Here is a 47,592-nt window from a genome sequence, read left to right as displayed (position 1 = left end):
TCTGCTCCAGCAGCTCCGCGGCCAAATCGGCCAGCGAGGCGGCAAGGCCGATCTCCGCGGTCACCGCTTCGTTCCCACTTCGCACGAACCGAATGGCAAATTCTCTCGACATGACCGACATTTCCATCCGGTCGTCGCGGCCGGTGACGCGAACCACACCGTCCAGGTTGTCCAGGTCGTAGACCAGGTTCTCCACCGCCACCTTCAGGTTGTCGAAAATGCTCGGATCAAACATCACCATACGTCTGCCGCATATTTGAGACCGATCTGGCGTCTCGCATCCTCCATAATTTCCGCCACGATGAGGGAGCTCTCCAAAGAATTGATCTTGCTGTCGCGTTTGCCGCGTTCGATCAACCGGATAAACTCGTCCAGCTCGTAGTACATCGATTCATGGGTCTGCAGCTGCGTGAGGTCCTCGACCGTGCCGTCCCGGTACTGGATTTTTACTTCATAAGGCTGGTTGATCCGGTCGATGACCATCGTTCCGTTCTCTCCCTGAATTTCGGCGGGCAGGAAGGAGTCGGATATTTTCGAATACATGATAACCGCGTCCATTTCCGGATAGCGCAGCACCATACTGCCTTCCCCATCCACACCTGATGACAGCATGATGCCTGTCGCCTTTACGTATTCAGGCCGTCCAAAGAGAGAAACCATCGGATAGATGCAGTAAATGCCCAAATCCATGAGTGAACCGTTGGAAAACTCGGGTTTGAAGGCGTTGAGCACCGTCCCCTCCTTAAAGGCGTCATAGCGCGAGGAATATTGACAGTAGCTGGCAAAATACCGCCGGATCTGGCCGATTTTATACAGGTTGTCCTTCATGATTCTGAAGTTCGGCATCAGCGTGGACTTCATCGCTTCCATGAGCAGCACGTCATTGCTGCGGGCCGCCTCGATCATCCGCTTCAGTTCTAAGCTGTTTGAAGCCATCGGCTTCTCGCACAGCACATGCTTGCCGTGGTTCATGCACCGGATCGCCTGATCCGCGTGAAAAGAGTTCGGGCTGGCGATGTAGACCGCGTCCACAACCCCGTCCGACAGCATTGCCTCGAGATCCGTGAACACCCGAGGAGATCCGTGCTCCGCGGCAAAAGCCTCTCCCTTTTCCAGGGTTCGGGAATATACTGCGGCAAGCTGAAACTGGTCATTCTCCGCGGCAGCCTGCAGAAACCGCTCCGTAATCCAGTTGGTTCCGATTACCCCGAATCGTATCATCTTCTCGCTTCCTCTCCTAACTTGTCAGTTCTGTCTTTGTGAATACTCACGATGACTATATTGTCTCATTCCCCAAAGAAGCTGTCCACTTCGGAATCCATGTCATGGGCCGCCTCGCCCACCATGGACTGAATATCTTCAGAGCTGATGTTAATATACTCATAGCCCTCTTCCTGCTGCTTCTTCAGGGCTCTCTCCTTATAAAACTTGCCGGTGCCCTCGCCAGCATCCTCGTCATACACGAGCACGATGCCGTCCGTCTTCCGGAACAGCAGATCATCCCTGGCCGCAAACTGCCACGGGCCGCTGTAGGGCTGGTTGCTGACGACACCGTAATAGTCGATCTCTCTGAGGATTTGCCGGTAATACTCCTGCTTATCTTCCTTCCACTTCTCTTCCGGGCTGGCAAAGGCCGAAATGATCGAGCATTTGAGCTCTGGATACTGCTCTTTCAGCGCAATAGCCGCCTCGATGCCCCACAGGTCCACGCCGTACTGCCCCGGGGTGATGACCCACTCCAGTCCCTCTTCAAGGAGCGGAATCAGCTTGGCCGTGATCGCCTGCTTAATATACGGAATGCCCGGATGCTTCTGGCCGAAGATGTTCAGCTCATGCGCCCGGTATCCGGTGACCAGACAATTTTTCATACCATCAACACCTTAACTTAGTTGGAATGCCTCTTCCTCAACAGATGATCCGCGAGTAATTCATTCCTTCTATCATACCTTGTTTTGCCTTGCGGCTTCCACCGCAAATTCAGATTGTGCTCGGTGCCGCTCTTTCCAGCATGAAGATGATAGCCGCGAAATCAAGCCAACAGGGAGTGGTCCAGAACGCCGGAAGACAGCCAAAAGGGCACCCAACGCCAATTCCTCAATGGCGGGCAGGTACCCCTTCACAGAAGTATATATAAGTTGAACCAAGAAATACGATGCAAGCAAGGAAGTAAAATGATTCCCCTTATATAGATTATAAAGAAATTTTCACTTCGGCGTTCATGCCGGGAAGCACTTTATCCGAAGGCTGGTTGATCGAAATTTTGACCGGCACCTTCTGGGTGACCTTGGTGTAGCTGCCGGTTGAGCTTTGCTGCGGAAGCACCGAGAATACCGAGGTCGTTGCATAGCCGATTTCGTCGACCGTTCCGCTGAACGTTTTGCCCGAATCCCCATCCACGTTAATATCGACGCTTTGGCCGACCTTCAGGTCCTTCAGGTCCTTCTCCTTAATATTGGCGATGATGTACATATGATCCAAGTCAGCTTCCTGGGCGAGCACCTGTCCCGCCTGAACCAGCTCGTTCTTCCGCGCGTCGCTCTTGATGATTTTACCGTTCATCCGGGTGCTGACCGGTACGGCCTTCGTTCCGTCGGATACGGTGCCGACGACGTCCTTGTCAGTCACGTTCGATCCGGTCTTGACATGCCAGTCGGTCAGCACGCCGCTGTAAGTGGATACGACGGGCATCATGTCCGCGGACACGACCGCGTCGCTTGTTTTGATGTAGTTTTCATTTTGGTAATAAACATAGGCGCCGGCTGCGATCAGTATAAACACGACCAGCACGCCCACAACATTTCCGATGATTAAACGAATGTTCATCTTGCCTGTTCTCCTCCATATCGTTCTATTTCTGAATGTATCTTAAGAATGGGATTCCGCTGTTACTCTTTCCTTGGGACCCGGCAGGGCAAGCGGCTTTTTCGGCTTTTGCACAAGCGAAAAGCCTTTGCCTGTCACGATTTTTCCAATAGACGCCAGCAGTATAATGACAGCAAGAACCAGCATCATCGTAAACAAGTGATGGTATGCTCCTAGGATGGCCGCCCGCTTCGTATTAGCAATCAGCTCATAGGAAGCCGTGCTCTGCGCCTGGGCAGCCGTCATTCCCGATCCCATCAGCTTCCGGGTCATCTGTGCCAGCTCCAGCTTCGTTTCGGTATCAAATTCGCCCAGATGAGAGCGGATCTGCTCGTAATTCATGGTGTTCTGCCGGCTCAAATACCAGCCCAGCAGCGGAGACAGCACCGCGCCGACGATATTCCGCATCGTATGCAGCGTCGTGGAGCGCATGGAGGCTTTGTGAATATCCCCCGCGAGGGCCGTGCCGAGCGCTCCGCTGACCAGAGCCATACTGACGCCGCCGCCAAGGCAGGCAGCCTGGAAGTATAGCTTAGGCAGCGTTACGGTTGGCACCAGGTTTCGCCAGCTGAGGCAGACATAAATAATGGCCAGCGATCCGATAAAACCCAGGACGCCAGCGCCGAGCCGGTCGTACAGCAGGGTTTTCAAAATAGCCGTGATCAGAATGCCGACGAAGAACCACAGGAAAAAATGGGACAAATAACTTGGCGACAAGCTGACGTTATTTTTCAAAAAACCGGTGATCCCCGCAATCGCAAAGATGAGCACCGCATGGGACGCGATCGCCATGATCGTGCCCGAAATCGGCTTGGGCGCCTTCAGCGTACGGAAAGGAACGAGCGGCGTCTTGGCCCTGAGATCGACGATGACGAACAGAACCGCCAATATGACGGCAACGGCCAATAACGGCCACACCTCATACGAAGTAAACCCCTTTTGCATCAAATTGCACAGTGGAATCACCAGCGAAATCATGGTCAATACAAACAAAAACACTCCCGTTTTATCCAATGGCTCGTGCTCGCCGTGATGCTCCTCCGATCTCGGCAGGCCGTAATAGCCGACGGCAAGACATAGGATGGCGGAGGCGACGTTCAGCACATACAGCCAGCGCCAGGCGTCCAGGCTGAGGGAGACGGCTCCGAAATAGGCTCCGACGGCACTTGCCCCAAACAGGCCCGTGATGACCATAAACAGAAATGTATTGCGGATCTTGTTCGGAAATGAACGGAGGCTCACCGGCAAAATCGCCAGAAACAGCGTACCGGCGCTGAGGCCCTGAATCACCTTCCCGATCGTCAAGGCGGCCACATCGGTGGACACGGCGTTGATCAACGAGCCGCACAAAAAAATAAACACCATCGTCAGATAGTGCGCCTTGAGGCCGAATCTGCGGGCCAGCACCGGTCCAAATGGTACTCCGAGCGCGAAAGCCAAGTTCGACAGCGTGGACGGCAGCTGCAGATCATTCGAGCTCATATCCAGTCCGTTCTGAATGATCACCTGGTTGATGGTATAAGCCAGATTGCTGAAGTATTGGGGCCCGATCGCAAAAATCGTCAGCAGCGATATGATCAAATACTGCGGAACGGCCACCCTTTCTTTCTCCGACATCGGAGTGCTAATGAGTTGACTCATCCGGATTCCTCCTTTCGTCTTGTATATGATTACGTCCGTATGCAGAATAACTTGTAAATAGCAAGTTGTATTATACAACATATGCGGATCAGCTGGCAACGGGATTTTCGCAGGCAGTGAGAAAAAGCTATTGGATAAATCCACAGCTTTTTCCTGATCTACTTATGCCGTTGTTTCAAATCCCGGTTAAGCCGGGTCAGGCTGTCCTCCAAGTGCTGCAGCCCCTCACCGTTCCAATCCTTGAGGATGTCTGCGTAAGCATCATGTCTGGCTTTCTGGACTTTGTGGAGAATATCCAGCCCGCCGGGCGTAATCTCAATGAGGCTGATTCGGCCATTGTTCGTGTCCGGATACCGCTTGACGTAATCTTTGGATTCCAGCACCGCGATTTGCCTGCTGGCCGTGGACAGGTTCAGCAGCAGATGCTCTGCCAGCACATTGATCGCCAGCGGGCCCGCGTACTCCAGCTCGCTAAGCAGAAGATACTCCGACCGGTCCAGGTTCCCGAATCTGGGGCTGAGCGCCGTCGTCAGCCGGACCAGCAGGGCGATCTGGTACTCGATCATATCCAGTCGATCTTTGTTCAACTTCCTCCCCCTCTTCTCTCGCTAAACCGCTCTCATAAATATATCATACCACTGCGCAAAGGGACTTTGCATCCGGGGGGCCGGGTAAATAGAAAGAACGTCAATCGACGTACATTCATTATGAGTACCGGCAGCGGTTGTATAAGCTGAAAAATGGAAATGGATGATGGGGCAAGTACGTAAAATGTCCCTACGATCACTCTTGTTTTCAGATTTCTTGATTGGATTGAACCATTGCAAGATAGAAATCCGAAAGCCAAATGTGACCGCTTCGCTTCTTCGGAATCATTTTACTCCCTTGCAAGCATCGTTTTCGTTAGTTCAAACTATAAAACGGACGTTTTCCGCCCCATACGTCCTTTAACATTCATTTCAATTTAAAAAAGAGCCTGCAGCCAAGCTGCAGGCTCTAACAAATCTTGTTTCCCGACAAATTACCGTTCTCCATCCTTCACCGGAACCCCGAAATTCGGCGTCCCGTCCTCATTCCAGCCGAAGATCTGCATCCGCGTATGCCGATTTGGATCGTACAGCGGATCGCCGATAATTTCTTTATAATTCCGGGCATGATAAACGATGACGTCTTCCCCGTCCTCGGATACCGTGAAGCTGTTATGCCCCGGCCCATACTGCCCGTTCTCCTCGTTGGTGGCGAATACCGGTTCCGGCGACTTCACCCAGGAGGCCGGATCCAGCAGATCCGCCGATTCGTCGGTATACAGCAGTCCCATGCAGTAATTGTGGTCGGTGGCGCTGGCCGAATAGCTGATGAAGATGCGTCCGTTCCGCTTCAGTACGGCAGCCCCTTCGTTGACTTTAAAGCCGATCACTTCCCACGGATACTCCGGCGTCGAGATCATAACCTGTTTGCCCTGCAGCGTCCACGGATTGCTCATTTCCGAAATGTACAGATTTGAATTGCCCTCGATATCCGGGTCTTTCTGAGCCCATACATAGTACAGCACGCCGTTATGCTCAAAGGTGGTCGCGTCCAGCGCAAAGGACTCCCACTGGGTGCGGATCTTTCCCTTCTCCGTCCAGGTTCCTTCCAGCGGATTGGCCGAGTCGTTCTCCAGAACATACATCCGGTGGTCGAACAATCCGTCATTGGTCTCGGTCGTCCGCGCCGCCGCAAAGTAGATGTACCATTTTCCCTGAATAAAATGAATCTCCGGCGCCCAGATGTTCGCGCTGAGCGGTCCGGTCTCGTATTTACGCCATGCCACAACCGGTTCGGCTTCACCCAAACCCTGCAAGGTCTTGGAACGGCGGATTTCGACTCGGTCGTACTCCGGCACAGAAGCCGTGAAATAATAATAACCATCCGTATGCTTGTACACCCATGGATCGGCGCGCTGCTCCACGACCGGATTGTTGTAAGTTTCGTTTCTCTCCATATCAGGCTCTCCTTTATGTCTATGTCTTCATGCAAAATCAATTGTTCCATATAGATTGAACTAAAGTTTGCATTGAACTTCCTGTTATAACGCCCCATAAGGCGGCCTATAACATTCATTTCTTTAGTTCATTCTATCTAGCTCCATTTCGGGGCAAAAGGATAAGGACAAGCGGATTCCAGCAGCCGGGTCTTCACCTCAACGAGACAGCCGCAGTATTGGCAGGTCGTTCCGTATTGAAGCCCCGGACACTGTTCGCACTGCCCGATCCGCCGGCGGTATACCTCTTCGGATGCCGTCTCCCTGCCGCGGGTCGCGATCTCTACGAGCCGCTGCAGTTTTTCCGGCGATACCTGGACGCTCTCGCTGCACCCTTTGCAGCCTTCCTGACGATCCATGACAACTCACCCTCCCTATTTGCTGTAACTGTAATGGCGCTGCACGCAGCCAACCTTCGATTAATGAATTGCCAGCGTAACGACGGACATCGGCGGCAGCTTCACGCTCAAACGACCGCCTTCAACATTGGCGCCGTCAAACGCTTTTGGTGCCACGGCGTCCGGCTGCTCGAACGTATTGTGCGCGTTCATCCGGTCGGCCGTCAGAATCGTGCCGGAAGCCTGCACGCTTTCGGCAGCAAGGCCGCGAAGGTCCAGGCTGATTTCGGCTTCGCCGGCATGGTCGATGTTGACCAGGCTGACATGCACCGTGCCCTCGGCATCCTTGGAAGCCGACACAGTTACCTGCGGCAGTGCCTCCCCGCCCATTTCATAGCTTCCGACCGCAGACTCGACCGCCAGCACCTCGGCATCCTGATGGACCTTGAACATATCGAACACATGATACGTCGGCGTCAGGATCATCTTCTCACCTTCGGTCAAAATCATCGCCTGCAGGACGTTCACCGTCTGCGCGATGTTCGTCATCTGGACACGGTCCGCATGGTTGTGGAAAATGTTGAAATGCACGCCGGCCACCAGCGCATCGCGGATCGAGTTCTGCTGGTACAAAAATCCCGGATTTGTGCCAGGCTCCACGTCAAACCAGGTGCCCCACTCGTCGATGATCATGCCGACGCGCTTCTCCGGATCGTATTTGTCCATGATCGTGCTGTGCTTCGTGATCAGTTCGTCCATATGCAGCGCCTTCTTCATGGTGATAAACCATTCGCCTTCTTCAAAATCGAGCGCCGAGCCTTTACCCAGCCAGAAGTCGCCCGGAATCGTATAGTAGTGCAGGCTCAGACCGTCCATCAGCCAGCCGGCGTTTTTCATCAGCACTTCCGTCCAGTTATAATCGTCCACATTGGCGCCGCCGGCGATTTTGTAAATTTTGTTGTCGCCGTAATTGCGGACGTAAGTTTGGTAACGGCGGTACAGATCAGCGTAATATTCGGGACGCATGTTGCCTCCGCAGCCCCAGTTTTCGTTGCCGACGCCAAAATACTTCAGCTTCCACGGCTGCTCTCTGCCGTTCTCCTTACGCCAGTTGGCCATCGGCGATTCGCCGTCAAAGGTCATGTACTCGACCCACTCGGACATCTCCTGAACCGTACCGCTGCCGACGTTGCCGCAAATGTACGGCTCGCATTCCAGCAGCTCGCAGAGCAGCATAAATTCGTGGGTGCCGAAATGGTTATTTTCGACGACTCCGCCCCAGTGCGTATTGACCATCCGTTTACGGCCTTCCCTTGGACCGACGCCGTCCTTCCAGTGGTACTCATCGGCAAAGCACCCCCCCGGCCAGCGCAGAACCGGCACCTTGATATTCTTAAGGGCCGCCAGTACGTCGTTGCGGATCCCCTTCGTATTCGGAATCGGCGAATCCTCGCCGACCCAAATCCCTTCATAAATGCAGCGGCCCAGATGCTCCGCAAAATGGCCGTATATATTTTTATTGATTTCCCCTTTGGAAATATCCGTATTGACGATCACGTTATGCATAGCTGAATCCTCCCATAAGATGCTAAGTCTTTTATTTTGATAAAAACTTCCTATTATCCTTTAATGCCAGAGTTCAAATTGATCGACTGAATAAAATATTTCTGGGCGAACGCGAACAGGAGCAGCGTCGGAATGATCGCCAGCATCGCCGAGCCCATCAGCTGCCCGATCATGCGGTAGTTGCCGTAAATATCCTGAAGCAGCAGCAAGCCCGCTGTAATCGGCATTTTATCCACGTCCGTATATACGATAACCGGCCACAGGAAGTCGTTCCACGATCCGACGAAGGAAAACAGGCCGCACACGATCAGCACCGGCTTGATGAGCGGCAGGATGATCGAAAAATAAATCCGGAAATCCCCTGCGCCGTCCACGCGCGCCGATTCGTCCAGCTCGCCCGGAATACCTTTCATAAACTGCCGGACCAGAAAAATGTTGCCCATACCTGCGAGACCGGGGATGATCATGGCCCAAGAGGTGTTCACCCAGCCGAAGGCGTCGATGATTTTATAGGAAGGGATGATGTTGACGACGCCCGGAAAAAACGAAATGCCCAGCAGCGTGAAGAACAGCGTGTCTCTCCCTTTGAAGTTCATGCGGGAATACCCGTAACCCGTAAGAGAAATAATGACGATGACGAGCAGGGTGTGCGATACCGCGATAAAGACGGAATTGAACAGCCAGCGCAAAATCGGTGCCGTGGACGTATTCTCCAGAATGGCGACGTAATTCTCAAAAATCCATTCCTTCGGAAACAGCCGAAAGCCCGAGGACACGACCTCGGTCTGCGAACGGAAGGAAGTCGTAATTCCGAACACGACCGGAATCACCCAAATGACGCAAAGCACGATCAAGAACAGGTAAGCGATATATTTGGAGATACTTACTTTTTTGGACATTTTGATTAACCCTACCTCTCGTATCCTAAATCCAGCCTCTGCCTAAGCGGCCTACCTCGTATTTCGATTCATGACATAATATTGCAGCGTCGAAATGACCAGAATGACCAAACCGAGCAGTACGGCCATCGCCGACGCCATGCCGGCAATCGATTCCCCTTGGCCGAAGGCCAGCTGGCGGATGTACATCATCAGGACGTGCGTGCTCTGTCTCGGTCCCCCATCGGTCATCATTAACGGCTGGCCGAACACGTTGAACGCGCCTGCCGTCGTCATGACGAACGTATAGATCAGCGGGAAATGGATGGATGGCAGGGTAATGCTGAAAAATCTGCGCACGGATCCGGCTCCGTCGATCTCCGCCGCCTCGTACAGTTCCTTGGAGACGCCGGCAATGGACGCGCGGTAAATGATCATGTTGCCGCCGACGCCGCCCCATACCGTGATGACGAAAATAATAATCCACGCATAAGGCTGCGTCGCCGCCCAGGCCACCTGCGAATGGAATACGTTGCCGGTAATGCCCAGCTGTTTATTGAAAATAAGCAGCCAGATCAGAGCAGCCGCGGAAATGGAGATCAAGCCGGGAATATAGATGATCGACTGAATGACACCTTTTAGCTTGACCTGCTTGTGCTCGAGCGCGACGGCGACCAGCAGAGGAATGACGATGAGCAGCGGAACGCTGATCACGACGAACAGCAGTGTATTTTTCAGGCCGTTGAAAAATTGGGTGTGGAAGGTCGAGCTGCTGTCGAACAAAATCGTTTTATAGTTGGCCAGGCCGATCCATACCGGATCGTTCATCAGGTTCCACTGCGTAAACGAAGCATAGATCCCGTAAATCGTTGGGATCAGAATGAAGATAAGAAACAGAATCAGATGAGGGCCGACAAAGAAAAACGGTGCAAATGATTTCTTATTCATAGCCTTGTAATTTCTCCTTTTGGAGAAATAATGCGCCAGACGCTTTCGGTCCGGCACACTATTTCCTTCGTTCTGTATAGATTGAACTAAAGTTTTTTGCATGGAACCTCCTGTTAAAACGGCCCTCATACGGCCTATAACATTCATTTCTTTAGCTCATTCTATCTGCTTAGCAAAAGGCCTACTTGGTCGCCTGTTTACTGCCGCTCTCTGCGATCTTATCCTCGACGAACTTCTGCATCGTCTGCAGCGTTTCGTCCAAGTCCACATTGCCCCGGACGATATCGGCACAGTACGTATCCACGGCTTCGGCTACGTACGGATAGTATTCGTAAGTGTAGATGTACAGCGATTTGGTCTCCTGCTCATTCGAGGTGAAGAAGGACTGCATGAACTGCTTGTACTCCGGACTTTCGTTCACCTGCTTACTTGCGACGATTTGTCCGGCTTTCGCCCATTCCAGGGAGTGCTCGCGCACGAATTCCAGGAAGGCGCCGATTCCCGCTTCTTTCTCGTCCGAACGCTTGTCGTTCTTGAACATCGTGAACAAGTGGGAGGAAGCGCGGTTCGTAAACTTGTCCGCCGTCGGCGAGTACACGTTGGTTACGCCGAAATTCAATCCGTCAACCTTGGCGTGGGCCGTCGAGCTCCAAGTTCCGTCTGTCGAGAACAGCACTTTGCCGGACTGGAACATCAAGTAGCCGTCTTCGCCGAACGGTGTCATGAGGCCGGCGTCGGCGATCTTTTTCACATTTTCAAAAGCCTGCTTCATCACCGGCGTATTGACGGCCGGCTTGCCGTTTTCCTGGATGTCTCCGCCCAGGTCCTGAACCTGTGCTAGAATGACCCAGCCCAGCAGCGCATCGTTGACGACATATTCGTCCGAAGCCAGTTTGCCTTTCAGGGACAGCATTTCGTCGATGGTCACGACATTGTCGTCGAGAATGGATTCCGCGTTATACTTCTTCAGCAAATCTTTGTTGTAGTACATGACGTTGCTGTGAATGTCGAGCGGAACCGTATATTGGGTGCCGTCGATGTTGCCTGTGGACCAGGCTTGCGGCAGGTAATTCGCTTCCTTGATTTCCGGCTGCCCCTTGATCGCGCTTTCGATCGGTTCCAGCACGCCCTGCTTCGCGAAGCCGGGAACGCGGTCGGCATGGATAATGGCCAGATCCGGAACGCCTTTGCCCGAGTTCAGCACGGTCGAAAGCTTGGTGTACATATCGGAAGTGATGACGTGCTTCACTTTGATGTCGGGATTCGTCGCGTTATATTCTTTGACGATCTCATCCATATAAGCTCCGTCGTCGCCCGTCAGCGGCGTCCAGAACGTAATCGTCTTCTCGCTGCTGCTTCCGCATGCCGACAACAGCATGCTTGCCGCAAATATCATCAATAATGAAATAACAAAGCTCTTCTTCAAAACTTCCGCCCCCTAAATGGAATACTATATCTCGTATTTTTTATTGTTCAGCGTACTTCTTTTGATTTGAAAAACTTGAAAGCTTGCAATTTCACACGAACCCTTTTCACTTGTACGTACATGTTGATGTACATCAAGGCCATGTTGGATAGATGCCGCCATCGCTCCTGCGGGTCGTTTCGTTCCACAAAAAACATCTGCCGTTCCTCTTGGCACGATCTTTCCTTTGCCAAACGTCAAAGAGGAATCGGCAGATGCAGTCATGCGAGTCTATGATGTTATGGGTTGCGTCCAAGCCAATGGGTTATGAAGGCAGGTATGCCGGAACTCGCCTGCCAGCCGGGCAGCAAGGACCTGCCCTAATTAAGCTTTTTTCAGCCGGATCACGTTCCAGGATGCTTTGGACAGGCGGGTGCTCACAAACCCGTCCTTCAATGCCGCACTGCCGCGCGAATGCGGTTTAACGTTCTCTTCGGCCGCGGTATTGACCGCTTTCAAATCGTCGTTCTCCAGAACGATATGCTCAGCAATCTGGTAGCCTTCAAAGCCTCTGACGTCGCATTCCACGTCGAGCGCCTCCTCCAAATGGCGATTCAGCGCAAAGATGGTCAGCTCTTCTTCCTCTTCGTTATATACGACCGCCGTCTCCAAATAAGGCACATCGGTATAATCCTGGGCGTCGTATTTCGGCGAATCCACGATCGGTTGCAGGGATACCCCGCGTCCGTAACGTGAAGCGTGCAGGTATGGATAAAAAATCGTCTGCTTCCAGGAGCGCCCTCCGGTCTCGGTCATGATCGGTGCGATCACGTTGACCAGCTGCGCAAGGCAGGCCATCTTCACCCGGTCGGCATGCTTCAGGAAGGTGATGAGCATCCCGCCGACCAACAGCGCGTCTTCAAAGTTGTAGACATCCTCCAGCTGCGGCGGACCGACGGTCCAGGGATCGATCTTCGTATCCGCATCGTTTGAATGGTACCAGACGTTCCACTCGTCGAAGCTCAGGTACATCGTCTTCTTGCTCCGCTTCTTCGCCTTCACGTAGTCGCAGGTGGAAATGACGGTGCGGATAAAATGGTCCATGTCCATCGTCCGCGCCAGGAAGTTTGCCGAATCGCCGTCCCGGTTGCCGTAGTACTGGTGCAGGGATACGAAGTCCGCTACGTCATATGTATGATCCAGTGTAATGGCTTCCCATTCCGGGAATGTCGGCATTCCCGTGCTGGAGCTGCCGCATGATACCAGCTCGATATCGGGATCCACCAGCTTCATGGCCTTGCCGGTCTCATAAGCCAGGCGTCCGTACTCCTGCGGCGTCTTCTGGCCGATCTGCCAAGGACCGTCCATTTCGTTGCCGAGGCACCAGGTTTTGACCTTATGGGGCTGATCATAGCCGTGGCTGCGCCGCAGATCGCTCCAGTAGCTTCCGCTTGGATGGTTGCAGTACTCAAGCAGGTTCCTTGCCGCATCCACGCCCCGCGTTCCCAGGTTGACCGCCATCATGACCTCGGAGCCGATCTCCTTGGCCCATGCCATGAACTCGTTCGTCCCGACTTCGTTCGGCTCAATGGTGCGCCAGGCCAGCTCCAGCCTTCTTGGACGCGACTCGCGCGGACCGACGCCATCTTCCCAATTGTAGCCTGACACAAAATTACCCCCGGGATAACGGATAATGGGCACGCCCAGCTCCTGGACCAGCTGCTTTACGTCCTCCCGGAAACCGAGGCTGTCCGTCTCGGGATGGGACGGGTCATATATGCCGCCGTATACGGCGCGGCCTAAATGCTCAATAAACGAGCCGTAGATACGCTTATCCACTTCGGCGATCCGAAATGCCTTGTCCACGACCACCCTGGCCTTATTTGCTGCTGATGCCACTGATATCACCTTCCATTTTAGAAAATAATAAAATAATTTGAGATAAATTGAATGAATCCGTTTACAAGTATAAAATAACATAGATGAAGTATGCTGTAAATAAATAAATGTAAATCTATTTATATTTTTTTAAACCAAAATGAAATTTCTGTGTCCGTCGCTATGTATAAACTCTAATAAACCTTATAAAATCAAGGAAAATTCCAGTTTATTTTACTTTAAAAATACCTAAAGATTCCTCTGTGATTTGTAGAATATGCTATGACTATTTCGTATATATCTACAAAAAAGGAATGCATGCTTTCATTAACGATTTAGTTAGTTTATAATTATTTAAAATAAAAGAACACCACCTCTACAATCGGAAGAAGGTATTCAATTCCATGATCTATATTAAAAATCTGATGAGCGGGATCGATATTTTTAAGGCCCTCAGCTCGGAAATCCGGATCCAAATTCTCGAACTGCTCGCGAAAAACCAGGCGCTGAACCTGAACGACCTGGCCACCCGGCTGAACCTCAGCAACGGTGCGATTACGATGCACATCAAAAAGCTGGAGGAAAGCGGTCTGATTGAGATCAATACCAGCGTCGGCAAACACGGCATTCAGAAGATTTGTTACTTGAATAAGGACAAACTGATGGTCGACCTGCGCAGCAGGGACGTCGAAAACCTGTATGAAGTTGAAATTCAAGTCGGCCACTACAGCAACTATCAAGCGGTTCCTACCTGCGGTTTGGCCACCAAGGACAGCATCGTCGGCGACTTTGACGACCCGCGCTATTTTGCGGATCCGCAGCGGATCGACGCCGAGATCATTTGGCTGGCGGAAGGGTTTCTGGAATACCGGATTCCGAATTATTTAAAGCCGAACCAGACGTTCCGCGAAATCCAATTTTCCATGGAGCTCAGCTCGGAAGCTCCGGGATATAACGATAACTACCCGTCGGACATTTATTTTCACTTAAACGGGATCGAAATCGGATCCTGGACCAGTCCAGGGGACTTCGGGGATGCCCGCGGCACGTTTAACCCGGATTGGTGGCCGCCGCATCTGAACCAATACGGCATGCTGAAGCTGATCCGCATCAACAACGATGGCAGTTTCATCGACGGCTGCCGGATTTCCGACGTGACGCTGGACCAAATTCAGCTGGATTACAAGAGCGAGCTTACCTTCCGCCTCTCGGTTACCGAGCAGTCGGTCAACAAGCGCGGCCTGACCATCTATGGCAAAAATTTCGGCAACTACAGCCAGGATCTGCTCGCCCGCGTCCTGTATGATGTTAAGGAAGACTAATACTCGACTGATCTTGCCGTCTCTTCAATTTACGCGCTAACGCCGAATGTTTCGCATGAAATATGGATATCGTGTAAAATGTAATGAAGAGGAGTTGTGAACTATGTCCAATGACGAAATTATTTTGACCGCCGAAGGCCTTGCCCAACTGGAGGCTGAGCTTGAGGAATTGAAGACCGTCAAGCGCAAAGAGCTGGCCGCACGCATTAAGCTGGCGATCAGCTACGGCGACTTGAAGGAGAACAGCGAATATCACTCCGCCAAAGATGACCAAGCTTTTATGGAGACCCGCATTTTGCAGCTGGAGAAAATGCTGACCAAAGCCCGCATTGCCGATAAGGCAGACTCATCCGCTGTCAGTGTCGGCTCGTTCGTGAAGCTGCACGATATCGAGTTCAAGGAAGATCTCGAGTACCGCGTGGTTGGTCCGGCGGAAGCCGACGTCTACCAGAACAAAATCTCGTATGAAAGCCCGCTGGGCAAAGAGCTGATCGGTAAAACGGTCGGGGACGTAGTTACCGTCGATGCACCGATGGGGCTGATCAAATACGAGGTGCTGGAAATCCGTTCTTCTTAAAAGACGGCTGCAGTTACCTAATAGGCCATACGTCTAAACAAGGACCGTTCCTGAATACAGGACGGTCCTTTGTTTAGAGATCATAAAGTATAAGTTTCAGAGCCTTCGCTTCTGGATCTCGCAAGAAAGACTTCCGCTAAATGCGGTCTGTCTTCTGCGAAGATACGTCGGTAGACGTTTTTCTTATGAGATCAGAAAGAAAGTATAAGTTTATGTTTCGGAGCCTATTACCGGACGGGCTTCAGCTCCGCTTCCGTGGACAGCTTGATCTTCTTCAGCCGCTTCATCACATCATTCTCGCCGCGGCCAAAGTAATCGTGCAGCAGGTTGTATTCCTGATACAGCTTCTCGTATACTTCAACGTTCTCCGGAATCGGCTTGAACGTCTCCTCCTTAACGCGCGCCATTTGCTGCGCCGCAGTCACGACATCGTCGTAGCCGCCGGCTTCCTTGCCTGCAGCCACCGCGGCGAAAATCGCGGCGCCGAGCGCCGGCGTCTGCTTGGAATCCGCCACGAAAATTTCGCGTTTGGTCACGTCGGCGTAAATCTGCATCAGCAGGCGATTTTTCTGCGGCAGGCCGCCGCAGGCGTAGAGCGCATCCACATTGACACCGCTCTCCTGGAACGCATCGACGATTTTGCGGGTGCCGAAGGCGGTCGCTTCAAGCAGGGCACGGTATACTTCCTGCGGCTTCGTCAGCAGCGTCATGCCAAGAATCATCCCCGTCAGGTCGGTATCGACCAGAACGGAGCGGTTGCCGTTCCACCAGTCGAGCGCGAGCAGGGGTGAACACTCAGCCCTTCCTCGACGCAGCTTCCTTCACATAGGCAGGCAAGGACTCTTCCACGTACCACTCAAAAATATCCCCGACCGCCGACTGACCGGCTTCGTATCCGAAGAGCCCCGGAATAATGCCGTCCTCCACGACGCCGCACATGCCTTCGACTTCTTTTTCTTCCGTGCCGAGCACCATATGGCAGATCGACGTGCCCATCGCCATGACGAGCTTGCCCGGCGTCACGACGCCGACCGCCGGCACGGCCGCATGGGCGTCCACGTTGCCGGCCGCCACCGCGATGCCCGGCTTAAGGCCCATCATCTCCGCCATGGACGGCTGCAGTCCTCCGGCATTGCTTCCAAGCGGAATGACCTCGCCGCGCAGCTTCGTATCGGTCAGATGCTCCAGGCGCGGATCGAGCGCTTTGAAGTATTCCTTGGACGGATAGCCGTCACGCTTATGCCAAATAGCCTTATAGCCCGCCGTACAGCTGTTGCGGACGATGTTGCCCGTCATCTGCGAGATGACCCAGTCCGTCGCTTCCAAAAACATGTTCGTCTTCTCATAGATGTCCGGCGCCTCGTCCAGGATTTGCCAAATTTTGGCGATCATCCACTCGGACGAAATTTTGCCGCCGTACCGGGCCAGAAACGCCTCACCGCGCTCCTCAGCGATGCGGTTGATCTTGTCGGCTTCCGGCTGCGCCGCGTGGTGCTTCCACAGCTTCACCCAGCTGTGCGGCTGGTCCGCCAGCTCAGCCTGGAAGCACAGAGGCTCGCCTGCCTCGTCGACGGGCAGCATCGTACAGGCGGTAAAATCGATGCCGATACCGATGACATCCTCGGGATTGACGCCCGATTCACGAACGACGGCCGGCACGGAAGTTCTCAGCACCTCCAGGTAATCGTCCGGATGCTGCAGCGCCCAATCATACTCCAGCTTGATGCCCGATCCGGGCAGCCGCTCGTCGATGACATGGTGCGGATACGGCGTCACATGGTCGGCGATTTCATGGCCGTTCGACAAATCCACCAGTACAGCACGTCCGGACTGGGTCCCATAATCCACTCCGATGGTATACTTTTTCCCCATTTTGGATTCCTCCGCGTTTTCAAAATTTGTATGTGCTGTGCAATATCACTTCTGCCCGTAGTAGGCGTTAACTCCATGCTTTCGCAAAAAGTGGCGGTCCAGCAGGCTCTGGTCCATCGGCGGCGTCTCCGGGTTCAGCTGAAGCATCCGGGCCGTAATCTTGGCCACTTCCTCGAGCACCACCGCATTGTGCACCGCATTATGCGCATCCTTGCCCCAGACGAACGGGGCATGCGCATGCACGAGAATCCCCGGCACCTCCAGCGGGTCCAATCCCAGCTCGTGGAAACGTTCCACAATGACGTTGCCGGTCTCCAGCTCGTAAGCGCCTTCAATCTCCACCTTCGTCATCGGTCGGGTGACCGGAATCTCACCGTAGAAATAGTCGGCATGCGTCGTCCCGCAAGCAGGCAGCGCCCGCCCGGCCTGGGCCCAGCTCGTGCCCCACGGGGAGTGGGTATGCACCACGCCGCCGATTTCCGGGAAGGAGCGGTACAGCACCATATGCGTCGGCGTATCGGACGACGGGCGCAAATTCCCTTCAACCACCCGGCCTTCCAGATCAACAACGACCATGTCCTCCGCCTTCAATTCTTCGTAAGGCACCCCGCTCGGCTTGATGACGAACAGCCCGCTCTCGCGGTCGATGCCGCTGACATTTCCCCAGGTAAACGTGACGAGCCCGTGTTTGGGCAGGTCCAAATTCGCTTCCAGCACCTGCTGTTTCAGTGCTTCCAGCATTGCAGACACTTCCTCTCCCACTATAGTTGTACGTACAAGTTGTATGATGAAAGTCCGTATAACCGGACTTTCATCTGCCTTTTTACACGTTAACGTTCAGGTTTACAACCGAGTCCCGCTCCACCAGCTCGGGTTCGTACAAGGTATCTCCGGGAGCCAATCCCTCTTCGATGATCGCGATCAGCTGGCTGGCCGCATCCCGGCCCATGGCCGTCTTGGGATGAGTCAGCGTCGTCAGCTTCGTTCCGGAAGCCGAGGCCAGCATCGAGTCGTCGAAGCCGACGAACGACACGTCCTCCGGCACTCGGAGTCCGAGCTGCAGCGCGGCCCCCATCAGGCTGACCGCCAGCTCGTCGTTGTAGCAGACGAATGCGGTCGGGCGTTCCTCCGCCGCTCCGCTCAGCAGCTGCAGCGCCTGCCGGAACGGCAGGTCGTTCTTCTGCTCGGTCGTATATGTGACGACCCGCTTCGGAGCGACGGCGACGCCGCGCGCTTTGTGGGCGGCCAGAAAGCCCTTCAACCGGTTGACGCCCTGCAGGTCGTCCCGCTTGAAGAATCCGGCGATCCGGGTATGCCCGTTCGCCAGCAGATGGTCGGCTGCCTTGTAGCCGCCCAGCTCATCGTCGACCCGAAGCAGCGGGCACTCCAGCTCCCGGTACTTCTCGTTGATCATCAGGTAAGGAATGCCCTTCTCCTGCAGCTCCAAATAATAGCCAAGGTTCGGTTGCCCTCCGCACTCTTCGTCGGTTCGATGATCAGTCCGCTGAGCGGCTGGCTGGTCATCAGCTTCAGGCTCTCCATTTCCTTGTCCTTGTTATTGTCGGTGCTGGACAGCAGCAGCCGGTAGCCTTTGCTCCGCAGCTCAGCTTCCGCACCCCGTACGATATGCGGGAAGATGTAATCCGATATATAAGTCGTCATAATGCCGATCGTCTTGACCAGCTCGCTCTCGCGGCGTCCCGGAAACCGGGCGAAGGTGCCTTTGCCCTGGATCCGTTCAAGCCAGCCTTCCTTCTCCAGCTCGCTGAACGTCTGGCGCACCGTCTGGCGGCTCAGGCCGAACTGTTCGGCAATTTCATTTTCAGAAGGAACCTGCTGCCCGGGCTTCAGCTTGCCCGATTCAAACCAGGACAGCAGCTCGTTCTTCAGTAGAATATATTTGGGAATCCGTCTGTTATTCATCATTCACCTCAGCGGCATGCTCTGTATTTCGGCCTTGCGGGCTGGATCTGCCGATTCATCCCGGAAGGCTTCGTTCTCTTTGAGTATTGTAACACAAGGCCGGGTGAACACAGACATCGGTCCGGTTATCTCAAGCGGTAAGCCGCCTCGCTCCAGCGAAGCTCGTTCTTCAGGCGCTGCACGGACGTATCTTTATCGATGACCACGGCTTCGATGCCGGCCATTTCGGCGAAGTCCGTCAGGTTCTCAGCCGTCATGGCATAAGACAGCACCGTATGATGCGCGCCGCCGGCCAGGATCCAGGCTTCAGCCGATTCGCGGAGCGACGGCTGCGGCTTCCACAACACGCGGGCCACCGGAAGCTTCGGCATCGGCTTGTCGACCTTCACGCCGTCCACGACGTTCACCAGAAGGCGGAAGCGGTGTCCAAGGTCGACGAGGGAAGCGTTGACCGCCGGGCCGTCCTGGCCGTCGAACACGATGCGAGCCGGATCCTCTTTGCCGCCGATGCCGAGCGGATGCACTTCAATCGTCGGCTTCGTGGCCGCGATCGTCGGACATACCTCGAGCATGTGCGCTCCGAGAATCATATGGTTGCCCGGCTCGAAATGGTACGTGTAATCCTCCATGAACGAGGTGCTCTTGTTGTTTGCAAGAACCTTAAGGACGCGGGTCAGTGCAGCCGTCTTCCAGTCGCCTTCGCCCCCGAAGCCGTATCCGGATTCCATCAGCCGCTGCACGGCAAGACCCGGAAGCTGCCGGAGTCCGTGAAGGTCTTCGAACGTCGTCGTGAAGGCCCCGAATCCGCCTTCCTCCAGGAAGCGGCGCATGGCGATTTCGATCCGCGCTTGATAAGCGATGGCGTCGCGCACCGGACCGGCGGACAAGCCCGCCTGCGTAATGCTGTACTGTTCTGCATACTCTTTCAGGAGCGTCTCTACTTCGCTGTCCTGCACTTCGTTCAGCACCTGGACCAAATCACCGACGCCGTAGCCGTTGACCGACCAGCCGAACTGAATTTGCGCTTCAACCTTGTCGCCTTCCGTAACGGCTACTTCGCGCATGTTGTCGCCAAAGCGCGCTACCTTCAGGCTGCGGCTCTCCGCGAAGGCTGCCGCCGTGCGCATCCACCCGCCGATACTGCGGCGCACGTCTCCGTCTTCCCAGTGGCCGACGACCACCTTGCGGGCGATGCCCAGTCTGGCTCCGATATGACCGTACTCGCGGTCGCCATGGGCAGCCTGGTTAAGGTTCATAAAGTCCATGTCGATCGTTTCCCAAGGGATGTCGCGGTTAAACTGCGTATGCAGGTGAAGCAGCGGCTTCTGGAGCTGCGTCAGGCCGCGGATCCACATTTTCGCCGGAGAGAACGTATGCATCCACGTAATAATGCCGGCACAGGATTCGTCACTGTTCGCCTCAACGATCAGCTGGTAAATCTCGTCGGACGTCTTCACGATCGGTTTAAAAACGACCGGATACGGAATCGCAGCGGTATCCTGCCCGAGCTGCTCCGCGATGATCCGGGAATGATCGGCTACCTGTTCCAGCGTTTCGGGTCCGTATAAGTGCTGGCTGCCGGTTACAAACCAAAATGAATGCGGTTTCAATTTCATGATTATAGCCTCCCATGTTTCGGTTTCGTCCACTTGCTGTGCGTAAACTGATATTTTTACTTGTACATACTTATATATAGTAATACACAATTTATCAGAACATGTACGTACAAGTTGTATGGGTTCATTGTATCCCCGCCATGTGAAAAAGGCAAGAACAATTTTGCCTGATTTGTGCTGTTGACTTGGTAGGAAAAAAGGAGCATAATCGGTTTGAAAATAAGTTAGTAAGTACTTACTTTTGAACTTTGTTTGCTGCTGGGATATCTCTTATCGGCTGGCGGGCGATCCTGGCGGCAATCCACGCAGGCCTTCCCCACCTTGGGCTTTTCGTATGAATGGATAACCCGAAGACGACAATAACCACATCTAAGAAAAGGAGCAATGCATCATGAATTTCAAACATATTACGGTTGCCGGCAGCGGCGTGCTGGGCAGCCAAATTGCTTTTCAGACCGCCTTCAAGGGCTTTGAAGTCACGGTATACGACATTAACGATGAGGCACTGGACCGGGCCAAAAGCCGGATCCACGGTCTGATGCCCCATTATCAGAGCGATCTTGGCGCCTCGGAGGAAGAACTTGCCGCGGCTTTTAGCCGGCTCTCCTTCAACAGCGACCTGGCCCAAGCGGTTGCACAGGCCGATCTGGTGATCGAAGCGATCCCCGAAGTGGTGCAGATCAAAACCGATTTTTACCAGGAGCTGAGCAAGGTGGCCCCGGAACGGACCGTATTTGCCACGAACTCTTCCACCCTGCTGCCGAGCCAGTTCGCCGAAGCAACCGGGCGGCCGGAGAAGTTTTTGGCGCTCCATTTTGCCAATGAAATCTGGAAAAACAACACCGGCGAAATCATGAAGCATCCCGGCACGGACACGACCGTGTTCAACGACGTCATCGAATTCGCCAAAGCGATCGGCATGGTGGCCCTGCCGCTGCATAAGGAGCAGCCCGGCTACATCCTGAACTCCCTGCTGGTCCCGCTGCTGGAAGCCGCTCAGCTGCTGCTGGTCAAAGAAGTGGCCGACCCGGAAACGATCGACAAAACATGGATGGTGGCAACCGGCGCTCCGATGGGACCGTTCGCCATTCTGGACGTGGTGGGCATCAACACCGCCTACAATATCGGCCTGGCCAAAGCCAAGGCGACCGGCGACCCGGAATTCGAAAAGATCGCGAATCTCCTGAAATCCGAATACCTCGATAAAGGCAAGATTGGCCGCGCCGCCGGCGAGGGCTTCTACAAATATCCGAATCCGAGCTTTGCAGAGCCTGGATTTTTAAAAAGTTAACCTGATATAATCGTCTAAACAGGCATACAAAAAGACCAGCTTACATGCTGGTCTTCTTTGTCACTTCTATTATAATTTTAAATACACGGACACCCTTTTCACGAAACTGAAGGAGATCGATATGAACAAAGGCGAACAGACCAAGCAGCGGATCATCCAGCAGGCAAGAACGCTTTTCTCTACATCTGGCTATGACGCCACGAAGACGAGTGAAATCGCCAAAGCCTGCGGCATTTCCGAAGCGGCCATGTATAAATATTTCAACAGTAAAATGGAGCTGCTCAAAGCGTGCGTTGTTACGGCCGAGCCCGATGAAGAAACTACGGCGCACACAGATTTGAGCCAGAGCACGAACGAAGAGCTGATCGAGCGTTACGTGAATAAACGGATCACGATGATCGAGCGCAACCATGAGCAGTACAGCATTCTTTTTGCCGAGTCTTCGCGTTACCCCGAGCTTTCCCAATACTTTGACCAATCCTTGTACCGGCAAAGCGCCGAAATCAAGGAGATCAAGCGGCGGATCGAGGAAGGGAGCATGAACGGGATCCAAGAAATTTTCACCCTGGAGCTGGGTCTGACGGCCGGCATTTGCTCCATTCTCCAGCATGACCAAATGAATCAGGGCGCACTGCTGCAGAACCTTTCCGAGTTCCGGAGCGAAATGACCCGGTTTATGAAATACGGTTTGATCGGCAGGCCATGACTTGTTATTAAAAAGCGGTTATTTAAAATGTGCTCAGCCGCGACCGGCCGAAGTCAGCCGCACCCCTATATTCCAGGGATCCCTGACGAGAAAGGCGCCTTCTTCCTGCTCTTCCGCAGCCATTCCCGCTTCACGGACCCGCTGGACGAGCTCCTCCACCTCACGCGCCCCCGGCAGCACGATCGTCATATAATCGATGCCGGTGCCATTGGCCGGTACCGGCGGCGCTCCGGCGCCGGCCCAAATATTCAGGCCGACATGGTGATGGTAACCTCCGGCCGAGATGAACAGTGCGCGCATCCGCGCATAATCGCCGACCACGTCAAACCCCAGTATATCGCAGTAGAAACGCTTCGCTTCGGACAGGCTTCCGACATGGAAGTGAACATGCCCGATCACCGTTCCCGCAGGCAGCCCCTGCCATTCCAGTCCGGCCGACTGCTCCAGCAGGCCGCGAATGTCCACCGCTTCGGTGACCATAACGTAATTCCCGTTCGGCTCCTTGCGCCACGTATCTCTTGGACGGTCAGCATAGACCTCGATCCCGTTCTGATCCGGATCGCTCAAATAGATCGCTTCGCTGACCGCGTGGTCCCCTTGGCCAAACGGCGTGTCGGTCTGGATGAAATGGCGGACGACCGTTCCGAGATGTTCCCGGCTCGGCAGCAGGATCGCAAAATGGTACAGTCCCGCATGCGAACGCTCCGGCACGATGACGGCGTCCTCCAGCTCCTCGAGGATCAGAATCGGGCTTGCGGATCCCCTTGGTCCCAGCTCCGCCGTACTCCCCTCTCTTTTCAACACTTCCAGTCCGATAATTTCTGTATAAAAGGCGATGGAACGGTCCATCCGGCTGATCTTGATTTTAACCGGTCCAAGCTTCATTTCAGGATGCATGTCGGCACTCCCCTAACTTTTATTTAATTACTTTTTGTAAGTAAGTATATTTTTATAATGAGTTTTTGTCAAGCAGAAGCTTTGTAGCGAGGATCGGAAGACCGGTTGAACATTTTAGAAGAAACCATCCCGCTCCTTATCCGTATACATTAGAAATATGGCATGACAAGGAGGAATCGAGATGAAGTGTCCGATATGCGAAGACTCCCGCATGAGGGAAGTGGAGAAAGACGGGATTCTGATCGACATTTGCCCGACATGCAAAGGCGTGTGGCTGGACCGCGGAGAGCTGGACAAGCTGATGTCCGACGTGCGTGAAGTCCGCGGAGACTATAATGAATGGTATTACGGAGATGCTGACCGAAACCAGAGGCCGAGAGACAGCTACCCTTCAGGCCAGCCCTATCCAACGCAGCAGCAGTCCTATGACAAATATGACAAGCATGGCCATTCCTCTTACCCGCATCATAAGAAAAAGAAAAAAGCGTGCTTGATGTGTTCGGGGACTTGTTCGATTAACGCCCGTACATGCAAAAACCCCTGGCTCCAAGTAGGAGCCGGGGGTTCGTTATGTTCTGCCTCTTATTCGTCTTCTTTGAAAACTGGACGAAGCCGGATGGAAAACTTGAATTCCCGCTCATCGAGCCGGTACTTCTCCAGCAGCTCTGGACCGCAGGAATTGGAACCGACGCCGCTCATTTTGTAGTCAAGATGAACGATCGTCTCCTTCCGCTTGACCAGCTGGTGCAGGTGGGTGGCTTCCTCCAGGTCTTCCGGTGAGTAATGGGAGGCGTTAAACGAAAACGGCGCATTTCCGTGGAAAGCAAGCCCCATGCCCCGTTCGCTTGTTACCGTCGCCCACTCCGTCCCGTAGCGAGAGCCGTTCTCCTGCGGCATAATGTACGGCTCGAACATGTCGTCGACGCGGAGAAGGTATCTGCCGACCCGTACGCTTTGGCGCTTGTCGACATAGCTCGCATGCGGACCCAGGCCGAAATACTCAACCTCCTCGGTGCCGGCCGGCATGACGGCCTTCAGCCCAAAGCGGGGCAGAAACGGCAGCCCCTCCCGAAGCTTGACGCTCGTGGCCAGCGCGATTTCTCCGGAACCGTCCACCCGCCATACGGCCTGTCCATGAAGGACAGGATGCTTCATATAGCCGCCGAGCGAAAAATCCACGGTCATCTCGATCGCATCGTCTTGCGGCTCGCTGACCCGGACCTGGTATACTTTCGTGCCTGCCCGGTGATAACCCGCATCCTTCCATTGACGCTGGACGTTGCGGTCATTGTCCGTCGGCGCCCGCCAGATGCTAAAGGATAGCGGCGCTGCGAGCATATCCACCCCCTGCTTCGAGATGCAGATGAAGGTTCCAAGGTTCCGGTCGAACACGTGGCGGAAATCCATACCCGTCACGATAAGCTGCGCCCCGTCCTCCGCGACGTGCACGGGACGTGCGCGCAGAGCCGTCAGCCACCCTTGCTCCGGCTGGACTGCAGACTCCTCCGCCGCCATTTCAAACTGGGCGAACGCGATTTCCTCTCCCCGCTCGGACCACTCCGTGGATTCGCAGAGCGAGGCGGTCAGCGTCAGGAAGCAGCGGCCATCGGGAAAAGCCTTTTGAAACGGAATGATGACCGTCACGCTCTCCTGCGGACCCGCCTGGATCGTCCCGAGGCTTCCCTGCTCCACGATTTCTCCGCAGCGCTCCAGCTTCCAGTCGAAGGTCAGATGGGACAGATCCGAAAAATCGTAAAGATTCGTAATGATCAGCGTGCCGCGCGACAAATCCTCGGCTTCCATTCGCACCGGTGCAATGACCTGCTTGAGCTCCAGCAGTCCGGCATGCGGAACCCGGTCCGGCGACACGAGGCCGTCGATGCAGAAGTTGCCGTCGTTCGGATGGTCCCCGAAGTCCCCGCCGTATCCGAAATATTCGCGCCCGTCCGGCGCCTTGGTGCGGATGCCGTGATCATTCCATTCCCACACGCAGCCGCCCATCAAATTCGGGTATGCGTAGAACAAATCCCAATACTCTTTCAGATCGCCGGGCCCATTGCCCATGGCATGGCTGTATTCGCACAGGAACAGCGGCTTCGCGTGATCCGGATTTTGACCGTAGCTCTCCACGTATTCCAGCGTCGGATACATTTCGCTTTCGATGTCGAGCGCCTCGGTATCGGTATCGCCGTGGTAACGCCGGGAGGCGCCTTCATAATGGACAAGCCTGCTGTCATCCCGGCTACGGGTCCATTCGGCCATGGCGATATGATTGCGCCCATATCCCGATTCGTTGCCCATGGACCAGATAATGACGCAAGGATGGTTTTTGTCGCGCTCCACCAGCCGGATGGCCCGGTCCACAAATGCCTTTTCCCAATCAGGATCGCGGGTCAGCTGATGGAAATCGCCGGATACGGCCAGCCCGTGGCACTCCAGATCGGCCTCGTCGACCACGTAGAAGCCCATCCGGTCGCACAGCTCCAAAAACCGCGGGTCGTTCGGATAGTGGGAGGTCCGGACCGTATTGACGTTATGCCGCTTCATCAGCTTCAAGTCCCGGATCATGTGGTTCAGCGGCACCGTCTGTCCCAAATCTGGGTGGGAGTCGTGACGGTTCACGCCCTTCAGCTTGACAGCTTGGCCGTTGATCCGGAATACGCTGTCAACGATGTCAATCCGGCGGAATCCGACCGGAAAACGTAGCACTTCCCTTCCATCCTGCACAAACAGCTCATACAGATAGGGCTGTTCCGCGTTCCACAGCACCGGATTTTCGATGTCCAGCGTGATGACGCTCCGCCCGTCTGCCCGCACCGCCCCTTTGGCGACGGTCGATCCTTCCGCATCCTGCAGCAGCACCAGCGCATCCAGGGCGCCGGTCGTCTCCAGCTCACACAGAAGCTTCGCTGAGGAGTGATCCGGTGAAATGTCCTGTTTGATAAATACGTCGCGGACATGAGCCTCATCCCGGGCTAGAAGGTATACATCCCGGAAAATCCCGGAGAAGCGCCATAGGTCCTGGTCTTCCAAATAAGTGCCGTCGCACCATTTCAATACCATGACGGCGATGCGGTTCGTACCCGGCCGGATCAGTCCGGAAACGTTAAACTCGGCCGGAATCCGGCTGCCTTGGCTGTATCCGGCGAACTGCCCGTTGATCCACAGGTAGAAGCAGGAATTGACCCCTTCGAACATGGTATAGACCTGCTTGCCCGTCCAGTCTTCGCGCACCGTAAACTCTCTGACGTAGAGCCCCGCCGGATTCGCATCCGGGACATATGGCGGATCTACCGTGATCGGATAATTGACATTCGTATAATGGAGCTGGTCGTAGCCTTCGGTCTGCCAGCATGACGGGACGACAAGCTCATCCCATGATGAGGCATCGAAAGCGTCTTCATAAAACGGATCCGTCACGTCCTGGACACTTTCGTGGTACCTGAATTTCCAGGACCCATTCAAGGTTTGGAACAAAGGGGATCTCGAGCGCTTGCCGGAACGCGCCGAAGCGGCGTCGCCATAAGGAATGTAATAGGATCTCGGCTCTTCGCGGTGAATATGAAGGATGCTTGTGTCTTCCCAAACCCGGTCAAGCTTTAACATTCGGATCATCTCCTTAATTTACGGTTAACGTATCGCAAAAAACAGTTTAAGCTGTATACATCTGCCTGTAGCCAGGCAGCCATCCTACGTTTATATATCGATAATGCAATATCGTTAGTTCAATGAATCCGCTGCTGCGCATCAAGTGCGGATATGGGACAGTACGGCCGCCTGCTTCCGGCCGGCGATAAGCCGCTCCCCGTCCGTAAAGCCTTCCTCCCGCCCTTCCAGCTCACGGATGAGAATAGAACGCCAATGATCGATTTGTTCCCGGCAGGCTTCGTCGGAAATGGCGTTGTGCAGCTCCATAGGGTCTTCCGCCAGATTAAAAAACTGCTCTTCGCCGGTTTGCGGATACCAGATGAACTTCTCGGTCCCGTCCGTGACCCATTGGGTAGACTGATGACCGTAGGCATGCTCCCCATGCAGATGGCTCCGCCATACCGGCGATGCTGTATCCGCTTCGTTCCTGGCCGCTGCCAGCCTCCAAATGCTGTCCCCTTCCACGCTTTCCGGGATCTGAACCCCGGCTGCATCAAGCAGCGACGGCATGATGTCACGCAGCTCCACGACCTCATCGGCCACGGTGCCCTGTTTGAGATGGAGCTGGCCCCCAGGGTCGTTCACGATCAACGGCACGTGGGCACTTCCTTCATAGGGCAGCGCCTTCCGGAACAAGTGATGGTCGCCAAGCAGCTCCCCATGATCCGAGGTAAACATGATCACCGTGTTATGGAGTTCTCCGTACTCGTTCAGCGCCTGCAGGAACCGGCCGATTTGGTGGTCCAGATGGGTGATCAGTGCATAATAAGCGGCCATCGCCCGGCGCAGCCTTCGTTTGGGGACGAGCCCCTTGCCCGTTGTCGGCGCCAAACCTTCCAGGGCGGGGTCATCCCCCTGCGCCCAGTCTCCGACCGGCGGATCCGGAATATCCGCATCTTCGTACAGGTCCAGATACGCCTGCGGCGGATCGAACGGCGGATGCGGACGGACGAAGGACATCCATAGAAAGAACGGCTTGCCCGGGTCTCTGCGGCGCAGAAAGTCGATCGACTGGGTCACGACCCAGTTCGTCGGATGCTTCATTTCGTCCAGATGCCACGGCCGTGCGACGGTCGATGCGTTGCAGTCCAGGCCCGTGTCGATCAGATCGGCTCCGGGCACCCTTTCCCGGAGCCACTGCAGGTAATCGTCCACCTGATCGTAATGCTCCTGCATCGGGATGCCGTGAAAATTGCGGTTGTGATGCAGGTATCCGTCATGCAGCACCACGTTGTGAAAGCCCATCAGGTTTCGGGCGGGATACACATGCATTTTACCGATGCACTGCGTATGGTATCCCGCTTTGGCCAGCTCCCCGGGCAGCGTGACCGGATCATTCCACGGTACCCGGTCCTGATACCCAACGCGTCCGTGCGTCCGCTGAGACTGGCCCGTAAAGATGGCCGCCCGCGCCGGCACGCAGGTCGGGGTTGCCGAATAGGCGCGGCTGAACCTCACGCCGGTCCGGGCAAGCTCGTCCAGATTCGGCGTTTCCACGACGGGGTGGCCGGCGATGCTGAGGCAGTCGAATCGCATCTGATCCACGGTAATCAGCAGCACGTTGGGCCTGCCTTGCTCTTCGTTCCTATTCATCGGCTCTCCTCCTTGAATCCAGCGGATATGATCGATAACCCTGAGAGAATCCTTGAAAATGCCTGTTCCCCCTTATTAAACCCTTCACGTGATGAAAAGTAAATGAAATTATTCGTTTTTTCGTGCAGATTACCCCGATGGGAAAGCGATGAAAACGGATTACTCTGATTACTTTATTTCAAAAAGAAATTAAGATCGGTATAATGGGGGGATAACACCTCACAGATGAGGATGCAGTCCGGTTGCCACTTGCTGGGTCCGTGTGTATGATAATCATGAAGCAGCCTGTACGTATAATTGTAGAAAAACCATTGCCAGCAGAGCCCTTCCGGCGTTTGCCGCCGGATCATATTGTGGGGCAATAAACCGCTGGCCTTAACGGTTCAGAATAGTGAGGATAACGACGATATGCAAGATTTTAAGGAAGAGAGATGGAATGTAAAAGAACGCATTCCCTCACCGAAAGCCAAGGAACTGTTCTATGATATCCGGCGCAAGCAGGAGATTTCCAAGAGCGACCTGCTGGCGTCAAGCGGGCTGACGATCAGTACGCTGACCCGCGTCCTCGACGAGCTCGTCTCCATCGGCGTCATTAGCGAGAGCGGCCTCGGCGCTTCAACCGGGGGACGGCGTCCGATTCTGTACCAGGTCCGGGGCGAGTACGGCTATGCGTTTGGCCTGGATGTCTCCCGCGTCGTCTCCCGCCTCATTTTGCTCGATTTAGCCGGGCAGACGCTGGAAACAGCCGAATGGGACATGACAGGCGACATGACGCCGGAGCGGCTCATCGGCGAGGTTGTCGGCCGGGCCCGGGAATGGATTGCCGCGCACGGCATCCCGCTGGATCAAATCATTGGCATGGGTATCGGCGCCGTCGGCCCGCTCGACCGAGAGGCGGGCATCATCGAGGAGCCGGAGTGGTTTGCCGCGCCGGGCTGGCAGCATGTCGAGATCGTGCGCCTGATCGAGGAGGCGCTGCACGTTCCGGTGCTGCTCGACAACGGCGCCAATGCCGCCATCGTCGCCGAAGCATGGGCGAACCGCGGCAAGGATTTCCGCCACATGCTGTACGTGCATGGCGGCACGGGCCTGCGGCTGTCCATGATGTCGGACAGCAAGCTGATCTATGGGGCAGCCGATATGGAAGGCTCGTTCGGGCAGATGATCATCCAGGCGGATGGCATCCCTTACCGAACCGCCAAAGGCAATCACGGCTGCCTCGATTCCTACGCGTCGGTCCATGCGATCGAACGCGAGGTGAATTCCCGGCTGCGGATCGGCCGAAGCAGCCGGCTGCAGCAGATGCTGGAGCCGGGCGAGCCGGCCCGCTTCAGCCACATTATGCAGGCGCTGAAGCAGATGGATCCGATGGTCACGGAAGTCGTGACCCAGGCGGCAACATACTTCGGCATCGGTCTGGCCAATCTGCTGAACATTTTGTATCCCGAGAAGGTCGTTCTCGGCGGACCGCTGATGACGGATTCGAACCTGTTCTTCTATACGGCGACCCAGACCGCCATCCGCAAAACGTACCATTACCCGAAATATCAGGTCATTTTCAGCAAAGGCAGCTATGGCGAGGAAGCGATCGCCGTCGGGGCGGCGCTCCTGATGCTGGAGCAACTGACCTGCTGAGCCGGCTGCGTCCGTGAAGCCCTCAGGGCCCGCCGCATCCTCATAGCTCGTTTTTTTGGGGCCGCTTTGCCCTCAAAGCCTGTTGAGACCCTCAGAGCCCGCAGCGGCCGCCGCCCTCCCAGAGAGCACACTGCTGCCTGCCCAGCTATGAAGCCAGCCGGGCTTGAGCTGTTGCCAGCATGCGGGCGGACACGGGTTAAATCCGAACGGACACAAGACATGAAAGAACGAACATCCTCCTACCAGGAAAGGAGCAAGGACCAAAAATGACCCAAGAGACCTCCTCCACCGTTCCAACGTCGGGAAATGACGGAAAGGCCGAAACCTCCTCCTGCTGCTGTTCTGCCGGGCGTGAAGCCGCTTTGCAGGCTCCCGCCTGCGGAACGCCTGCTGCCGGACACTTAAACGCGCCTGAAGCAAAGGATTTTCACGAAGGGGAAACAGGGGCCGCAAGCAGCCTTCCGCAGCTTCAAGATTCCGGCAGGGCAGAGACCGGCACGGAATCGGACACATCGGCGGCAGCATCGGCTGATCCCAAGGAAGCTTCGCCGGCTCATACCATCTCTGCAGCTGAGCGTTTCCACAGCTCAGTCGCCCAGCAGGAGCCAAGCCTTGCAGAACATTCGGCTCGGCCCGAACCTTCCCAATGGCCGATCATCCCCGAGGGTACCTATATCCTCGGCACCGATGACGGGGAAGGCTTCGCCTCGGATGCCGAAGGGCCTGCACGGCCGGTGCACATTCCGGCGTTCCGCATATCGCCTTATGCCGTCACGAACGCCGAGTTCGCCGCTTTCGTCCAGGCGACCGGCTACGTCACCGAAGCCGAGAAATTCGGCTGGTCGTACGTTTTCCAGCTGCTGATTCCGGATCCCCAGCAGGTGAAGATCGTCGGCTCTCCGGAGCGGACGCCATGGTGGCTCGGCGTCGAAGGCGCCACCTGGCGGGAGCCGGAAGGCCCCGGCAGCAGCATTGGTGACCGGATGGACCATCCCGTGGTCCACGTCTCCTGGAATGACGCTGCCGCTTACTGCGCCTGGGCTGGCGTCCGGCTGCCCAACGAAGTGGAGTGGGAAGCCGCGGCCCGCGGCGGCCTGGAGCGCAAGCGTTACCCTTGGGGCGACGTGCTGCGCCCCGGCGGCGAACACCGCTGCAACATTTGGCAGGGCGTATTCCCTACCAAAAACCACGCCAGCGACGGCTACCTCGGCACCGCCCCCGTTGACGCCTATCTTCCGAACGGATACGGGCTGTATAACATGTCGGGCAACGTATGGGAATGGTGCGGGGACTGGTTTACGTCCGACCCTGCACAGCGCGGATCTTCGGACCGGCCGGAAGGGCCTGCCCAGGGTAACGCCCGCCTCATGAAGGGCGGATCGTATTTATGCCATCAATCCTACTGCAACCGGTACCGCGTCGCTGCACGCAGCGGCAACACGCCGGACAGCTCTACAGGCAACATCGGTTTCCGCGTGGTAGCGGATCTGTAACGACAAGCCCAAAAAGGCACCGCTCCTCATGCGAAGCGGTGCCATTTGGCGTTAGCTTATTTGGCTTCCTTCGAGCTGACGCCAGGCCGCGATCCCAGACACGCTTCACAATCACCGCTCGTTGTATGATGTGTTTCGAAACAGAATAAAACGGACTAGCGCTTATTATGCTAGTCCGTTTCTGTTTGTTCTTGATTATTCATTTTGAGCTGTTTTCGCTTAACATGGGCTACTCCCCATTGATGCAGGTATTCCAAAATCGGCGACAGGCTCTTTCCGTATTCCGTGATGGAGTATTCCACTTTAGGCGGGACCTGCGGATAAACGACTCGTTTGACGATCTCCTCTTCCTCCAATTCGCGCAGATGGAGCGTAAGCATCCTTTGCGTGATATCGGGCAGCAATCTTCTGAGCTCATTGAACCGCAAAGGCTTGCCTTGAAGCAAATGATAAAGGATAATCGGCTTCCATTTGCCGACGATCGAATCCAGCGCAACTACGAATTGACATTGGGCAGGGTTCTTTTGCATAGGCCCACCTCCGTTACGGTACCTTTTTTGTTACTATACCACATTATTGTTCCTACTTACCATAAGTGAGTTAGTATTATATGATCAGCATTGTAAGTGTTCTTAATATCATTACAGAAGGGAAGTTTGAAGCATGGCAACTGTACTGTACATCACTGCACATCCCCTTAATCCGGAGGAATCTTATAGCCTTGCGGTGGGCAAACAATTTATTGGAGCGTACCGTGAAGCAAATCCAACCGACGAAGTTGTTCATTTGGATCTGTATAAAGAAAATATTCCGCAAATTGATGCTGATGTTTTAAGGGGGTGGGGAAAGCTTCGGTCGGGTTCGTCTTTGGATCAGCTGTCCGAAGCTGAAAAATCAAAAGTGGCCCGTCTTGAGGAAATTCTCAATCAATTTATGGCAGCCGATAAGTACGTTTTTGTGTCTCCGATGTGGAATTTTACGGTCCCGCCGGTTTTGAAAGCATACACGGATGCGACCTCCATTCCGGGCAAAACGTTCAAGTATACCGAAAAGGGTCCTATAGGTCTGCTGCCCGGCAAGAAAGCCTTACACATTCAAGCCAGCGGTTCCGTTTATTCGGAGGGTCCTTTAGCTCCAATAGAAATGGGATACAGCTATATGAAAACGATTTTGCAGTTCTATGGGATTGAAACTGAGGCTATTTTTGTTGAAGGAACGGCGGTATCAGAGCAGGCTCCTTTTATAAAAGAAAAAGCGATTGCACAGGCTAAGGAAGCTGCCAAACGTTTCTAACTTGAGGGGCGCCATCGTTCTCGAACTGAAATCCGCAAGAATGAATCCCCCCGGAAGTGAAACTCATCTTGTGAAACCCATCTTCACTTTTGGATAAGTGGAACCTCCAATCTCCCTAGGAAATCAAGCCGCATCATTTCCTGAATGATAAGAAAAACGTTATCGACGTACTTTCAAAGAAGACAGACCGCGTCTAGAGGAAGTTTTTCTTGCGAGATCAGGAAGCAGAAGCTCCGAAACTTATACTTTCTGATCTCTAAAAAAAGCCCGTTGAAGTTTCTCAACAGGCAGAAGGCACCGCTTCTTATGCGAAGCGGTGCTTTTTTAACCATGAAGCCGCATAATCCACGGCCGCCCTGACGGGCAGCAGCCGGCATTCCGCCATGCCTACCTTACCGACAGCAGCATGTCCCTGCTCTTCAAAATCCTGCCCGAGCCGGTCAAAGTCGTCGGAATCGTAGGCATAGTCTTCGAACCATTTCCACGTTCTCACGCCGTCCTCCAGAATGGCTGCCCCCATTCTTTTCCGCGGCATTTCATCGATCTGCGTCTCCGCCATATGAAAGGTCGTGCATGAGTCGTATCCGACCCCAAGCAGCAGCACCTTGGCATCCAGCCGGTACAGGGCTCCCAGCGGCGAATCCTGGCCGAACTGCGGCGTCAGCGCGTGTACACCTGTAATTTCTGCCGCAAGCGGCCCCCTGGCTGCAAACGACACCTGCGGATGGTACGAGCGGAGGGTTCCCGGCAGCGAGCGGAACTGCTCCGCGATTCTCCCCATCGCCCGGGTCGCCGTGTAATCCGGGTCAAACGCCGGCATATGCGCGTAAATTTCCTCCAGCCATGCGGATGGTACGGGCGGATTGGCCCATTCCGCAGGATCGGAATTCTGGCCGCTGTGGGCCGGCATCACCAGCGTCCCGGCACTGCCGAGCGCCTGCTGCAGCGCCAGAACGACAGCTTCCGCATCGCCGCACACCCAGCCGATTTTGGATAGCGAGGAATGCACCAGCAGGGTGTCACCCTCCCGGACGCCGAGACGGCCGAGATCCGCCCGGATCGACTCCACCGTGTTCAGCTTGGCCGAAGCGTCAATGATTTTTCTTTCTCCCATGTCAATCCACCTCCATTGTTCCATTGTGGCAAATTGGGGCGGCTTCGATCAAGTATGAGTTGAACATCGGGACCCCTCCATGCAAGCGACCGTGCCAAGTAAACGGATGCATGAAATTCGATGCGTTAGACAAACCGGNGGTTTTGAAGCATCGTCCGTTCAAATCGTGGTACTTTCATCCGACTCGTTTTAGCTAATTTCGGCTAGGACTCCCTTTACTTGGCGCTCAGCCTTTCGTGCATCGCGCCCAGCAGGCGGTGCGTCCGGTCGCAGCCGTATTCCCAGAACATGATGCCGGCCAGTCCCTGCTCCTTCACATACTCGCATTTATGCCGGATGGATTCCTCGTCATCGTAGGAGATCAGACTCGACCCATTAAACAGGAACGGCGCGCGGGCTTCCTCATCCCAGTAGCGCGTATAGCCGTTTTTATCGATGTAATCGGCAGCCAGCTCCGTAAAGGATGGTCCGTACCCGCCCGTCGTGCCCGCCATTTGGTACAATCCGCGGTTGCGGTCCGGGACCTCGTTCCAGATGCGGGAGTAGAACGCCGCTCCGATCACGATTTTTTCCCGCGGCACGCCTGCCCGGACAAAGATGTTCACGGAAGCGTCCGTGCTGATGCGGAACAAATCGCCCGTTCCGGTGTACAGGTTCGTATGATGGCCTGTCAGCACCTGGAAGCCGCCCCGCATGTCATAAGTCATCAGCTGCACGAAATCGAGGTACTTCTGCACCTGATCCATCTCCGTGCCGTCCACATAATATTGGTCCGCCCCCGCCGCGATCGTCAGCAGGTAGTGGCGGCCGTCCGCGGCGCCTTTAGCATCGAGCGCTTCCCGAATCGCCGCCAGCAGCAGTGTAAAGTTGTGCTTGTCATCCGGACTGGCGGCGATGTCCGCCTCGCCGTAGCACGGATACTCCCAGTCCAGGTCGATCCCGTCAAACGGGTACTCGTTCAGCACCCGTACGGCCGATGCCGCCATGCGGGCTCTTCCTTCTTCGGTTGCGGCCGCTTCGGAGAAGCCGCCCGCGCTCCAGCCGCCGACTGACAGCAGCAGCGTCAGCTCGGGATGCTCCCGCTTGATAGACCGGATGGCCTCGCCGTTCTTCAAATGCTCCGTCGTAATTTCGTCATCCCGGACATGGCCGAACGCCACGTTCAGATGGGTCAGCCTGGACAGGTCCTCCGGCGTCATCTCCGGCAGCACGGCATCCACGGCGTAACCAGCCACAATATATTTTTTCGACATACTTAAGACACTCCGTTTCTTATTGGGTTGTACCAGAATCTCGATCCCGGTTGAGTTGTTATGTTAGGTCGTTCTGTTGGATCGGCTTGCTCTGCCGGCTTACCCCTGCTTTGTTACCGCCGATAAAATCTGCAGCGCCTCTTTTCCAGTGCCGATCTTATAGCCGGATGCCGTGTACCGGATCTGATTCTGGCCGTCCAGCACGAACAGATGCGGGTAGCCCGCTTCGCTAGCGGCCGAAGACGAAATCAGGTCAGGCAGGGAAGCATAGCTGGAATCCCGTACAAACGCCGTCTGCGCCGGCAGATTCGGATAAGCGGCCGGATCGAAGGACGCCGTCCACTCCCGATCTCCAATGATCAGGACAATCGGCAGCGCCAGCTTGTCAAATGACTCCGCCAGCTCCCCGAGCTCGCGCAGCAGGTGCTTGGTCGGCTCGCGCTCAGGCTCGATCCAGGCCGTGACGGCACCCTGGGAACCGATCAAGCCGCCCAGCGCGGTCGCCGTCCCGTCGAAGCGCGCGACTTCCCCGCTGCCATCCAGCGTGCCCAGCACCGGCACCTCCTCGGCAGCTTCGCGGAACGTCAGCGCAACCTCCGTCGTTTCCCCTTCGCTCACCGTAAAGTAGCTGAGGCGCACCCGCACGGTTCCGTCTTTCAGGCGGATGCCCGTTGTCAGGCGGTAGGCACCCGGCTCTACTTCAAACGGCGCGTCATACACGTCGGTTTGGCCAAACGGGTACACCAGCGTTTTGTATACGCCGTTTTCAAGCCGGGCGAACGTAAAGTTCTCGCTGTAGGATGCGGCAGGCGCATCCGGACCGGCCGCCTCATCCCGCAGCAGGCGCAGCATGCCCCAGCCTGCGCTTCCGGTCTCCTCGGCGGAGGCATACAGGGTGAACGGCGCGTATTTCCATCCGCCGTCCTGCCAATACTGCGGCTTCTGCTCGCTCGGGTGCAGGCGGGCCGGGATGCCAAGGCTGCGGCTGGCAGCCACGAACAAGATGCCGAGCGACAGCGGGTCGCCCTTGCCCAGGCGGTAGGTACCGACCGGATTGCCTTTGCCAAGCAGGTTCGGCAGGTCCTGCCATAGACCGAAGCCCTGCTCCAGGCGGCGGGCCAGCTGCGCCGGATCGGCCTGATACGCGGCCGTCTCCTCCGGCGTAAAGGCTTCGTGGAAAAACTTCCGGTACGGTACGATCATTTCGAACAGCACGCGCGGGCACAGAATGTACCGGACGAAGAGCTCCTCATCCCAATCGCCGCGGCGCTCCAGCGCTCCGGTCAGATGGTCGTCCAGCGCCGGCCGGAACGTATCGGCCAAGTCCTTGTCGTTCAGCGATTCTAGGAGCCGCAGCGGCCACTCTCCGAATTCGCCGGAACGCTCTTCCAGGAAAGCTGCGATTTCACGGCCGTTGCCCCGGGCCTTGCCCAGCACCGCCTCGACACGCTCGGCCGGAAGCCCCGCCGCCTTCGCCAATCGGGCAGCATCGTCCCCGCCGAGGAAAGTTTCTTCGAATGCTGTCCGGATGCGCGTACCTTCCTCGATCCGGGCGTTGTGGCGCTGCTGCTTCTCTTCCGTGACGGCATCCGCAGCTTCCCCTTCCCGTTCGGGCGGCGGCACCATGTCAAAGTCTGCCGTTCCTTCCGGCTGAACGGAGCAGTCCAAGGTCAGCTCAAAGTGCTCGCTGTCCCGGACCGAAATCTTGGTCTCACCCCAGCGTCCGTCCTTGACGGCGCGGATGACCAGGTCGCCGAAGCCCGTCTTGAAGGAGGCTTCGCCCCGCTCATCCGTCGGAAGCGTGGCGATCGGGTACAGCTCCGCCATGTTGTACAGCTCGAAGCGCACCTCGGCCCCCTCTACCGGAACGCCGGCCTCATCTTTTACCGTCACGCAGATGGTCTGCGTCGGAGCGTAATTTTCCAGCAGGTTGATCTCCGTAAACCATTCGTCGGCCAGCGTAATATCTTCAGGCCCCGGATAATCAGCGTAGATTCTCGTGTTGATCAGCATCGCACGACGTGCCGGCGGAGTGAACCAGCCCTGGTTCAGGCGGGCTTCCGGCTCGCAGGCGCCGATGTAGTACCACTGGCCGTCGGCCCACGCTTCCACCCAGGCGTGGTTGTCGTCGCAGTGCGCCCAGCGCGGGGTATAGACCTGGCGCGCAGGAATGCCGATGCTGCGCAGTGCGGCAACGGCGAGCGTCGACTCTTCCCCGCAGCGGCCACGGGCCGTTCGGATCATCGTCAGGGGCGAAATCGTCCGCAGATCGCTGCCGACGTAGGTCGCCTTTTCGTGGCACCAGTAGTTCGTTTCCAGGATCGCGTCCGCCATGGACAGTCCGGCGGTCCGCTCCGCCAGTTCGTTATACAATATGCCGCGCGAATCCTCGATATTTTCAGTATTCACCCGGTATGGGAGGACGAAGTGCAGGAAAAGGTGATCCGGTACCCGCTCTCCCCAAGGCACCTGCTTGCGGATCGCCAGCGTGCGGCGCACGTGGCTCAGAAACAGCGCACCGTCGTAATCCGCCAGGTCGTTGACCGGCATGTACGCGTACAAATATTTCAAAGCCCATGTCTCCTCGGCGGTCAAAGCCTCCTCGAACACGCCGAACAGCTCCTGTTTCCGGGATTCGGCCAGTGCCATCTTCTCCTGAAATTTCTCCTCGATCCGCTGCAGCATCTCTTGATCCAGCGAGAATGCGGTCGTATGCGTCGTCATTTCGCTTCCTCCTTCCACAGCTTTCCGTCTTCACGGATGCAGTACACCGCTCGTCCGTCCGCGGACGGCGCCGTCAGCTGAAACAGGCTGCGGGTTACTTCGATCTCCGGTTGAATCGTCCAGGTCTCTTCACCCTTCAGCTGCTCCCAATCGGCCGTAAACCGTCCATGGGCCTCGTAGTGGTTGCGCTCGCGGTAATAGAGCTTGCGAAGCTCCCACTTGATCCGCTCGTCCTCCGGCAGCTCAAAATCCTGTGGCACTTCTCCGTCCGAGAATACGACATACCCCCAGAGCTCCGGATAATGCATATTGATGATGCCCATCGGCGACCATACCCAGTTGTCCTCGGGGTACGGCTTGCCGGTCTCAGGGTTCAGCACCTTGCGATATTCGCCGTCCTGCACCTCCGTCCGCCACTCTACCCGCGAGAAGTTGACGCGCCAGAACTCGCCGGTAGCCGGGCGGCGCCCCTCGGGCGCACATTCCTTCAGGCTCGCCCACGGGATCGCCACTTCCACGCTCCATTTGCGGTTGTCTGCATCCGGACGGTTCAGCTCGCCGTCAATATGCACTGCGGTCTGCAGGCCGGCGATATCCCAGCCGTTGACCGGAGGCCCGCCGTCGCGGTAAGGCTGTACCAGCAGCAGGTCCCAGACCGTATTCAGCGCATTGATTTCAAACTCGTAATATTGATGCGTATCCCCGTCGGGATCGATAAAGATTTCAAAATCGTTGTTGTAGAAAATGACCGAATCCCGCTCGGTCAGCGTAGCCCAGATCTGATCCTCGATCAGCTCTGCGCCGAAGTAGAAATATTTGTCGTCCCACAGCATTTTGACCCGGGTCTGCTTGGCCGGCTTGGGGCGCAGATCGCCCTCGATATCGACGAAATCCTCCGTCCACTGCGCTTCGGACCAGAATGGCTTGTCCAGGCGTCCGTCCAGGACGAGCGGCCCCTGCGCCCGCCGGCAAATATAATGTTTGGGAGCATATTCAATCCTAGGCTCCGGCACTCCGCTTAGATTCATCGCGATTCCCTCCGTTATTCGTTCTGCATCGATCGTTAACCTATATTGCCGTATCCGCAATCTCCAAGGCCAGCGTCACAATCTCGGCCGGCCCGGCCGCTACGCGGAGCGCCTCTCCGGGCTGCACCGCTTCCACCGCATCCTGCCGCTCTTCCAGAATATTGCTTCGACATGCCTGGCGATACGCAAATGTCGGCGTTACGGCAAGCTCGCTGCCGCTCGAGGTCAAATTGTACCAGCGGAAGATGAGGTCTCCTGTCTCTTCACTTCTTTTCACCGCGGACTGTGCTATTCCTTCTCCCTGCCAGCCGAACCATTGATAAACCGGCGGGAGGCTGCCCGCATGCAGGCCGACCTGTACGCCCGTCCACGGTACCTGGAACTGATAGGCTTCGTTATACGCAGCCTCAGGTTTCGCATGACCGTGCGGGATGATCATCAGCTCAGCATAGGCTTCGCCCAGGCACTGAGCCTCCGGTGTCGGGAATACGCCCCAGTCGCCCAGCTCGCCGACGGAACGCAGCAGCGTCACCGCAATCGTGTTCTGTCCGTCCTGCAGCACCTCGTATTCGTTCAAGCCCAGGTTCGCAACCGTGAGTCCCGTCCGCTCGTCCTTGATGCTGGCAAAAGCCTGCTGGTGGTGGCAGTAGCTCGGGTTGGTCCATTCGGCGGACGGCTCGTTGCCGCGGGTCACGACCTCGAACATGGAATCCGCCTGCTGAACGTTGCTTGCAAGGCCGGTCGGGAACAGCATCCGCAGCCGGTGATCCTTGGCTTGGGTTATGGAAGCGGGAGGATACCTTCAATCCGCGTGATCCTTTCTCCAGCGTCAAGGTCGTCTCGATGACGATCCGGACGGTCTCCTTGGAGCGGCCGGACGATCGGCCGGTGAACCATACGAGCTCCTGCTGCTCCTGCGCAAGCTTCTCCTCCGCTCCCTTCGGGATGTCCCAGGCATGAACGACCCGGAAGGACGCCTCGTAGGGCTTGTCGGCCAGAATGGTAATCTCGGCTGCTGTATTCCGGGTCGTCAGCGGGGTTTCCCCGTCCGGCTGGCGGTACATGTATTCATTGCCGATGTCCCCGCTGTCCTCGTAAACGCACAAATTAGAGTAGATCTGGCCGCTCGCCTTGTCCGTCAGCGTCACCGACCCGTCGTTTTCAATGCTAACCGACACGTATTTGTTTTCCATGGTTCGGTCCCCGGTGACAAGTGTGGACCGTTCCGCCGATGCAGCCGCTTGCGAAGCCGAGCGGACGACCGCGTAGGTGCTGAAGCCGTTCGCAGGAACGTCCGCCGCCTCCAGCTCCACCCGGACCTTTCGGGCAAAATAAGGCTGCCGGAACTTGTCGTCAGGCAGATCGTATCCGAACTGCAGTCCCAGGTCGGTGATCGTGCATTCCACCTCCCGTCCCTCGCTGTCCACCACGATCAGGTCCGCCAGCTCGAACTGCTTCACCCGCGATTTCATTTCGCCGAACGGAATGCCTTCCCGGAAATAATGGCGGAGCACGTCGACTTCGACGCTGACCGTGCCGGTCCGCTTGCCGCCGGTCGTATTGAAGACGGTGAACGGAACAGCATCCGGCCCGAACGCCGCAAAGCCGGTAGTGTCGATGTGTTCCGCAATAGACTGCAGGCTGTCGTCCGCAACCGCTTCGGCGACGTGCCGGCTTTTCTCGAAGCGGGTGACCATCTCGCGATGTACTTCGTCCACACTGCAGCCGCAGATGCTGTCATGCGGATGGTTCTGCATCAGCGTCTTCCAGGCGTACTGCAGGAGATCATGCGGATACGCCGCACCGAGCAGGCTGGCATAAGCTGCAAGCGGCTCGGCCACCTTCTCGAGCATCGCCTGGCCCCGCTGATTCAACTGCTTCAGGTAGACGCGGGAGGAAGCGGTATTGACGAGCGTCCCCCAGCCGTCCGTCCGCTGGCTGCGCAGCTCGCCCCGGACGGAGGACAATTCACGGTCCAGCGAGGATTCGAGGGCAGCCAAATAATCGATGAAATTGGAATGGACGAAGTCCGTATCCGGGAACAGTTCGCGCGCCGTGCGGATCGCCTCCGGCAGATCGAGCTGGATCGGCTGGTGGTCACAGCCGTTCATGAACAGCAGCTCCCCGGTAGAAGCGTACTTGGCGGCGTCCGCCAGCTTGTGGTGCCAGTATCTTTCGCCTCGCCCGTATCCGCAGGCACCTCATTCCCGTTCGAATACCAGTTGGCGAACAGGATGCCGAGCACCTTGGAGCCGTCCGGCCCCTCCCACTCCAGCTCGGAGAAGGAGGATTCGTAATCGCCGTCGGCGACCGTGTTGTTAAAGCCCGTAGGCTTCACGCCCCGTCCGAAGAAGGCGTTATGGATGCCGGACTGCCGCATCAGCTGGGGCGTTTGTCCGGCAAGCCCGAAGGTGTCGGGAAAGTAGCCTATTTGGGCCGGCTGGCCGTAGCGCTTGGCGTCCTTGTGCCCGATCAGCATGTTGCGCACATTGGCCTCGCTGCTCGTCAGAAACGCGTCCTGCAGGATGTACCAGGGGCCGATCAGGATGCGGCCGTCCGAGATATGCTTCTCAAGCCGCGCCTGCTGCTGCGGCCGGACCTGCAGGTAATCCTCAAGGATGATCGTCTGGCCGTCCAAGAAAAAGCTGCGGTATTCCGGGTCCTCATCCAGCTTGTCCAGCAGCGCATCCATCAGTTTTATCAGACGGACATGATGCTTCTCATAGGGCAGATACCATTCCCGGTCCCAATGGGTGTGGGATACGATATGAGCCGTTTTGCGGTTTGGCATGTGTTCTTCCTCCTAGCTTTCCTTGACTTGAATCTGAACCTCGTGCGGGCGGTACACCGCCTGTATTCGTCCTTCCGCATCGGCCGCAAACAGCACCGACCGCTCCTGCTCCAGCTCGAACGCATAGACGGTTCCGGTATCGTCGTCCCGCACTTCAATCTGGGCATTCCACGCATATTCCGATACGAAAATGTATAAAAAGCCTTCGGAAAACCGCAGTCTGCGCCCGTAAATGCCCGGGTTGTCCCCGCCCTGCAGCCATGTCAGGCCGCTGGCGCAGCCAGCCGCCTCCGCCGCATAGCGGTACAGCTCGGCCGTGGTATCAATCCGTTCGTTCAGCTCAACCGGCAGCGGGCTCCAGATCAATCTTCCCGCACCCAGCGGGATGTCGGTCACCGCGTCGGCGGCAGGCGTTCCCGATCCGGCCTGGCTGTCGCCCGACGCCAGCACCTCTTTGTTCACCTCAGCGATGCGCCGCTTCCCGAAGGAAACCGGCAGCCGTTTACCCTGAAGGCTCAGCGTCTCCTCGCGCCGTACGTTGCGGATCTCCGTATCGCCGAGCAGATCGGCCGCCCGCTCTGTCCGCCGCCAGTACGCGTCGATCGAGAGCGGCCCGGTCACGAGCAGCACCGCTCCCGTGCTCCGGACGATCTCAAGCAGCCTCGCCCAAGCCGCGTCCTCGATATTGTGCGGGCTTGGCAGCAGAATCAGCTTGGCCGGATGCTCCGCCAGCGGCTCCAGGTCGTATTCGGACACGGCCCGCAGCGGCAGCTTCAGCTGATAGGACAGCACGCGCGTCATCAGGCGCGTCGCCTCATTCGCAAACTTCCGGTTCGAGAAGTCGTTCGAGTACGGGAACACCGCCGCGATATCCTCCAATTCGCGGTCCCGGAACAGGTCGCGGATTCCGGCCATAAACCGGCCGAACTCGTACGAGACGTCCGCCTCCGGCTTCTCTGTGCCGTCGGCTCGCAGGGCACCGATATGCGATTCGTTCGCGTTATCCATATAGAAGTTCGTGTTCCAGATCCAGTGGATCGCTCCCGCACCGCCCGTCGAGAACGCGTAAGCGTACTTTCGCTCCAGCATTGCTGCGCAGCTCCCGTTCGCTCCGCTTGGCCAGCCCTTCGGCCGTCTCGACGTACATGATCCCTGTCTCCTGAACGACATTCGGCTTGTCGGCCGTCTTGGCAAAAATCCCGTCCCAGACCAGATCGTCGTTCTGCCACCAAGAATGCACCGTCGTATAGTCTGCTGCCTCGCGGTAAAAGAACGGCGACGGCCGCTGCGAGCCGAGCGCCTCGTCCTGGCCGACAGTAACCAGCTGATTCGGACACAGCTCCTTGATCGTGTCATACAGCTGCTGGGCCCAGCGGTTATGCATATCCATCGAGAACAAGCAGTAATCCAGCCAGCGCGTCCCCTTCTTGCCTGAATGCATATCCTGCACATCGAAGTTGATCTCCTGCGGCTCCGGAATCGCAGCCGCCGCAAAGCTCGGCAGCTGCTCAGGCGTCATATTCCACCGCTCCTGCAGCTGCTCGATTTGGCCGTGGCGCCGCTCCAGCCATTCCGCAAAGGCTGCCCGTTCATAGCGGTCATGTGAGGATCGCGGTCCAGCCGAGAATATCCGCGCCGGATCGAGCATCGACGGTTCGTTGATCAGGTCCCAGTCCACGTTCGTCGTGTGACGGTGGCGGGAGACGATGGAGCGGATGTACCGCTTCTGGGCCTCCACGCTCTGCGGGTCCAGATAAGGATTGACTCCTTCCCACGTCTCCGGCGTGAAGGAGAAGAAGGTGAAGGTGACGTGAAGTCCGTGCTTCTTCGCCGTCAGGATAAAGGCGTCAACCGCCCGCAGCACCTCCTCCGAGGCGTGGCCGTCGACCTGCATGATGTTGCGGTAGGCGGTCCACACCCCGGTACGGATCCAGTTGATGCCGGCCGCCGCCATTTGGGCCATGTCCCGGTCCCACACGTCGCTGTTCGGCAGGAACAGGAACTTCCGGGCCACATCTGACGCCATATACGTCATGCCGACGATCGGCAGCGGCCGGCCGTCCTTGACGAAATAGTCCCGCCCGCGGGTCAAAAGGCTTCCTTCCTGAAGCAGCTGTGCGTCATGCCCCCAGAAGCCTTGACGCAGCACCCGTACTTCGCCGCCTTCCGACGTAGCGGTGCATTCCACCCGGTACAGCCCGGCGCGAAGCGCAAGCGGTACGGTTATCCGGACGAAGTCCAGCTCGCCCGTAACGCCCGTCGTGAATCGATGCTCCCACTTCTGGTCCCCTTCGTCCTCCTCTACCGTAAGGACGAACGTCCATCGCTCGGCATCCCGAATCGCGGCCCGCTTCGGAAAGATCCGCTGCGTTTGCAGCGTCAAGACCGCGTGATCGCCCGGCTCATAGGCAGCGTAATTGGTCTTTAGCGACAGCTCGGTGACCGGACGCGACGCAAACTCTGCCCAGGTACCCAGCGCCTCTCCTCCGCCCTGACTCCAGAACGCGGAGGTGAGCGGCACGTTCACGAACAGCCAGCGTGAACCGGCAAAATCACCGCGCGAGTTCTCCCACAGCACCACCGGAGCGGCCACCTCGCGGCCGTCGGCGGATACGCCGGTCAGCAGCGCATGCACCTGCGTGCTCATCGTACCCGCGGAGCCCATCTGGTGCGGCAGATCGGCGTTCCGGGTCGTGTGCGGCACCAGGTTCAGCGTGTCGCTGATGCCAAACAGCTGCTCCTGTCCGGCCAGAAGCGGGATCTGCTCCGAAGCCCGCAGACTCGCGACCGGTCCGGCGTCCACATGCAGCATTTCATGAATGTACAGCTCCCGGTGGTAAGCGGTCTGCTCCGCCTCCGCCTTCCATGCCCCGTCCTCCAGCCGGACCGGCCGGCGGAACGGCGCCCCGCCGACGCTGACGAGCCCGCCGCCGCGTCTTAGAAACGCCGCAATGTCCGCCCATGCGTCTTTCGGAAAATACGGCGCATGCAGGTTTACGAAGCATCCTTCCTCAGCAGTCCGCAGCGCTTCGGCAAGCCCTTGGGCGTCGACCACTATACCGATCTGCCGCAGCTCTTCAAGCTGCTCGGCTGGTGGAAGCGATGTCCCCGGAAACGCCGAATCATAGAAAATGATGACCGGCTGGCTCATAGAATCCCTTCTTTCATCGCTTGATAGACCAGCTGCGAGAAGAGGCTGTTCGACCAGGCAAACCACGATCTCGTATATACGGCTGGATCGTCGGCAAGGAACCCCTATGCATATAGCCCGTTCCCGCGTCCGTCGCCTCCAGCGTCGCGATCATCTCCAGCTTTTCTTCCTTCGTGACCGCGGTCAGTCCCTGCATGGACAAAGCCATATGCCACACATAGCCTTCAGGCGTATGCGGGCTGCCGATACCCTTTGCCGCCCGGCCTTCGAAGTAGAACGGATTGGCTTTGGACAGCGCAAAGCGTCTAGTGTTTTGATAGATCGGATCATCGGCGGTGACATAACCCAAATAAGGAATGGACAGCAGTCCCGGAGTACCCGCGTCGTCCATCAGGCAGTAGTTGCCGAACCCGTCGGTCTCGTACGCGTAAATCGGTCCGAATTCCGGATGGCGGTAGATGCCGTAGAGCTGGATGCCATGATGGATATCTTCCTCAAGCGCCTTCAGCTCCTGCAGGAAGCCCGTATCGCGGAACACCCATTCGGCGAACTCCTGCATGTGGCGCAGCGCAACCACGGCGAACATGTTGCCCGGAATGTTGTAATGAAAGTCGCACGCGTCGTCGCTGGAGCGGAAGCCGGACCAGACCATGCCCGTATAGTTGACTGGCATGCCGAGCCCTCCGTTTGCCAGCGTATCCTGCCGGATGCCGTTATTGCGCATAAAACGGTACGGCGACTGTTCCATATGACGCTGCTCGGTCCGGAACAGCTCGTAAATGATCCGCATCGCCGATTTAAATCCGGCGTCGAAAATGTCCGTCAGCCCGGTTTCCTTCCAGTACGCATAGGCGAGGCGCATGGAGAAGCACAGAGAGTCGATCTCGAACTTGCGCTCCCACACCCAAGGGCCCATATCGGTCACGTCGGCCTTGTTCCAGTGCCAGTCGTTCGCCGACTCATTAAACGCGTTCGCGTACGGATCGATATGTATGTACTGAATGTGCCGCTTGACCAGCCCGCCGATCATCCGCTGCAGCGCGGCATCCTCTTTGGCGAAAGGCACGTAATGCATGACCTGCTCCACGGAATCGCGGAGCCAAGACGCGGGAATATCCCCGGTAATGACAAAGGTGGTCCCGTCATCCATCAGCTTCGTGGTCGTTTCCAGCGTGTTCGGAAAACAGTTTTTGAACAGCTGCAGCAGCTTGGGCCGGTGCGCCAGCTTCTCTTCCGCTTCGGTCAGCACGTTCTGAATGGAAGCCGGAAGTTCCATCCGCGGCATGTTGATTTGAGGCAATCTGAATTGTTCCATTCTTGATCTCCTTTTATATACATGGTCATATGCTCCGGGCTGATCCTAAGACGAGGCGGCAAGCCATTATTACCTTTGGCCCCCGAATCCTGTCCGTTTACCCGAAAGAGGGGGAGGCCCCGCCGTGAAAAGTGCAAGGCGTTCCTCCCCGTGATCGTCCGCTTAGTCCGCTTATAGCGTCCGGTCCATCCTTCAGTTATGGGTCACGACGGCGCCGGATCCGCCGTACATTTCCAGCTCTTCGTCGAACTCCAGCTTCAGCACCGTTACCTGCTCATGGGTGTCCTCCGGGGTCATGTGAATCCATGTCGTTCCCGGAATGTTGAACCACGGCACCCCGCCGTGAATTTCATGCGAGAGCTCTTTGCCGGAGTGGAGCACGGTGATCTTCTTGATCGGGTTGCACAGCCCTTTGAGGCTGACGTTTTCCTTCGGATCGTCATAGACAAACAGGTACAGCGTCTTGCGGTCCTTGGACACCGTGCTGCCTCCGAGGTAATAACGGGTCATGATACCTTCCTCTGTGCCGAACACCGCCTCTTCGTGAGTGCGGATCCAATCGCCCAATCCGAGCAAAATATCTTCCTGCCGCTTGTCGATCGTGCCGTCTTCCCGCGGTCCGATATCGAGCAGCATGTTGCCGCCCATCGAAATGCAGTCACAGAACATGCGGATGATCTGGTTCAGCGACTTGTATTTGTTATCCGTCGGCACGTAGCCCCAGGACGTGTTGATCGTCGTGCAGAACTCCCACGGCCCTTCCGGTCTCGTGATCGGAATGCCCTGCTCCGGCGTTTTGTAATCGCCGTGG

The 47,592-nt window shown here is 56.4% G+C and carries 30 protein-coding genes and 7 pseudogenes; 8 read left to right on the top strand and 29 right to left on the bottom strand.

The window, feature by feature from the left end; translation table 11 throughout:
* From CPT76_RS37815 to arfA, 13 genes and pseudogenes are all read right to left on the bottom strand, one after another.
* Positions 1 to 235 (bottom strand): annotated as a pseudogene (locus CPT76_RS37815) (hypothetical protein); the annotation flags it as partial.
* The gene (locus CPT76_RS26080) at positions 235 to 1,221 is read right to left on the bottom strand and encodes a Gfo/Idh/MocA family protein (RefSeq protein ID WP_105444979.1); all 987 of its coding nucleotides are present in this window, start codon (positions 1,219 to 1,221) and stop codon (positions 235 to 237) included. The gene CPT76_RS26080 and the pseudogene CPT76_RS37815, both read right to left, overlap by 1 nt.
* A 65-nt stretch (positions 1,222 to 1,286) precedes the next feature.
* Complete coding sequence (locus CPT76_RS26075) at positions 1,287 to 1,868, bottom strand: SLOG family protein (protein WP_076173566.1); 582 nt, start codon at positions 1,866 to 1,868, stop codon at positions 1,287 to 1,289.
* 322 nt (positions 1,869 to 2,190) lie between these two features.
* Positions 2,191 to 2,823: an HlyD family secretion protein gene (locus tag CPT76_RS26070; protein WP_076173565.1), complete on the bottom strand. Its 633-nt coding sequence runs from the start codon at positions 2,821 to 2,823 to the stop codon at positions 2,191 to 2,193.
* A gap of 42 nt (positions 2,824 to 2,865) precedes the next feature.
* On the bottom strand, positions 2,866 to 4,503 hold the full coding sequence (locus CPT76_RS26065) for an MFS transporter (protein WP_105444978.1): 1,638 nt from the start codon (positions 4,501 to 4,503) through the stop codon (positions 2,866 to 2,868).
* Between the two features lie 158 nt (positions 4,504 to 4,661).
* Entirely contained in the window at positions 4,662 to 5,090 is a 429-nt protein-coding gene (locus CPT76_RS26060; RefSeq protein WP_258168812.1) for a MarR family winged helix-turn-helix transcriptional regulator, read from the bottom strand.
* A gap of 434 nt (positions 5,091 to 5,524) precedes the next feature.
* A complete protein-coding gene (locus tag CPT76_RS26055; RefSeq protein WP_105444977.1) occupies positions 5,525 to 6,487 on the bottom strand; it encodes a glycoside hydrolase family 43 protein in 963 nt (320 codons plus the stop codon).
* Between the two features lie 137 nt (positions 6,488 to 6,624).
* The gene (locus CPT76_RS26050) at positions 6,625 to 6,885 is read right to left on the bottom strand and encodes a DUF6171 family protein (RefSeq protein WP_105444976.1); all 261 of its coding nucleotides are present in this window, start codon (positions 6,883 to 6,885) and stop codon (positions 6,625 to 6,627) included.
* 60 nt (positions 6,886 to 6,945) lie between these two features.
* A complete protein-coding gene (locus CPT76_RS26045) occupies positions 6,946 to 8,430 on the bottom strand; it encodes an alpha-N-arabinofuranosidase (protein WP_105444975.1) in 1,485 nt (494 codons plus the stop codon).
* Between the two features lie 53 nt (positions 8,431 to 8,483).
* Positions 8,484 to 9,329 (bottom strand): carbohydrate ABC transporter permease, encoded by an 846-nt coding sequence (locus CPT76_RS26040; protein ID WP_089548563.1) that lies wholly within the window; start codon positions 9,327 to 9,329, stop codon positions 8,484 to 8,486.
* Positions 9,330 to 9,380: 51 nt separating this feature from the next.
* Positions 9,381 to 10,256, bottom strand: coding sequence for a carbohydrate ABC transporter permease (locus tag CPT76_RS26035; RefSeq protein ID WP_105444974.1), 876 nt, complete (start codon positions 10,254 to 10,256; stop codon positions 9,381 to 9,383).
* A 181-nt stretch (positions 10,257 to 10,437) separates the two neighbouring features.
* Positions 10,438 to 11,652 (bottom strand): extracellular solute-binding protein, encoded by a 1,215-nt coding sequence (locus CPT76_RS26030; protein WP_105445088.1) that lies wholly within the window; start codon positions 11,650 to 11,652, stop codon positions 10,438 to 10,440.
* A 393-nt stretch (positions 11,653 to 12,045) separates the two neighbouring features.
* Complete coding sequence (gene arfA, locus CPT76_RS26025; RefSeq protein ID WP_105444973.1) at positions 12,046 to 13,641, bottom strand: arabinosylfuranosidase ArfA; 1,596 nt, start codon at positions 13,639 to 13,641, stop codon at positions 12,046 to 12,048.
* A 302-nt stretch (positions 13,642 to 13,943) separates the two neighbouring features.
* On the opposite strand from arfA, the gene CPT76_RS26020 reads away from it, so the two are divergent.
* Together CPT76_RS26020 and greA are read left to right on the top strand one after the other, a co-directional pair.
* Positions 13,944 to 14,861, top strand: coding sequence for an ArsR/SmtB family transcription factor (locus CPT76_RS26020; RefSeq protein ID WP_076173556.1), 918 nt, complete (start codon positions 13,944 to 13,946; stop codon positions 14,859 to 14,861).
* A 103-nt stretch (positions 14,862 to 14,964) separates the two neighbouring features.
* Positions 14,965 to 15,438, top strand: a complete 474-nt coding sequence (greA, locus tag CPT76_RS26015) for a transcription elongation factor GreA (protein ID WP_105444972.1) — start codon at positions 14,965 to 14,967, stop codon at positions 15,436 to 15,438.
* Between the two features lie 227 nt (positions 15,439 to 15,665).
* Here greA and CPT76_RS26010 read toward each other — a convergent pair.
* The 4 genes and pseudogenes from CPT76_RS26010 to araA all read right to left on the bottom strand — a co-directional run bounded on the left by CPT76_RS26010 (position 15,666) and on the right by araA (position 20,849).
* Positions 15,666 to 17,310: pseudogene (locus tag CPT76_RS26010) on the bottom strand (ribulokinase).
* Between the two features lie 45 nt (positions 17,311 to 17,355).
* Positions 17,356 to 18,051 (bottom strand): L-ribulose-5-phosphate 4-epimerase, encoded by a 696-nt coding sequence (gene araD / locus CPT76_RS26005; RefSeq protein ID WP_105444971.1) that lies wholly within the window; start codon positions 18,049 to 18,051, stop codon positions 17,356 to 17,358.
* Between the two features lie 82 nt (positions 18,052 to 18,133).
* Positions 18,134 to 19,233 (bottom strand): annotated as a pseudogene (locus tag CPT76_RS26000) (substrate-binding domain-containing protein).
* Between the two features lie 125 nt (positions 19,234 to 19,358).
* On the bottom strand, positions 19,359 to 20,849 hold the full coding sequence (gene araA / locus CPT76_RS25995) for an L-arabinose isomerase (RefSeq protein ID WP_105444970.1): 1,491 nt from the start codon (positions 20,847 to 20,849) through the stop codon (positions 19,359 to 19,361).
* 391 nt (positions 20,850 to 21,240) lie between these two features.
* On the opposite strand from araA, the gene CPT76_RS25990 reads away from it, so the two are divergent.
* Both CPT76_RS25990 and CPT76_RS25985 read left to right on the top strand, forming a co-directional pair.
* A complete protein-coding gene (locus CPT76_RS25990) occupies positions 21,241 to 22,140 on the top strand; it encodes a 3-hydroxyacyl-CoA dehydrogenase (protein WP_105444969.1) in 900 nt (299 codons plus the stop codon).
* Positions 22,141 to 22,261: 121 nt separating this feature from the next.
* Positions 22,262 to 22,846: a TetR/AcrR family transcriptional regulator gene (locus CPT76_RS25985; RefSeq protein WP_105444968.1), complete on the top strand. Its 585-nt coding sequence runs from the start codon at positions 22,262 to 22,264 to the stop codon at positions 22,844 to 22,846.
* 33 nt (positions 22,847 to 22,879) lie between these two features.
* Here CPT76_RS25985 and CPT76_RS25980 read toward each other — a convergent pair whose 3' ends face one another.
* Positions 22,880 to 23,743: a VOC family protein gene (locus CPT76_RS25980; protein WP_105444967.1), complete on the bottom strand. Its 864-nt coding sequence runs from the start codon at positions 23,741 to 23,743 to the stop codon at positions 22,880 to 22,882.
* Between the two features lie 181 nt (positions 23,744 to 23,924).
* Here CPT76_RS25980 and CPT76_RS41650 point away from each other — a divergent pair.
* Positions 23,925 to 23,993, top strand: a pseudogene (locus CPT76_RS41650) (TFIIB-type zinc ribbon-containing protein); the annotation flags it as partial.
* Positions 23,994 to 24,325: 332 nt separating this feature from the next.
* On the opposite strand, the gene CPT76_RS25970 reads toward CPT76_RS41650, so the two are convergent.
* Together CPT76_RS25970 and CPT76_RS25965 are read right to left on the bottom strand one after the other, a co-directional pair.
* On the bottom strand, positions 24,326 to 27,349 hold the full coding sequence (locus CPT76_RS25970; protein ID WP_105444966.1) for a glycoside hydrolase family 2 TIM barrel-domain containing protein: 3,024 nt from the start codon (positions 27,347 to 27,349) through the stop codon (positions 24,326 to 24,328).
* A gap of 141 nt (positions 27,350 to 27,490) precedes the next feature.
* Entirely contained in the window at positions 27,491 to 28,984 is a 1,494-nt protein-coding gene (locus CPT76_RS25965; RefSeq protein ID WP_105444965.1) for an arylsulfatase, read from the bottom strand.
* 408 nt (positions 28,985 to 29,392) lie between these two features.
* Here CPT76_RS25965 and CPT76_RS25960 point away from each other — a divergent pair, with 408 nt between their 5' ends.
* Both CPT76_RS25960 and CPT76_RS25955 read left to right on the top strand, forming a co-directional pair.
* Positions 29,393 to 30,619, top strand: coding sequence for an ROK family protein (locus tag CPT76_RS25960; RefSeq protein WP_105444964.1), 1,227 nt, complete (start codon positions 29,393 to 29,395; stop codon positions 30,617 to 30,619).
* A gap of 653 nt (positions 30,620 to 31,272) precedes the next feature.
* Positions 31,273 to 32,112, top strand: coding sequence for a formylglycine-generating enzyme family protein (locus tag CPT76_RS25955; protein ID WP_258168830.1), 840 nt, complete (start codon positions 31,273 to 31,275; stop codon positions 32,110 to 32,112).
* Positions 32,113 to 32,282: 170 nt separating this feature from the next.
* Here CPT76_RS25955 and CPT76_RS25950 read toward each other — a convergent pair whose 3' ends face one another.
* Entirely contained in the window at positions 32,283 to 32,642 is a 360-nt protein-coding gene (locus CPT76_RS25950) for a winged helix-turn-helix transcriptional regulator (protein WP_105444962.1), read from the bottom strand.
* 133 nt (positions 32,643 to 32,775) lie between these two features.
* On the opposite strand from CPT76_RS25950, the gene CPT76_RS25945 reads away from it, so the two are divergent.
* Entirely contained in the window at positions 32,776 to 33,405 is a 630-nt protein-coding gene (locus CPT76_RS25945) for an FMN-dependent NADH-azoreductase (protein WP_105444961.1), read from the top strand.
* 304 nt (positions 33,406 to 33,709) lie between these two features.
* On the opposite strand, the gene CPT76_RS25940 is transcribed toward CPT76_RS25945, so the two are convergent.
* From CPT76_RS25940 to CPT76_RS40530, 8 genes and pseudogenes are all read right to left on the bottom strand, one after another.
* Positions 33,710 to 34,519, bottom strand: a complete 810-nt coding sequence (locus CPT76_RS25940) for an AAC(3) family N-acetyltransferase (protein ID WP_105444960.1) — start codon at positions 34,517 to 34,519, stop codon at positions 33,710 to 33,712.
* Between the two features lie 215 nt (positions 34,520 to 34,734).
* A complete protein-coding gene (locus CPT76_RS25935) occupies positions 34,735 to 35,772 on the bottom strand; it encodes a glycoside hydrolase family 18 protein (RefSeq protein WP_105444959.1) in 1,038 nt (345 codons plus the stop codon).
* A 99-nt stretch (positions 35,773 to 35,871) separates the two neighbouring features.
* Entirely contained in the window at positions 35,872 to 38,496 is a 2,625-nt protein-coding gene (locus CPT76_RS25930) for a transglutaminase domain-containing protein (protein WP_105444958.1), read from the bottom strand.
* Positions 38,493 to 39,524 (bottom strand): carbohydrate-binding family 9-like protein, encoded by a 1,032-nt coding sequence (locus CPT76_RS25925; protein WP_105444957.1) that lies wholly within the window; start codon positions 39,522 to 39,524, stop codon positions 38,493 to 38,495. The genes CPT76_RS25930 and CPT76_RS25925 overlap by 4 nt, the downstream gene beginning before the upstream one ends.
* A gap of 40 nt (positions 39,525 to 39,564) precedes the next feature.
* Positions 39,565 to 42,315 (bottom strand): annotated as a pseudogene (locus CPT76_RS25920) (alpha-mannosidase).
* Positions 42,316 to 42,327: 12 nt separating this feature from the next.
* A pseudogene (locus tag CPT76_RS25915) lies at positions 42,328 to 45,466 on the bottom strand (beta-galactosidase).
* Positions 45,463 to 46,781 (bottom strand): annotated as a pseudogene (locus CPT76_RS25910) (glycoside hydrolase family 125 protein). Before CPT76_RS25910 ends, CPT76_RS25915 begins: the two co-directional pseudogenes overlap by 4 nt.
* A 192-nt stretch (positions 46,782 to 46,973) precedes the next feature.
* On the bottom strand, positions 46,974 to 47,592 hold a 619-nt coding region (locus CPT76_RS40530; protein WP_258168810.1), incomplete at its 5' end, for an alpha-L-fucosidase.

Source organism: Paenibacillus sp. AR247 (genome assembly GCF_002968895.1).
GTDB classification, from domain to species: domain Bacteria; phylum Bacillota; class Bacilli; order Paenibacillales; family Paenibacillaceae; genus Paenibacillus_AQ; species Paenibacillus_AQ favisporus.
The sequence above is the reverse complement of the archived record's forward strand: the minus strand, read 5'-3'. Positions and strand labels throughout refer to the sequence as shown.

What these genes read in the sequence shown, in the direction of transcription:
- CPT76_RS25945 (WP_105444961.1), top strand. Translation starts at nt 32,776, where the DNA reads ATGGCAACTGTACTGTACATCACTGCACATCCCCTTAATCCGGAGGAA.
- greA (WP_105444972.1), top strand. Translation starts at nt 14,965, where the DNA reads ATGTCCAATGACGAAATTATTTTGACCGCCGAAGGCCTTGCCCAACTG.
- arfA (WP_105444973.1), bottom strand. Translation starts at nt 13,641, where the DNA reads ATGTTATTTTATACTTGTAAACGGATTCATTCAATTTATCTCAAATTA.
- CPT76_RS25950 (WP_105444962.1), bottom strand. Translation starts at nt 32,642, where the DNA reads ATGCAAAAGAACCCTGCCCAATGTCAATTCGTAGTTGCGCTGGATTCG.
- CPT76_RS26070 (WP_076173565.1), bottom strand. Translation starts at nt 2,823, where the DNA reads ATGAACATTCGTTTAATCATCGGAAATGTTGTGGGCGTGCTGGTCGTG.
- CPT76_RS26035 (WP_105444974.1), bottom strand. Translation starts at nt 10,256, where the DNA reads ATGAATAAGAAATCATTTGCACCGTTTTTCTTTGTCGGCCCTCATCTG.
- CPT76_RS25935 (WP_105444959.1), bottom strand. Translation starts at nt 35,772, where the DNA reads ATGTCGAAAAAATATATTGTGGCTGGTTACGCCGTGGATGCCGTGCTG.
- CPT76_RS25980 (WP_105444967.1), bottom strand. Translation starts at nt 23,743, where the DNA reads ATGCATCCTGAAATGAAGCTTGGACCGGTTAAAATCAAGATCAGCCGG.
- CPT76_RS26080 (WP_105444979.1), bottom strand. Translation starts at nt 1,221, where the DNA reads ATGATACGATTCGGGGTAATCGGAACCAACTGGATTACGGAGCGGTTT.
- CPT76_RS25970 (WP_105444966.1), bottom strand. Translation starts at nt 27,349, where the DNA reads ATGTTAAAGCTTGACCGGGTTTGGGAAGACACAAGCATCCTTCATATT.
- araD (WP_105444971.1), bottom strand. Translation starts at nt 18,051, where the DNA reads ATGCTGGAAGCACTGAAACAGCAGGTGCTGGAAGCGAATTTGGACCTG.
- CPT76_RS25930 (WP_105444958.1), bottom strand. Translation starts at nt 38,496, where the DNA reads ATGACGACGCATACGACCGCATTCTCGCTGGATCAAGAGATGCTGCAG.
- CPT76_RS25940 (WP_105444960.1), bottom strand. Translation starts at nt 34,519, where the DNA reads ATGGGAGAAAGAAAAATCATTGACGCTTCGGCCAAGCTGAACACGGTG.
- CPT76_RS26050 (WP_105444976.1), bottom strand. Translation starts at nt 6,885, where the DNA reads ATGGATCGTCAGGAAGGCTGCAAAGGGTGCAGCGAGAGCGTCCAGGTA.
- CPT76_RS25965 (WP_105444965.1), bottom strand. Translation starts at nt 28,984, where the DNA reads ATGAATAGGAACGAAGAGCAAGGCAGGCCCAACGTGCTGCTGATTACC.
- CPT76_RS26065 (WP_105444978.1), bottom strand. Translation starts at nt 4,503, where the DNA reads ATGAGTCAACTCATTAGCACTCCGATGTCGGAGAAAGAAAGGGTGGCC.
- CPT76_RS25985 (WP_105444968.1), top strand. Translation starts at nt 22,262, where the DNA reads ATGAACAAAGGCGAACAGACCAAGCAGCGGATCATCCAGCAGGCAAGA.
- araA (WP_105444970.1), bottom strand. Translation starts at nt 20,849, where the DNA reads ATGAAATTGAAACCGCATTCATTTTGGTTTGTAACCGGCAGCCAGCAC.
- CPT76_RS25960 (WP_105444964.1), top strand. Translation starts at nt 29,393, where the DNA reads ATGCAAGATTTTAAGGAAGAGAGATGGAATGTAAAAGAACGCATTCCC.
- CPT76_RS26055 (WP_105444977.1), bottom strand. Translation starts at nt 6,487, where the DNA reads ATGGAGAGAAACGAAACTTACAACAATCCGGTCGTGGAGCAGCGCGCC.
- CPT76_RS25990 (WP_105444969.1), top strand. Translation starts at nt 21,241, where the DNA reads ATGAATTTCAAACATATTACGGTTGCCGGCAGCGGCGTGCTGGGCAGC.
- CPT76_RS26045 (WP_105444975.1), bottom strand. Translation starts at nt 8,430, where the DNA reads ATGCATAACGTGATCGTCAATACGGATATTTCCAAAGGGGAAATCAAT.
- CPT76_RS26040 (WP_089548563.1), bottom strand. Translation starts at nt 9,329, where the DNA reads ATGTCCAAAAAAGTAAGTATCTCCAAATATATCGCTTACCTGTTCTTG.
- CPT76_RS26075 (WP_076173566.1), bottom strand. Translation starts at nt 1,868, where the DNA reads ATGAAAAATTGTCTGGTCACCGGATACCGGGCGCATGAGCTGAACATC.
- CPT76_RS25925 (WP_105444957.1), bottom strand. Translation starts at nt 39,524, where the DNA reads ATGAATCTAAGCGGAGTGCCGGAGCCTAGGATTGAATATGCTCCCAAA.
- CPT76_RS26030 (WP_105445088.1), bottom strand. Translation starts at nt 11,652, where the DNA reads ATGATATTTGCGGCAAGCATGCTGTTGTCGGCATGCGGAAGCAGCAGC.
- CPT76_RS26020 (WP_076173556.1), top strand. Translation starts at nt 13,944, where the DNA reads ATGATCTATATTAAAAATCTGATGAGCGGGATCGATATTTTTAAGGCC.